Here is a 57,671-nt window from a genome sequence, read left to right on the forward strand (position 1 = left end):
GATCCGTCACCGTACTTACAAAATCTAACACTTCTTTCATAACATCCCATCCTTTTTTCTTTTAGTATACCAGAAAAAAGACGGATGTTCATAATTTGTTCATTCGTGCGTTTGTCGTGCGGGAAATCCCGATTTCTCTTGACAGGGCGTCCCGTTTCCTGTATTATAACATTGTTATATATCACTGTTATATGGAGGATGGAATGGAAGAAAAATCACCGGATACCTTAGAACGGATTTTGCAGGCCGCCCTGGAGGAGTTTTCGGAGAAAGGGTTTCTGGGGGCCTCTCTGCGGCAGATCGTGAAACACGCCGGAGTGACCACAGGGGCCTTTTACGGTTATTTTTCCAGCAAGGAGGCGCTGTTTGCCGCCATTGTGGAGCCCCATGCCGCCATGCTTATGGGCCGGTTTATGGAGGCCCAGATTTCTTTCGCGGAGCTGCCGGAGGAGGAGCAGCCGGGACATATGGGCGTGGAGTCAGATTCCTATCTTCACTGGATGGTGGACTACATCTGCCAGAACCGGGAGCCGGTAAAGCTGCTCCTGTGCGGGGCGGAAGGCACCAGCTACGAGAACTTTGTCCACAACATGGTGGAGGTGGAAACGGAGAGCACCCTGAACTATATGAAGACCCTCCGCCGCCTGGGCCGCCCTGCCCCGGAGCTGGACCACTCCCTGTGCCACATCATCGCCAGCGGGATGTTTAACGGGATTTTTGAAGTGGTGGTTCACGATATTCCCAGGGACCAGGCCATGAGGGACGTGGAGAAACTGCAGGCATTTTACACAGCCGGCTGGCTGAAACTGATGGAGCCCTGACCGGCGGGGAGAGATTGCGCCGGAAAAGGCGGTGCCCTGGCCCGGGTCAGGGCGGGGACGCCGCAAGGGAAGTTTTCTGATATTTTTTTTGCCAGATAGTTAGGTAAAACTAACTATATAATATTTATAAGGAGGTATCAAAGGATGAAACAGGAGAGAAAAAGCAGCGTAGCCGTTTTGCTGGACTACGCGGGAAACCGGAAGAACCTGACCTTTCTGGGGCTGATGCTGTCGGCGGTGTCCATGGTGTTAAGCATGGCGCCCTACATCTGTATCTGGCTGGCGGCCAGGGATTTGATCGCCGTGGCCCCGGAGTGGACGAGGGCTCAGAGGGTCACAGGATATGGCTGGATGGCCTTTGGTTTCGCGGTGGCCGGCATTGTCCTGTATTTTTTGGGCCTGATGTGCACCCATCTGGCCGCCTTCCGCACCGCCTCCAACATCCGCAAACAGGGAGTGGCCCACGTGATGAAGGCGCCTCTGGGATTTTTTGACTCCAACGCCTCCGGCCTGATCCGCGGCCGTCTGGACGCGGCGGCGGCTGATACGGAGACGCTGCTGGCTCATAACCTGGCGGACATTGTGGGAACGGCGGTGCTGTTTCTGGCCATGGTGGCGCTCATGTTTGTGTTTGACTGGAGGATGGGCGGGGCCTGCCTTTTGGCGGCGGTGATCTCCGTGATCGCCATGTTTTCCATGATGGGAGGGAAGAACGCTCAGATCATGGCGGAGTACCAGGCGGCCCAGGACCGGATGACCAAGGCGGGCACCGAGTACGTCAGGGGCATTCCCGTGGTGAAGATCTTCCAGCAGACAGTGTATTCCTTTAAGGCGTTTCAGGAGGCGATTGAGGAGTACAGCGCCAAGGCGGAGCATTACCAGGGGGACGTGTGCCGGGTGCCCCAGTCTGTCAACCTGACTTTTACCGAGGGCGCCTTTGTGTTTCTGGTGCCGGCGGCCCTGTTTCTGGCTCCGGGTGCCCTGGCTGGCGGGGATTTTGTGGGCTTTGTCACGGATTTTGCCTTTTACGCCGTGTTTTCGGCCATCATTTCCACCGCTCTCGCAAAGATCATGTTTGCCGCCTCCGGCATGATGCTGGCAAACACCGCCCTCGGCCGCATCAATCAGGTGATGGAGGCCCCTGTGCTGGAGTCTCCCAGCCATCCCCGGACCCCTCAGGGCAACCGGGTGGAATTTAAGGATGTGACCTTTACATACGACGGGGCTCAGAGCCCGGCCTTGTCCCACGTCTCCTTCACTGTGGAGCCGGGGCAGACGGTGGCCTTCGTGGGGCCGTCCGGCGGCGGAAAGACCACGGCGGCCAGCCTGATCCCCCGGTTTTGGGATGCCACCTCCGGCACGGTGGAGGTGGGAGGCGTGGATGTGCGCCAGATGGATCCCCACGCGCTCATGGATCAGGTGGCCTTCGTCTTTCAGAACAGCCGGCTGTTTCAGGCGTCCATTCTGGAAAATGTCCGGGCCGCCCGTCCGGAGGCGACGAGGGAGCAGGCGCTGCAGGCCCTTATGGCCGCCCAGTGTCAGGACATCCTGGAGAAACTGCCGGAGGGGATGGACACCCGGATCGGCACGGAGGGGACGTATCTCTCCGGCGGCGAGCAGCAGCGCATTGCCCTGGCGCGGGCGATTTTAAAGGACGCCCCCATTGTGGTGCTGGACGAGGCCACCGCCTTCGCCGACCCGGAGAACGAGGCGCTGATCCAGAAAGCCTTCGCCACCTTGACCAGGGGCCGCACGGTGATTATGATCGCCCACCGCCTTTCCACCGTGGTGGGAGCGGATCAGATCATCGTCTTGGATCAGGGACAGGTGGCGGAGCGGGGCACCCACAGGGAGCTGGCCGCCGCGGGAGGGCTGTACGCCCGGATGTGGAAGGACTACAACCAGGCGGCCCAGTGGAAAATCACCAGCGAAAAGGAGGCGGAGTAAATGTTTGGAAGGGAATTTCAGCGGAAATACGCCCTCACGGACCAGGGAGTAAAGAATGCGAAACGGGGCACAATCTGGACGGTGATCGTCAATCTGGTCACCATGGGCGGGGTCAGTATCTTATATCTGACCATGACCGGTTTTATGGAGCCCCTGACAGGGGGAAATGATCTTCCCGGCGGGGCGTTAATCATGGGAACGGTGTTCCTGTTTGTCCTCCTGTCCTTTGTGACCCATCTGCAGCAGTACCAGGCCACCTATGGGCTGGTGTACAATGAGGTTAAAACCACCCGCCTGCGTCTGGCGGAACGGCTTCGCAGGCTTCCGCTGGGGTATTTTGGAAAGCGGGATCTGGCGGATCTGACGGAGACGGTCATGGGGGATGTGAACCGCATGGAGCACGTTTGGTCCCATGTGCTGGGGTATCTGTACGGCGCCTACGTTTCCACGGCGGTGATCGCCGTTTGCCTGTTTCTCTATGACTGGCGTCTGACCATCGCCTGCCTGTGGGGCGTACCCGTCGCCTTCGCCCTGCTGTTTGGCAGCCGGAAAATGACCGGCCGCAGCGCGGAGCGGACGAAGAAAGCGGCTGTTCTGGTTTCCGACGGCATCCAGGAGGCCCTGGAGAATGTGCGGGAGATCCGGGCCACCAACCAGGAGGAACGGTATCTGGAGGCCCTGAATCAGAAAATCGACGATCACGAGCGGATTATGATCCGGGGAGAGCTGGGAACCGGCCTGTTTGTCAATGGCGCCAGCGTGATCATGCGCCTGGGGGTGGCTACCACCATCCTTACGGGCGCGGAGTTAATCCTCTCCGGGGAAATTGACTTTATGCTCCTGTTCCTGTTTTTGATGGTGATCACCCGGGTTTACGCCCCCTTTGACCAGAGCCTGGCCCTGATCGCGGAGCTGTTCGTCTCCCAGGTGTCCGCCGACCGTATGAACGAGATTTATGAGACGCCCATTGCGGAGGGGACGGAGGAGTTTCGGCCCCAGGGCCACGACATCGTGTTTGACCGGGTGTGCTTTTCCTACGATCAGAAGGAGGTGCTCCGCCAGGTGAGCTTTACGGCCAAAGAGGGGGAGGTGACCGCCCTGGTGGGGCCGTCCGGCTCCGGAAAGAGCACCTGCGCCAGGCTTTCCGCCAGGCTGTGGGACGTGACGGGAGGGACCATCCGGGTGGGCGGCGTGGACGTTTCCACCGTGGATCCGGAGGCGCTGCTCAGGGACTATTCTATGGTGTTCCAGGATGTGGTGCTGTTTGACGATACGGTGATGGAAAACATCCGCTTAGGCAAACGGGGGGCCACGGACGAGGAGGTGCTGGCGGCGGCCAGGGCGGCAAACTGCGACGAGTTCGTCCGGCGGCTGCCCCAGGGCTACGGCACGCCCATCGGGGAAAACGGCGCGAAACTGTCCGGCGGGGAGAGGCAGCGGATTTCCATCGCCCGCGCCCTCTTAAAAAACGCCCCCATTGTGCTGCTGGACGAGGCCACCGCCAGCCTGGACGTGGAAAATGAGACGAAGGTCCAGGGAGCCCTTTCCCGTCTGCTGGCGGGAAAAACGGTGCTGGTGATCGCCCACCGGATGCGCACGGTGGAGGCGGCGGATAAGGTGGTGGTTTTGGCAGAGGGCCGGGTGGCGGAGGAAGGTTCCCCGGCGGAGCTGATGGCAAAGGAAGGCGGCATATACCGCCGGATGGTGGAGCTGCAGCGGGAGAGCGCCCGGTGGCGGCTGGAGTAAACGCTATGCAAAGTACGAGGCCTGGGAGGTTACAGAAAAACGCCTGGGCCTCTGTTTCCGTGTTTGGGTACAGGAGATTCTTTTTTTATTTAACAGGAAACGGCGTTTTCTGTTAAATAAGAATGCTCCGACAGGAGGCGCATTCCACGGGAGGAATATGGCTGCTGGCGCAAGCCGCGCTCCGGCGCGAGTGTGCGCCAAGCGCAGCCTATGAAGTTTGCTAAAGAAGATGCGGAACGAAACGTATTAAATTGTGTCAAAGAGTATAGTCTTTCGCAAATCTCATAGGTCAAAAATCGGGATTAGACAATGGCCCCTATTGAGAAACAGATATATGACAGTCGTATTTTAGGGGTTTCTGAAATGCTTAGAATGGTATATAATGGAACAAAATTAAGGAATGGAAGTGTGAGCATGGAAGAAAAATTAAACGATGATCCAAAAATTTTATTGATTAACGATATGGCAGGTTACGGGAAAGTGGCTTTGCCGGCGATGATACCGGTCTTCTCTCATTTCAAACTTGAAACCTTCAATTTGCCGACCGCTCTGGTTTCGAATACTTTAGATTACGGGCTTTTTGAAATCCTGGACACTACAGAATATATGAGAAATACCCTTAAGATATGGAAAAAACTTTCGTTTGATTTTGATGCGGTCTGCACCGGGTTCATTGCGTCAGAGCAGCAGGCATCCCTGGTTTGTGAATTCTGTAAAGAGCAGCGGGAGAAGGGGAGCCGCATTTTCGTGGATCCCATTATGGGCGACGACGGAAAGCTTTATAACGGCGTTACAGAGGAATCGGTAATATCCATGAAACAGCTGTGCGCTGCCGCGGATGTGGTTGTTCCGAATATTACCGAGGCCTGTTTTTTATCCGATCACGTGGTACAGGAATTCTACACGGAGGAGGAGATAAATCAGATCGCAAATCAACTTCATGATTTGGGTGCGAAAGCGGTTGTGATTACCAGTATAAAAACAAAAGAAGGGAAGTATACCGCAGTCAAAGCCTCGCCGGAGGCTTCCATAAGGTTTCTGCCCTATGAAGAAATTCCAGTCCGTTTTCCGGGAACCGGGGACGTTTTCCTGTCCATCATGGTAGGCTGCTATCTGAGAAACGGCGCATTAGAAAAAAGTGTTGAAACGGCTATGCGCCAGTTAGAAAGCATCATCCGTGCCAATCAAGGCAATCAGGACAAATATAAGGGAATTCCTATTGAACAATTTTTGGAGGACATTGGCAATGAAGAAACCTAAAATCAAACTCACCTTGATCGAGCAAAAAGGCCATATGGGCTGTCATCATGGACACCGGATTGGAGATACCTTTGATTTTGACACTGACAGAGGTAAGCTGTGTCCAATGGCCATGCACGTGGCGTTTCCCTATATTGATATTCTCCGCTATGGAGGGACGCTTCCCAGCCGGCCTGACGGTTCCATTGTTTTCTGCTGTCCGGATGCCGATGTGATTAATGTTTTTCGGATTGAAATGGAAGAATAACGGCACTCGCAGGCAGGACATAGAGACTTATTACAGTTTTGCCGGCAGGATGGCTTTGCCGGAATAACTGCCCGACCGATCCGGCGTAATTGCGAAACGCCGGATCGGTCGGGCAAAAATTTTTACATTTCTGTTCCTTCTTTATCGCATATCAGCGAAATCCAGCGGGATATTTGAAATTTACGGACAGACCGCCGTTTCAGATCCGCCCCTGTTTCATCTTCTGTTTCTCCCGCTCAATCACCGGCAGGGAGGTCTCCAGATCCATGCCTAAAATTTCCGCCAGGGTGTCCTCCTCCAGGGTGGGAGCGTAATAAAAGCCCTGCTGGAAGGTGCAGCCGGCATCCTCTAAGACGGCGAGCTGCCCGGCAGTCTCCACGCCCTCGGCAATGATGTTTAACCCCAGCTCCTTTGCCATGTGCACTAACCCCTTGATGACCGGCGCGGCCTTGGGATTGGTCTCCAGCTGCCAGATGAACATCCGGTCCATCTTCAGGGTGTGGACTGAGAGGTTCAGGATGCCGGAGATGCTGGAGAGCCCGGAGCCAAAGTTGTTTAAAATCAGCTCAACCCCCATGTCCGCCAGGCTTTCCAGGGTGGAGTAGGCGTTTAAGTGGCCCATGGTGAACACGTCCTCCTGCACCTCCACCGCCAGCTTTCCCTCCGGAATCTGGTAGGTCTCCATCAGTTTCGCGATGTGCTCCGTGAAATCCTCCTGCAAAAAGAGCACGGAGGACACTGGCAGGGCAATGGAGTCAAACTCCTTCCCCTCGTCCAGCAGCCGGCGGATGCAGGCACCCGCCCGGTCTAAAGCGTAATACTCCACGGCCCGCACCTGTCCGGAATCCTCGGCGATGGGAAGAAACTCCGACGCCCCCACCAGGCCGAGGCCGGGAATGAAGATCCGCATATAGTACTCCGCCCGGGAAAACTTCTTTGTCTCCACATTGTAGGTGGGGCGGTAGCGCACCTCGATCTCCTGTTTCTCAATGGCCTGCTGCAAATGCTTGGCGATGGCCTGCCGGCGCAGGAAGTCGGCCTGCATCTGGCTGTCGTAGAGCTCGTACTGATTGGGGCCGGCCTCTGCCGCCGCGGATAAGGCCATATCCAGAAACTTCATCATCTCGTCGGCGGAATCGGTGTAGGTGGGATAGGGGCAGAGGCCGATCTGCACTGGGCAGAAACAGTCGGTGCCGTTCACCGTCCACACGTGGTCAAAATGGGCCAGGATGTCCTCCACCAGCTCCGTGGCCTGGGAGACAGAGGTATCGGTGAGGAAAATGAAAAATTCCACGCCGATGGAGCGGTATACAGGGCAGCCGGTCTCCTGCTCCAGATAGGAAATGATCTGGGCCAGCAGCTCCTGGCAGTAGTCGTAGCCCAGGATCTCGTTTAACCGCTTAAAGTGCTCCAGGTGCAGCTTCATGGCCACGCCCCTTGCCGTGCCGGTTTCCGGATTCAGCAGCTGATGTAAGCGGCTGCGGCAGAGGCTATTTCCATCCTCGCCCTGTATTCCGGAACCGCCCAGCGGGGAAACGGCCGCGGCCGTCCCATCTGCGCCGTTTTTCTCGTTCTTATCCTTTTGGAACCATCCCATGGTATTGCTCCTCCTTTGTTCTGTTTGGTTTGCTTTTCTGGTTCCTATTCTATTAGAAAACCGCCGGGAATGCAAACGATTCTTGCCGTTTTGGCCCATCTGGAAAAATTTCCCCGAAGACAGGCCTGGCAAGCGCCGCCGCAAAAGCGTCTGTCAAAAATTCCTGAAAAAATCTTTAAAATCCTGGAGAAAAAGGAGATTGACAAATGGGGCGAAACTGTCTATACTCTAGTTTTGTTAGGTAGTGAACAATTATGTTACGAACAATTATGTTGCGAACAATTCGCTCGCAGAAAGGTATGGAGGTGAAACTATGTGCCTGCTGACAGATACCGAGGAGAATGCCCGTGGCTGCAAGGACGTGATTGGGTTGGTGGACATGATTTCCAAGCAGTTTAAACGCCATTTTCCGCTGGTGGAGGAGGACAGCGGATTGACCAACGTCCAGAGACGGGTGCTGAACTTTATCCTGCTTGCGACCATGGACCGGGAGATTTACCAGAGGGACGTGGAGGAAAAGTTCCATATCCGCCGTTCCACGGCTACCGGGATCCTTAAGCTGATGGAAAAGAACGGTTTCATTTACAGAGAGAGCGTAGAATGGGATGCGAGACTGAAGAAAATACTGCCTACGGAAAAGTCCATTGCGCTCAGAGGGGAAATCCTGGAAACCATCCACAGGCTGGAGCTGAGGATGGCGGAAGGAATCGGAAGAGAGGAGTTCGAGACCTGCGTCCGTGTGCTGCAGAAAATGTCGGAAAACCTTTCCCGGAATGAAAAGGAGTAAGCGGATATGACCGCTAACGCGGTCATCACAAATCACGAAAGTCAGATGGCTCCACGCCTACGGCGTTCCCGCCATCTGCCGACGGTATTCGAAATCCGGGCTGCCGCCCTACTTTCTCATACCGTCTTGCCCGTCTGATGCCGATATATCTGTGCGTGCGAGCACGCCCATCTATATCGCCGCCATCCGGGGCTTTCGGAGTAAAACATATTAGGAGGAGACGATGAACAGAAAGCTATTTCAGTCAATCAGAGAGTACAAGCGCGAATCTATTTTAGCTCCCGTGTTCGTTATCCTTGAGGTATTGATGGAGGTGTTGATTCCCTTGCAGATGGCAAAGATCATCGACGAGGGCATCCAGAATCAGAACCTTCCCTATATCGTCAGGATGGGTGTGATCCTGGTGGTCATGGCCATGGTCGCCCTGTTTTTCGGAGTGAAGGCGGGAAATTACGCGGCGAGAGCGTCCGCGGGCTACGCGAAGAATCTCAGGCACGATATTTTTTACAAGATCCAGGAGTTCTCGTTTAAAAATATCGACCACTTTTCCACCCCCAGCCTGGTGACCAGGCTGACCACCGACATTACCAACGTGCAGATGGCATACATGATGAGCATCCGTATGCTGTTCCGCGCGCCGGTGATGATGGTGCTGTCCTTAATTATGATTCTTACTATCAATGTGGAGATCGCCCTGGTGATGCTGTGCCTGATTCCCATCCTGGGCGGGATCCTGATGTTTATTGCGAAGAAGGCCCATCCCCATTTCGTGCGGGTGTTTGACGAGTACGACGTGTTAAACAACAGCGTGCAGGAGAACGTCAACGCGGCCCGCGTGGTGAAGGCCTATGTGCGTGAGGATTTTGAGATCCGCAAATTCCACGGGATCTCCGGCGTGGTGTATGAGCTGTTTACCAAGGCGGAGAAAATCGTGGCCTGGAACTCCCCCACCATGCAGTTTACCCTCTACACCGTGATCATTGTCATGGTGCTGGTGGGCGGCGAGAGCATTGTAAACGGTAGCATGGCCGTGGGCGAGCTGACCAGCGTGATCGTGTACGCCATTTCCATCCTCATGTCCCTGATGATGGTGACCTTCGTATTCGTCATGGTGATGATCGCGGAAGCGTCCACGGACCGTATCGCGGAGGTGCTCAATGAAGTGCCGGAAATGCAGGATCCGGAAAATGCCATCCAGGAGGTGCCAAACGGCGACATCGACTTTGAGGATGTGGATTTCAGCTACGCCGGAGAGGGCGGCGCCCTGGCGTTAAAGAAGATCAATCTTCATATCAAGTCCGGCCAGACCGTGGGCATCATCGGCGGAACGGGAAGCGCCAAGACCTCCCTGGTAAACTTAATTCCCAGGCTTTACGACGCCACCGGCGGCTCCGTAAAGGTGGGCGGCATCGACGTGCGCCAGTACGGTCTGGAGGCCTTAAGAGACCAGGTTTCCATGGTACTGCAGAAAAACGTGCTGTTTACCGGCAGCATTTATGAAAATATCCGCTGGGGCGATGAAAACGCCACCGACGAGGAAGTGCACCACGTGTGCAAACTGGCCCAGGCGGACACCTTTATCAACGAGTTTCCCGACGGCTACAACACCATGATTGTAGAGGGAGGAAACAACGTGTCCGGCGGCCAGAAACAGAGGCTCTGTATCGCCAGAGCGCTATTAAAGAAACCGAAGGTGCTGATTTTAGACGATTCCACCAGCGCCGTGGATACCAAGACGGACGCCATGATCCGCAAGGCCTTCCGGGAGGAGATCCCCGACACCACGAAGATCATCATCGCCCAGCGCGTTTCCTCCGTGGAGGACGCGGACATGATTATCGTCATGGACGACGGAAAAATAAACGGCATCGGCACCTCCCAGGAGCTGCTTAAGACCAACGACATTTACAGAGAAGTATACGAATCCCAGGTGAAAGGAGGCGGCGAGAATGAGTGATAAGAGACCAGCGGACCGCCGTCCCGCGGTGACGAAAAATACCATCGCCACGGCAAAGCGCCTGTTGGGATATGTGACGCGGGATTACAAGATGAAGTTCATTTTCGTGTGCTGCTGCATTCTGATGAGCTCCATCGCGTCCATCTCCGTTTCCCTTTCCTTAAAGGTGCTGCTGGACGGCTATATCGTGCCCCTCATCGGCCATGAGAACCCGGATTTTTCCGAGCTTTACGCGGCCGTATCGGTGCTGGGCGTGATTTTTGCCCTGGGCGTCATCGCCAGCTTTTGCTACACCAGGCTGATGGTGAGCATTGGTCAGGGCGTGTTAAAAACCATCCGCGATGAGATGTTTGAGCATATGCAGAAACTTCCCATCCGCTATTTTGACCAGAATACCAACGGCTCCATCATGAGCCTTTACACCAACGACACGGACACCCTGCGGCAGATGATCAACCAGTCCATCCCCCAGGTGCTCATGTCTTCCTTAACCATCACGGTGACCTTTATCGCCATGATCGTGTTAAGCCCGCTGCTCACCATCCTGGCGGTGGCCATGATCATTCTCATGTTCATCGTCACCAGGAAAATCGGCGGAAACAGCGGAAAATACTTCGTGCGCCAGCAGACAAACTTAGCCAATGTGACCGGTTTCGTGGAGGAGCACATGAGCGGCCAGAGGGTCATCAAGATTTTCAACCACGAGAAGACGGCAGAGGCGGAGTTTGACGAGTTAAACGAAAAGCTCTTTGACAGCGCGGCCAACGCCCACACCTTCGCCAGCATCATGGGCCCTGTGGTGGGAAATATGGGAAATATGCTGTTCGTGCTCACCGCTGTGCTGGGAGGTTTCCTCTCCATCATCGGCGTGGGCGGCATCACCCTGGGCGTTATGGCATCCTATTTGCAGTTTACCAAGAGCTTTACCCAGCCCTTCATGCAGGTAGCTCAGCAGTTCAACTCCATGGTAATGGCCCTGGCGGGAGCGGAGCGGATCTTTAACATGATGGACGAGGCGCCGGAGGTGGACGACGGCTACGTGACCCTGGTGAATGCGGTGAAGGATGAGAACGGCAATATTTCCGAGTGCGAAAAGCGCACGGGACTCTGGGCCTGGAAACATCCCCACCAGGACGGGACCGTCACCTACACCGAGTTAAAGGGCGACGTGCGGTTCTTTGACATGACCTTCGGCTATACGCCGGAAAAGACCGTCCTTCACGATCTGACCCTCTACGCGAAACCCGGCCAGAAACTGGCCTTCGTAGGCTCCACGGGAGCGGGAAAGACCACCATTACCAACCTGATCAACCGGTTCTACGATGTGCAGGACGGAAAGATCCGCTACGACGGCATCAATATCAACAAGATCAAAAAGGCAGACCTGCGCCGTTCCTTAGGAATCGTGCTTCAGGATACCCATTTGTTTACCGGCACCATTATGGATAATATCCGCTACGGAAAGCTGGACGCTACGGACGAGGAGATCTACGCGGCCGCCAAGCTGGCCCACGCGGACCAGTTCATCCGGATGCTGCCGGACGGCTACCAGACGCTGCTCACCAGTGACGGCGAGGAGCTGTCCCAGGGACAGCGGCAGCTGTTAGCCATCGCCAGGGCGGCTGTGGCGGATCCGCCGGTGCTGATCTTAGACGAGGCCACCTCCAGCATTGATACGAGAACGGAGAGCATCGTGCAGCAGGGTATGGATAACCTGATGAAAGGGCGGACCGTATTCGTCATCGCCCACCGCCTGTCCACCATCCGCAACAGTGACGCCATCATGGTGTTGGATCACGGCCGGATCGTGGAGCGGGGCAGCCACGAGGAGCTCATCCAGGAGCACGGCATTTACTATCAGTTATATACAGGAAAACTGGAGCTGGATTAAACCGGCTGCGGGCGCGGAAACCGGAAGGGGTTCGCGCCCGTTTTTCGTGTCACAGGAAACTGCGTTCCCTATGACACAAAAGCCTCCGGCGGGAGGCGCACTCCGCGCAGAGGAATATGGCTGCTGACGCAGCCGCGCTCCGGCGCGAGTGTGCGCCAAGCGCACACTTTTTCGTTTTTTCTGTCATGGAAAACGGGGGAGGAAAGCGCACACGTTTTATTAAATCTAAAAAATTTGTTAAAATTAGAGAAGTTGCGAAAAACATTTTGCATTTACCCTTAATTTATTGTATAATATTTACAAAAGAGGCGGGCGCAGGCAAAAACAGGTACGGAACGCCGGATAAAAGGAACGCGGTATATAAGGTCTGGTTTCTGAGATTTCCAGGAGAATGACGCATTTTCCTGGAAATCTTTTCTGTCATGGGAGACGGTGTTTCTATGGCAGAGAAGTTTCCGGCGGAGGCGGGGTTAGGGCCAGGAAAGGCGGCCGCTGCCGCTGTGGTGTCCCGGCGTGAGCGCGCTGTGGCATCCATATTTTCAGAATGTCTTTGCTGTACAGCCAATGTACGTCTCTTGCGCACAAATTCCAGCGCAGTCATGAGAAAGGAGGAATTGCATGATTGAATTTCGGAATGTGACAAAATCTTACAAGAGCAACGAGGTGCTTAAAAACATCAACTTTACCATTTACGACGGAGAAATCGTGGTGCTCATCGGGCCGTCCGGCTGCGGAAAGACCACCACGCTGAAGATGATCAATCGCCTCATTGAGCCCACATCGGGGGAAATCCTCATCAACGGAGAGAACATCCTGGAGAAAGATCCCATCGCCCTGCGCCGCTCCATGGGGTATGTAATCCAGCAGACGGGACTGTTTCCCCATATGACGGTGCGTCAGAATATCGAGGTGATCCCAAAGCTGGAGAAAAAGCCGGCGTCGGAGATTTCCCAGAACACCCAGAGGCTGATGAAGATGGTGGATCTGGATCCGGAAAAGTTTTTGGACCGTTATCCCATTCAGCTCTCCGGAGGACAGCTCCAGAGGATCGGCGTGGCCAGGGCCTTCGCCACGAACCCGGATATTATCCTTATGGATGAGCCGTTTTCCGCTCTGGATCCCATCACCCGGTCGGGGCTCCAGGATGCCCTAGTGAGTTTGCAGACCAGGATGAAAAAGACCATTGTGTTTGTGACCCACGACATGGACGAGGCGGTGAAGATCGCGGACCGCATCTGCATCATGTACCAGGGGGACATTTTACAGTACGACAAGCCGGAGGAGATCTTAAAGAACCCGGCCCACGGCTTTGTGAGTGAGTTCGTAGGAAAGAACCGCATCTGGTCCAACCCGGAGTACATCCGGGCCGACGATATCATGATCACAGCCCCGGTCACCACGGAGGCGGACATCCCCATGTTTAAGTGTATGGAGAAAATGCGTCTTCAGAAGGTCAACAGCCTGATGGTGGTGGACCAGATGGGGCGCCTGGTGGGAGTGGTGAAGGCGGCTCACATCCTGCGGGCGGCGGACCGGGAAGCCCCGGTGGAGAAGGTGATGGTGCAGCCGAAACTGACGGCAAAGCCGGAGACCTCCATTGTGGAGCTTTTGCAGATGGTGCGCCGTTATGACGTGTCCAGCATTCCGGTGGTGGATCGGGAGAACATCCTGCGGGGCCTGGTGACCAACACCAGCCTGGTGACGGCCCTGTCCAACCAGTTCCTGGATGAAGAAATGATCGAACAGTTAGGGGAGGTGGAAGTATGAGCGGATTGATGAGTTATCTTTCACAGCAGTATGAGTACGTGGGAGAGCTGCTGATGAGCCACATCCGGCTCTCCATCCTGTCCGTGGCGGTAGCCATCGCCATCGGCATCCCCTTAGGCATCCTGATCGCCGACAAGGTCAAGGCCCAGAAACCGGTCCTCGGCCTGGCAAACGTGGTGCAGGCGGTGCCCAGCCTGGCCATTCTGGGCTTTCTCGTGCCCTACATGGGAATCGGGTCCAACACTGCCGTGTTTATGGTAGTGCTCTACTCCCTTCTTCCCATCCTGAAAAACACCTGCGCCGGCCTGGCAAACATCAACCCGGACGTGATTGAGGCGGCCAGGGGCATCGGAATGACCAGGCGCCAGGTGCTGTTTAAAGTAAAAATCCCCATGGCTCTGCCGGTGATTATGGCGGGCATCCGCATTTCCAGCGTGACGGCTGTGGGCCTTATGACCATCGCGGCCTACATCGGCGCCGGCGGCCTGGGCACCCTGGTGATCAGCGGCATTCAGACGGACAACTCCAGCATGATCCTGGCGGGAGCCATCCCGGCCTGTCTGCTGGCCCTGCTCATGGATTTTGTGATGGCCAGAGTGGAGCGGGCCGTGACTCCCATCGCCCTTCGCTTATCCGCGTCCCAGCTGACCCCGGAGCGGGAGCAGCACGAGCGCAGGGAGCGGAAAATCACCCTGGCGGCTGTCTCTGTCCTGCTCTGCGGCGCCGTAGTCATGATGGTGGGACAGTATTTCGCGGAAAAACCGGACATCCGCATCGGCTCCAAGGAGGGCTGTGAGAGCGTGATCATCGGAAACATGATGGCGGATTTGATTGAGGCCAAGACGGATCTGAAGGTGGAGCGGAAAATGTCCTTAGGGGGCACCATGATCGCCTTTGACGCCCTGGATCAGGGAGAGATCGACCTCTATCCGGAGTACACCGGCACGGTTTACACGGCAGTGTTAGGCCAGCCGGCCAATCCCGGCATGACGAAGGAGGAGACCTACGACGCCGTGGCCAAGGGCCTTAAGGAAGACTACGGCATCGACACTCTGCACAATTTCGGCTTTAACAACACCTACGTGCTGGCGGTATCCGCGGAGACGGCGGAAAAGTACAATTTAAAGACGGTCTCCGACCTGATCAATGTAAACGGACAGCTCCGCCTGGGCTGTTCCCCGGAGTTCGCGGTGCGGGAGGACGGACTCCCCGGCATCGAGGCCACCTACGGCGTGAAGTTTAAGTCGGTGCACAATTTCTCCGGAACCCTGATGTATACGGCCATCACCTCCGGGGAGGTGGACGTGATCACCGCCTTCTCCACCGACGGTTTATTGCAGAAGTATGATCTGGTGCTGCTGGAGGACGACAGGAACTTCTTCCCGCCCTACTTCATGCTGCCCATTGTAAATGAGAATACCCTGGCGAAATATCCGGAAATCGCCGAAGTTCTCTCCTGCCTGGACGATTTCATCAACGATGAGACCATGCAGTCCATGAACTACCGCGTGGTAGAGCTGGGCGAGGACCGCGCCGCCGTAGGCCGGCAGTTCCTGCTGGACAATGGACTGGTGACGGAGGAGGAGTTGGCGAAATAGGGATAAAATAGAGATGAGAATGTGATGGAATAGAAAAACTGTAAAACGATGGTTTTGTGGCTGCTGTGAGGAATGAGCTCACGGCAGCCTGTTTTTTTGAGGAAAATCACGGGAAGAATAAAGGAGAAAATGATCACAGTGTATTTGATTTCTGATTATTTATATTAGGCAGATCCACCCGCACCCCTCCCAACAATTTCACATTCTCCTCCTGATGGGTGGAAATGAGAAGCAGGCGGCCATGCTGTCTGCTTTTAATATACTCCACCGCCTGCCGTTTTGTAGCCTCGTCCAGGCCGGTGAAGGGCTCGTCCATGATCACGATGTCCGATTCCGCCGCCATGGCACGGCAGATGGCGGTGCGCCGTTTCATGCCGCCGCTTAGGGTAAAAACGGGGCGGGAGAGGGCCTCCTCCGGCAGCAGGAGGGCCAGCTCCCGGCGGATGTCCTCCGCGGAGAGGGTGCGCCCCGCAGCCAGTTTCACATTTTCCACGGGAGAAAAGCCCTCGCAGAGCCGGTCCTCCTGGAATACGGCGGAAAAACGGGGAGAACGGCCGGGCATTTCAAAGGAAATGGTTCCCTTATCCGGCTGTTCCAGGCCCATCAGGAGACGGAACAGGGTGGTTTTCCCCGTGCCGGACGGACTCATCAGGCAGCAGATGGAACCGGATGGGAAGGTGAGGGAGAGGTTTTCAAGAACCGGCAGGGAGCCGTAGGATTTAAACACGTTGTGCAGGGTGACGGCGTTCATGGGGTGTCCTCCTTTCTCTCAGCCCCGTGGGGGATTTTTGACAGCAGAAATAAAAAGAACCGCTCAAACACAGCGCTCACGGCGATGATGACTAATGTCCAGGAAAAGAGATTTGCCGTGTCCAGCCACGTTTTGGAGAGGTAGAGTTGCCGGCCGATGGACCACTGGGGAGTGCCGATGACCTCAGCGGCTACCCCTGATTTCCAGCTCATACCCAGGGCGATACGGCAGCCGTTTATCAGGTAGGGCAGCAGGGCGGGGAGATAGAGGAAACGGACCCGTCCGGAAAAGGGGATCCGGAATACCTCTGCCATCTCCAAAAGGTTCCGGTCCGTACTTCGCAGCCCTGCCAGGGTATTCACGTAGAGGATGGGGAAGACCACCAGGAAGGAAATAAAAATACACAGGTTTTCCGACCCCATCCAGATCAGGGCCAGGATGACGAAGGAGGCCACAGGCACGGACTTTACCAGGGTGATAACCGGGGCCAGGACTTCCTCCAGGAGAGGAAAACGGAAGGCCGCCGTCCCGGTCAGGATGCCGGAGACAAAGGCCAGGAGAAAGCCCAGGCTGATCTTTGCGAAGGAGGCGGCGATGGTTTGCCAGAAGTCCGGGGTGACGGCCTGGGAATACAGGGAAACCAGCACGTCTGCCGGTCCTACTAAGAGGATGGAATTTCCCACCGCCATGCTGGCGGCCTGCCAGAGAGCCAGCCAGAACAGCAGGATGAAAAGTTTTTTGATCCAGGGTATGAGCTGCATAAATGCCTTTCCGGGAGCGTCCTGAGAGGGGCGTCCCTGTTTTTGAATGAGGGATGGGAACGGGAAAAAGAATCAAAACTTCTCTGGAAAGAAAAACTGCCAGGGATGTTCGGCCTTCTGTCCCGGAATCTTATGAAATAAAACGGAACGGAGAGCCGGATTTTGGCGTTCCCCGTTCCGTTTCCGGTTTTCAGGCTGTGATGCAGGAGGGCGGCCTGCCCACTTTTAAGGGTTCACAGCGGTTTCCTTACGGAATGTAGTAGAAATCATCTCCCGGCAGGTTTCCGCCTACGGAGGAGGGATCCTGGTCATAGAGCACCTGCAGGTAGCCGCTTAAGGCCGCCTTCATCTCCTCGCCGGTCAGGCAGGTAATGTTGCAGTAGGGGATGGCTTTTTTAGCTACCGGCGCCTTTTCAATAATGCCAAGATCCGCCACCAGCTGGGAGGCCTCGTCCAGGTTTTCCGTCACCGCCAGGGCAGACTCCTCATGCTCATAGAGGAAGGTAGTCACCGCTTCCGGCTCTGCCTTCAGAAAATCAGTGCGGGCCACGGTGACGCCGGTCACCAGGGTGCTGCCGCCGGCCTGCTCCTGGACCTTGTTCCACTCGGCGGTGAGATCCAGCACCATGCGCAGCTGGTCGTTCTGAGCCATGGCGGCGGTCACGAAGGGCTGAGGCAGCATTCCCACGGCGTCTGGGGTCTCTTTTAGGATGGCAGCCACCTCGGCGGCTTCCGTCTTGTACTCCAGCTTGACATCGTCGGTGGTGAGGCCGTTGGCCTTTAAGAGATACTGCATCACGTAGTCCGGCGTGGTTCCCATGCCGGTCAGATAAACGGTTTTCCCTTTTAAATCCGCCATGGATTGGATGGACTCGTCGGAGGACACCACGTAGAGAACGCCCAGGGTGTTGATGTCGATGACGGTTATATTTCCCTCGGTCTTGTTGTAGAGGACACTGGCTACGTTGGCGGGGATCAGGGCGATGTCCAGCTCTCCCTTTACCAGCAGGCCGGTGATCTCGTCAGCGGCTGTGGCCATATGAAACTCGTAGTAATTTCCAGACTCCCCGTTGTCCGCCTTCTGCATGGTGTAAACCAGGCCCATGGAGGTGGGGCCGTTTAAAGAGCCTACCCGGACTGTGGGCTTTTCTCCGATGGCGTCCTCCGCCTGGGCTGCCGTTTCGCTTTCTGTTTCGGCGGCTGTGGTGGCCTCCGTTTCAGGAGCGGTTGTGGGAGCGCTCTGTCCGCCGCAGCCGGAAAGAGAGAGGGCCGTCAGGGCCGCCAAAAGTAACGCTGCTGTCTTTTTCATAGGGTTCCTCCTCGTTGTGATAGAATTTGTCATTGAATTGTCCACATTATAGCACCGCGGAGGAGGGGTTGTCAAAAATATGAATATAGCCCTGTACGACTGTCTGTCCTCTCTCTGCCGTTACCGTTCCAGACCATAAAACTGGATGTCCCAGCCATCCGGCTGTTTGAGCATTTCAAGAGTCAGGTACAGGAGCCCTTCGTCTCCTGCAGAGTCCTGAAATTCCAGGGAAACGACTGACACTGTCCCGATTTCTTCCTCCCCTATGTCCTCCAGTCCCTTGATGGCCAGTACCTTTGCCGTCCCGTCCCCTTCATAGACGTCGATCGCCCACGGATAAGGCTCTGTCAGGTAGTTCTGGAGTTCCTCTGTGCGGCCGGCGAAATATGCGGCCGCGAAATTTTCTGCCACGGCCCGCGCCGTTTCCCCGTCCGCGAATAGAGAAGGGGCCTCTGGAGCGGAGCTCTCCGCTGTCGTTTCCGAAGGTTGGCCGGTGGGAGCGGACGTAGTTTCCTTTGCCGTTTCGCTGGAGCCGGAACTGACCGCGGCCGTCTCCGTAGGCGCGGATTCCGGGGAAGAACAGCCGGTCAGAGGCCCCGCCGCCAGCGCGGCCGCCAGGGCGCAGGCCAGGAGCGGGTGTTTGCGTGAGTTCGTTGTTCCGGTAAAGAATGATTTTTTCCATTTTGTCATATGAAACACCTCCTTCAATCCCTTGAATCGTTTGGCGCGGAATGGGGACCGCTTTTTCGTGTTGTAGAATCTGCCTTTCGTTTCATTATACGTGATCCGGGGGGATAAGTAAACGAAGACCATGTGTTCCGAAAGGATCAGACGAAGTCAGCATCGAAAGAGGTCTCGGCAGAAGGATCGAAAAAAGTCTCGGCAGAAGGATCGAAAGAGGTCTCGGCAAAAAGATCAAAAGAAATCTCGACAGAAGAATCAGCAAAAACATCGAAAGAACCAGAAACTGGGAGAAACAAAAGAACCCCAAAAAACAAGCAGCAGAAAGCCCCCGTACTGGCCGGCGGCATCCGGAAATACCAGCGGCGGAAAACGAAAATGGTTCCCGTTTTCGGCCTTGCTCCCTCAAATACCGCCGCAAAACACAAAAACGCACATATTTTTCAAGACAATCCCGCCTGCCTGTAGTAAAATAACAGGTACGGGCCGGCCGGCTCCGGTCAGACCGGCCTGATTCACGAAAAGGAAGGGAAGGACAACTATGAAACAAAGCACATCAACGGGACATCTTGCGGCGCTGTTCACCATTGTGGTATGGGGGACCACCTTCATTTCCACCAAACTTTTGCTGGTGGACTTTGCGCCGGTGGAAATTTTGCTGTTCCGTTTTATTATGGGATACGGGGCGCTGTGGATCATGGCTCCCAGAAGATTAAAAACCGCCGGCATCCGCCAAGAGCTCACCTTCGCGGCGGCAGGGCTCTGCGGTATCTGCCTCTACTACCTGCTGGAAAACATCGCCCTGACTTACACCATGGCCTCCAACGTGGGCGTGATCATTTCCATCGCCCCCTTTTTCACGGCTATTCTGGCGAAGGTCTGCTTTCGCGGGAAAGAACGGCTGGGAGCCGGATTTTTCGCCGGTTTCGCGGTGGCCATGACAGGCATCATCCTCATCAGCTTTAACGGAGCTGAGCTGCAGCTGAACCCGGCGGGGGATCTTCTGGCGGCCGGGGCTGCCCTGGTATGGGCCTTTTACTCCATTCTCACCAGGATCATCAGCGGTTATGGTTATCCAGTGGTGCTGGCGACCAGGCGGACCTTCTTTTACGGGCTGGTGTTTATGATTCCCGCCGCCTGCGTTTCCGGGGTGAGAGTGGAACCGGCCCTCTTTGCCAATCCTTTGTACCTGTTAAATTTCCTCTATCTGGGGCTGGGAGCCTCCGCCCTCTGTTTTGTTACCTGGAATTTCGCGGTGAAGGTGCTGGGAGCGGTGAAAACCAGCGTTTACATCTACATGGTGCCGGTGATCACGGTAGTCACCTCCGCCATCGTCCTGGGAGAGCCAGTGACGGTGATGTCCGCCGCCGGAACGGCTCTCACCCTGGCGGGACTTCTCTTGTCAGAGAAAAAGCCCTCCGGCACGGGGAAAAAGGCCGCGATGCCGTAACTCTTTCGCCAAGCCGCTCATCGTTTGGCAGAGGCTGCCATACCGGTTTGCGTAAGGCATCCCCGCCGCCAAATGATTCCTCTCTGGCGTCTGCCCAATCAAACCATCGCGCTGTCTGCTGCCTAGTGGGAAAGCTCCCGCGCAGCAGGCGGCGCGATGGTTTTTGTGTCAGCAGGAAACCGCGTCCCCGATTGCCACAAAAGCCTCCGGCGGGAGTCACACTCCGCGCAAAGGAAACTGGCCGCTGGCGCAGCCGCGCTCCGGCGCGGGTGTGCGCTGCAACGCACACTTTTTATGGCGGAACGGCTGTTAAAGGATTGTGTAAAATCCGCCTAATTCCGCCTAATTTAGGCCCTCGATACTTGATAAAAATATCACAATATGAGATAATAAACCCAACCAGAACCGGCGGGGCAGAGGACGGCAAACCTGCCCGGGGGACCATTCCCGGCCGGGGCTCTGAGGGGAATTTTACATAATGATTCGGAGGTAAGAAGTATGAGGGTTACAATCTGTATAGGAAGCGCGTGCCATTTGAAAGGCTCCAGGGAGGTTATTTCTCAGATGCAGGATCTGGTGGCACAGAACGGACTGGTGGACAAGGTGGACTTAAACGGCGCCTTCTGCTCCGGCAACTGCGTGAAAGAGGGGGTCTGCGTCACCGTGGACGGAGAGCTGTATTCCGTAAAGCCGGAGGAGGCAAAAGGCTTTTTCGAGAAGGAAATCCTCGGGAGGATGTAGGATGGGGATTATCGACTTTAAGGCAACCAAGTGCAAGCACTGTTATAAATGTGTCCGTTACTGCGATGTGAAAGCCATTATGATCAAGGATGAGCGGGCGGAAATCATGCCGGACAAGTGCATTCTCTGCGGCCACTGCCTGCAGATCTGTCCTCAGGAGGCCAAAACCTTAAACAGCGATCTGAGCATGGTCCAGGCTATGATCCGCCGGGGGGAGCAGGTCATCGTTTCCCTGGCTCCGTCTTACATGGGCCTGCTGCCCTACAAGACCATCGGGCAGGTGAAGGCAGCCCTGAAACAGTTAGGTTTCGCGGACGTGCGGGAGACGGCGGAGGGAGCCGCTGTGGTGACGGCGGAATACGCCAGGCTGCTGGCGGAGGGAGAGATGGAAAATATCATCACCACCTGCTGTCCCGCTGCCAATTCCCTGATCGAGATCTATTACCCGGAACTGGTGCCCTATATGGCGCCGGTGGTATCGCCCATGGTGGCCCACGGTATGATGATCAAAAAAGAGCGTCCTGAGGCGAAGGTGGTATTCCTGGGCCCCTGCATCGCCAAAAAGCAGGAGGCGGAGGATCCCCGCCATGCCGGAGTCATTGACGCCGTGTTAAATTTCAACGACATCCGGCGCTGGCTCGCGGAACAGTCCATTGTCATCACGGAGTGCGAGGACGAGCCCTTTGAGCAGATCGACCCGAAGGTGAACCGCCTCTATCCCGTGACCAACGGCGTGGTCAATTCCGTGATTTCCACAGAGGGGAAGGCGGATGGCTACCGCAAATTCTACGTTCACGGCTTAAGCAACTGCATCGACCTGTGCCGCTCCATGGTGCGGGGAGAGATCAAGGGCTGCTTTATTGAGATGAACAGCTGCTCCGGCGGCTGCATCAAAGGCCCCACGGTGGGCGACGAGACCATTTCCCGGTTTAAGGTAAAGCTGGATATGGAGGAGACCATTTCCAGGGAGCCGGCGGACGAGGGGCGGGTCGCCCAGGTGATGAACGGCCTTTCCTTTGCAAAGACATTCGAGGATCACTCCCCCAAAGATCCCATGCCCACGGAGGCCCAGATCCAGGAGATCCTGCGGATGACGGGCAAGAACCGGCCGGAGGACGAGCTAAACTGCGGCGCCTGCGGCTATCCCACCTGCAGAGAAAAGGCTATCGCCGTGTTCCAGAAGAAGGCGGAGCTCAATATGTGCATCCCCTTCATGCACGAAAAGGCGGAGTCCTTTGCCAACCTGGTGATGGAGACTTCCCCCAACGTGGTGCTCATCGTGGATCCGGAGATGAAGATTCTGGAGTATTCCGCCGTGGGAGAGAAGTATTTCGGAAAAACCAGGACCGAGGCGTTGGGAATGTACCTTTACGAGTTTATCGACCCCACGGATTTCCAGTGGGTCCTGGACACCCATCAGAACATCCACGGCAAGAAGGTGACCTACACCGAGTACGGAGTCACCATGCTGCAGAACATCGTTTACATAAAGAAAGAAAACGCCGTGCTGGCCACGTTTATCGACATCACGCAGCAGGAGGAGCAGGCCAAAATGGACTATGAGACGAAACTGGAGACCATTGACCTGGCTCAGCGGGTCATCCACAAGCAGATGATGGTGGCGCAGGAGATCGCCGGTCTTCTGGGTGAGACCACGGCGGAGACAAAGACCACTTTGACAAAACTGTGCAAATCCCTGCTGGACGACGGAAACGAAAGCGAGGTTCGGTAGATGGGAATTACAGTGGACGTCGCCTACAAGAGCTTTAACAAGTTCGGCGAGGTGCTCTGCGGCGACAAGGTGGAGATCCTGCAGACAGCGGATTCCAACATCATGATCCTGGCCGACGGCATGGGCAGCGGGGTAAAGGCCAACATCCTGGCCACCCTCACCTCCAAGATCCTGGGGACTATGTTTCTAAACGGGGCCACCCTGGAGGAATGTGTGGAGACCATCGTGGACACTCTGCCCATCTGTCAGGTGAGAAAGGTGGCGTATTCCACCTTCAGCATCCTTCAGGTATTCCACAGCGGAGAGGCCTACCTGGTGGAATTTGACAATCCCGGCTGCATTTACATCCGGGACGGCAGCCTGGTCCCCATTCCGGAGAACACCCGGGTGATCAAGGACAAAAAGATCAACGAGTTTCGGTTCCACGTGAAAAAGGGGGACGCCCTGATCCTCATGAGCGACGGAACCATTCACGCCGGCGTGGGACAGCTGTTAAATTTTGGCTGGCTGTGGGAGGACATCGCCGCCTACGCCCTGCGCCAGTACGGAAAAACCATCTCCGCGGCGCGTCTGGCTACCGCCGTCTGCGAGGCCTGTGACGAGCTCTATATGTACCGCCCCGGAGACGACACCACCGTGGCCTGTATGCGTATCATTGACGCGAAACCGGTGCACCTCATGACCGGTCCCGCCCAGAACAAGGACGACGACAAAAAAATGGTTGACGAATTCATGAGCGGGGAGGATAATACGAAACGGATCGTATGCGGAGGTACCAGCGCCACCATCGTCTCCAGAGTCCTTGGAAGGCCCCTGGACGTGTCGCTGGACTACGTGGATCCGGAGATCCCGCCCATGGCCTATATGGAGGGGATCGAGCTGGTCACGGAAGGGGTTCTCACCCTGAACCGGGTCATCAAGCTGCTGCGGCGGTATGTGGACAAGGAGGTTGTCACCGAGGAGTTCTTCCTGGAGCTGGACAAGAAAAACGGTGCCTCCATGGTGGCGAAAATGATCATCGAGGACTGTACAGAGCTGCATCTGTACGTGGGCCGCGCCATCAACAGCGCATACCAGAACCCGGGACTGCCCTTTGACTTAGGCATCCGCCAGAACCTGGTGGAACAGCTGCGCCGGGCAGTGGAGGAGATGGGAAAACCGGTGACGGTGACCTACTATTAATACTTATTTGGAGAACGGAATGGCATATACGCCGGCGGGGCCTCCTGGCTCCCCGGCGCAACAGAAAATGAGGAGGAAAGAGGAATGGTAACGAACGACGCGACATTGCTTCGCATTAAACACGACGTGCTTTACGAAGTAGCAAAGGCCGCCTGGGAAGGCAAACTGGAGGAGGAGAAGGAGGAGATCCCCTACCACCTCATCCCCGGACCCCAGGCCCAGTTCCGCTGCTGTATTTATAAAGAGAGAGAGATCATCCGTCAGAGGGTGAAACTGGCTGTAGGCCAGTGCCCGTCTGGAAAGGATTCCAGAAACGTGGTGCAGGTCATCAACGCCGCCTGCGAGGAGTGTCCCATCGCCTCCTACATCGTCACGGACAACTGCCGGAAATGTATGGGCAAGGCCTGCCAGAACTCCTGTCACTTCGGCGCCATCACCATGGGCGAGACGAGAGCCCACATCGACCCCAACAAGTGTAAGGAGTGCGGAATGTGCGCCAACGCCTGCCCCTACAACGCCATCGCCCATCTGGAGCGCCCCTGCAAGAAGGTCTGCCCGGTGGACGCCATCACCTACGACGAGTACGGCATCTGCGTCATCGACGAGAATAAATGTATCCAGTGCGGAATGTGCATCCACAGCTGTCCCTTCGGCGCCATCGGCTCCAAGACCTTCATTGTGGACGTGATCAACTTAATCCGCGCCGGAAAGAAAGTGGTAGCTATGATCGCCCCCGCTGTGGAAGGCCAGTTCGGCCCGGACATCACCATGGCCAGCTGGAGAACGGCCTTAAAGAAGATCGGTTTCGCGGACATGATCGAGGTGGCCTTAGGCGGCGATATGACGGCGGCTGCCGAGGCGGAGGAGTGGGCAGAGGCCTACAAGGAGGGCAAGAAGATGACCACCTCCTGCTGTCCGGCTTTTGTGAACATGATCAAGCAGCACTTCCCCATGCTTCTTGACAATATGTCCACCACCGTATCCCCCATGTGTGGCGTATCCCGCATGATCAAGGCGGAGGATCCGGAGACCGTCACCGTGTTCATCGGCCCGTGCATCGCCAAAAAGAGCGAGACTATGGATTTAAACATCCAGGGCAACGCGGACTATGCCATGACCCTGGGAGAGATCCGGGCCATGATGCGGGCCAAAGGCGTGGAGCTGGAGCCGGAGGAGAACACCCTGCAGAACGGTTCCGTATTCGGAAAACGGTTTGGAAACGGCGGCGGCGTGACGGCGGCTGTGCTCCAGTGCTTAAAGGAGCAGGGAGAGAATGCCGACATCAACGTGATGAAGTGCAACGGCGCGGCAGAGTGTAAAAAGGCCCTGCTGCTCATGAAGGTGGGCAAGCTGCCAGCGGACTTCGTGGAAGGCATGGCCTGCGTAGGCGGCTGTGTAGGCGGCCCCAGCAAGCACAAGACGGAGCAGGAGGCCAAGAAGGCCAGAGACACCCTCATTGGCCAGGCCGACAAGAGAGAGGTGCACGAGAACCTGGGCCACTATCCCATGGACAAATTCTCCATGCACCGCCATTAATGAAATACAGGCGTTTGCCAGCTGCGGCTGCGGACGCGGGAGACAAAGGGCCCTGGAAATGTCGGGCGTTTGGAACAGGTTTGAGACAAGCGCCCCGGTTTTCCGGGGCTTTGTTTTGTTGAAGGGATAGGGATGTGTTCTGGATAATCCGTATTATAACACTCGAACATATGTTTGTAAAGAGTTTTTTTGGAAAAATTCTTATGGGCAGGAAACGGTCATCCCTGCGGCACAAAAGCCTCCCGGCAAAAGGGCTTGGCCAGCCGTCCCGTGTCAGGTAAATATATTGGAGTGCTCGATGTGTTCGAGAAAGGTTCTGGCTGCCAGAGACAGGGTTTTCCTGTCTTTCCAGCAGACAGCGACCGTGCGTTTCGGCTGTTCCTTTATGGGGCGTACTGCCAACCCGGCGTCGAACCCCCGCAGGATGCGTTCATAAAGCATGGACACCCCCAGACCCTGCCGTACCATTTCCATGACCGCGTAGTCGTCATAGACGGTCAGTTTCAGATTCTGCGGCGTTACATTTGCCGCCTGGAACGCAGCCAGGGGATAGGAATACCCCAGCTCGTCCAGAAGGATAAACGGCTCTCTGGCCAGATCTCTGACAGAAACACGTTTCTTTTTTGCCAGAGGATGGCCTGGCGGCAGAACGGCAAGCAGTTCATCCTGATATAAAATATCATATTCCAGATCTTCCGCCGTATCTGTGCTGATAAATCCCAGATCAGCTTCTCTCCTCTTAACCGATGCGGCGTTTACCTCATATCCGCCCTGTAAAAGCTTAAACTCTACGGAAGGGTACTTCTCCTGAAAGGTTTTCATCAGCACCGGCAGATACAGCCGGTTTACGCTTGCCCATGCCGCAATGCAGATGGTGCTACTCTCAAGCCCCTCGATCTCTTTTTTCTTGCCGGAAAGGTTCTGTTCTGCCGCATAAATGGCGTGGATAAAGGGATAGAGGGTTTCCCCGTCCGCTGTCAGTTCCAGATGATTTTTCTGCCGCAGGAGCAGAGTAACGCCCAGTTCCTCCTCCAGGGACTGGATTTTTTGACTGACAGAGCTTTGGGTATATCCCAGTTCCTCCGCCGCCAGGCTGAAACTCCCCAATTCCACGACGCGGCAGAATACGGTGTATTTTGATGTCTGAAGAATTGCCATATTTCCGCTCCTATGTATCGTGTTTTCTAATACATACATTATAGCTATTAATTTTACAAATAGCAATTCCCCATTTATAATGAATGAAAAACGAACAGGAGGTCTGATTATGAATAAACAAAAAGCGACATTACTGGCGTTCACCGTACCTCTTGCATGGGGGACCTCGTATATTTTTATGGCGTACCTGATGGACGGAATCCCTCCGGTCACCATTGTGGCCCTGCGCACCGGCATTGCCTTTCTGGTTATGTTTGCCCTCTTTTTTCCCAGAGTGCGCCGTCCAGGCCTTCAGACCTTAAAAGCAGGCGCCATATGTGGGGGATTGCTGGCAGCGGTGTTTCTGTGCCTGCTGCTGGGGGTGCGGTATACCTCCGCGTCAGAGACCGGGTTCCTGCAAAGCACCACAGTCATTATGGTCCCCGTCATTACGGCGGTCCTGCGGAAACGGATGCCGGAAGGGAAAATTGTGGCAGGGGTCGCGGTTGTCACGGCTGGACTGCTCCTCTTAAACGGCGGCGTCGGACAGTTTTCCGCGGGCAGCGGGATTATGCTGGTTTCCGCTTTCGTCTATGCCGTCCACATTGTGGTCAGCAAATCCTTTGTGGAACGGGTGGACAGCATTTCCCTGGGGATCTGGCAGATGTTTTTTGCCTGCGTCTATGCCTCCGCGGCCGCGTTTCTGTTTGAAACACCGGCGCTCCCCCAGACGGGAATCCAATGGGGGAGCCTCCTGGGGCTGACCCTGATCTGTTCCGCCTATGGGTTTGTCATGCAGGCCTACGTACAGAAATTTGTCAGCGCGGAGACAACGGGGTTTATGTTTTCGCTGGAGCCGGTGTTTACTGCGGCCTTTGCATTTGTGTTCCTGGGGGAACGGCTGGATTTCCTGGGATACGCAGGCGCGCTGCTGATCCTGCTTGGCGTTATGTGCGCGAACCTTTCCCCAAAGCCCTCCATCAGGGAAAAAACGACGCATGGCTCTGACCACGGCCGCTGACTTTCATTTTAGAGAAATTTACCAGTGACTTTTCCACCCCAATGTAGTATAATAGCAATAATTATAAACATTGTTCATTGCGACAGTTCGGGAGATTATATATGAAAAAGTTACGGATAGCGGTAGCGGCCCTGGTGGCGGCGGCGTGGATGACGGTTCCGGCCTTTGGGGCGGAGGAGAAGGCAGTCACGAAGGAATCGGCCAGACAGACGGCCAGCCAGTTGGTTCCAGAAGACGGAGCGTTTCAGTACACAGAGCAGTGCAACGACGCCTTTGAGGTGCTGTACTACAGCGAGGAGGAGCGGTCCTACTACGCGGTTCGGGTGTCCATCTTTACCGGAGAGGTATCGTCCATTTCCTCCACGGTGGTAGATGACAAGGGCAGCAGGGAGGCGGTGCTCACAGAGGACGAGGTGAAGGAGATCGTAGCCTCCGATGCCGGAGAGGTGAACGTGGACGACGTGATCCTGGACACGGTGGCCGGACGGAAAAAGTATGAGGTATCCTGCACCGGCGACGGATTTGAGGCCGGTTACGTGATCAATCCGGAAAGCGGCCGGATTCTGAAAAAGACGGTGGTATATCTTTAATAGTGGTATATCTTTAATATTTGTATATTTGGAGCATGGCAGGTCCCTGTTTCCTGGCGGAAACGGGGGCTTTTTGTTTGTATCACGGGAAAACGGGATTTCCCTGCTCCTATGATGCGGAAAGCTCTGGCGGAAACGCGCTCCCCGCAGGGGAAACCGGGCTGCGGAAACGGCCGCGACGGCGGGGGCAGAGGAAAAATGGAGGTACGAAGGATGAGGGACGAAATCCTGATGGAGATCCAGGAGACAGTGGAGCGGTACGCGGACATCATTTCCAAGGTGGCGTCCGTGGATGTGGAAGTGGTGGACCGGCGCCTGTTTCGGGTGGCCGGAACGGGGATGTTTAAGGAGCACGTCAACGAGGATATTTCCGCGGCGGGTTACGCCTACCGCCAGGTGCTGCAGACAGGAAAGCGGCAGATCGTCTACGAGCCGGGAAATGAGCTGGTGTGCCGCAGCTGCCCGAACCGGGACAGCTGTGAGGAGGAGATTGAGATTTCCATGCCGGTGCGGGTGGGCCCGGAAATCATCGGCGTCATCGGCCTGGTAGGCAGCTGCAAAAGCCAGAAGGAGCTGATTCTGAAAAATGAAGGCCTGTACCTGGATCTGCTGGAGCAGATCGCCGGTTTTATCGCCGTGAAGGCCTGGGAGCTGGAGGAGGCGAAACGGCGCACCGCCCTTCTTGGCACCCTGGACTGCACCATCAACCACGTGGAGCAGGGGGTCCTGGTGATGGGGGCGGACGGCACCGTGGCCATGGCAAATGACTACGCCAGGCGCTGCCTGAACGCGGAGAGGCCGGAGGGCTGGCAGGCGAAAATCTGCCCCACCGGCGACACCATGAACCACCGGAAGGAATTTAAAATCGCCGTGGGTGCCCGGGAGCTGTCGGTGCTGGGGGAGGTGTATCAGCTGCCGGATCCCACGGAGCAGTATTCCAAAGTCATGCTCTTTGAGGACACCAGGGACGTGCAGGCAAAGTATTATGAGATGACGGCCACCATCCACGCCCTGGGGGTGGACAATATCGTGGGCAGCAGCCAGGCCACAAGAGAGCTGAAAAAAGACATCGCCAAGATTGCCGGCAGCAGCTCCACCGTGCTCATCACCGGGGAGAGCGGCACGGGAAAGGAGATGGTGGCCACCGCCATCTGGGATCTGAGCAAGCGCCGGAAGGAGCGGTTTGTGGCCATCAACTGCGCCGCCATCCCGGAGGCCCTCCTGGAATCGGAGCTGTTTGGCTACGTGAAGGGCGCCTTCACCGGGGCCGACCCCAATGGCCGCATCGGGAAATTTGAGCTGGCGGACAAGGGCACCATTTTCCTGGACGAGATCGGGGATATGCCCCTTTACCTCCAGGCAAAGCTTTTGCGGGTCCTTCAGGAGCGGACCATCACCCGCATCGGCTCCAACCAGGTGATCCCCATCGACGTGCGGGTCATCGCCGCCACCAACAAGGATTTAAAGGAAATGATCCGGGAAAAGAAGTTCCGGGAAGATCTGTACTACCGCCTGAACGTGATTCCCTTAAGGCTGGCCCCTCTGCGGGAGCGGAGAAAGGACATCGAGGATCTGACGGATTTCTTCGCCGGGCGGTACGCCGGCCTCCTGGGAAAGCAGATCCGCCACATCACCGAGGGGGCCCGCCGGAAGCTGCTGGCGGGCCGCTGGGAGGGAAATGTGCGGGAGCTGGAAAACGTGATCGAATTTATGGTGAACATGATGGGAGACGACGGAATTTTAGGGGAGGACACCCTTCCGGGAGAGCTGGCGGAGCCGGAGACAGAGGAAAGGTTGTCGGCCGCCGGGAAGGGGACGCCACCTGCCCCGGAGGACAGCCATACGGAGAAAAACGGGGGAGAAGGCGGGGAGGAAACGGCGGTGATTCCCCTAAAGGAGCTGGAAAAACGGGAGATCCGCAAGGCCCTGCGCCTCTGCGGCACCACCACTGAGGGAAAAAAGGAGGCGGCGGCCCGTCTGGGGATCGGCATCGCCACCCTGTACCGAAAGATCGACGAATATTATCAAAATGATAAAAATGCCTTATCAAAATGATAAATTTATCAAAATGATAAAGCATAAGAGCGGGGAAATGCCTGCGGCCATGGTCAGTCCGGCCGCGGGCATTTCTTTTTTTAATTTTTTTGAAAAGCCGGTTTTTCCCGTAAATTCAGCATTTTTGGAGGATTTGGGAGAGGCGGGGATAAAAAAATTTCACTGCCGCCGGGGAATTGGCACGGCGATTGCTTTATATAGGGGCAAAGAGAACACACAACCGTGTTTTTGGATTTAGAAAGGAACGGAATGATATGAAGGAAGCATTTAAAATGGTCAGCCTGCAGCAGGATCGGACGAAAGCCTGCAGCTTTGACTTTCTGAACCGGGAGACGGTGGAGTCCATCCGGGATTTCCACAAGAGTTTCCCCATGTACCAGCCCACTCCCCTGGCCTGCTTAAAGGATACGGCAGCAGAGCTTGGCCTGGGAGCCATGTATGTAAAGGACGAGTCCTACCGCTTTGGATTAAACGCCTTTAAGGTGTTGGGCGGCTCCTACGCCATCGGCCACTATCTGGCGAATCGCCTGGGAAAACCCATGAAAGAGGTGGACTTCCCCACCCTGGTGTCGGACGAGACCAGAAAAGAGCTGGGAGATGTGACCTTTGTGACCGCCACCGACGGAAACCACGGGCGCGGTGTGGCGTGGACGGCCAGACAGTTTCAGCAGAAAGCGGTGGTGTATATGCCGAAGGGCAGCGCCGCGGAGCGTCTGGCAAACATCCAGGCAGAGGGGGCAGACGCCTCCATTACCGATTTAAACTATGACGACGCCGTCCGCCTGGCAAACAGCCAGGGGGAGAAATACGGCTGGGTGATGGTTCAGGATACGGCCTGGGAGGGCTACGAGGACATTCCCACCTGGATCATGCAGGGCTACGGCACCATGGGCCTGGAGGCTTATGAGCAGCTGCCGGAGAAACCCACCCACATCTTTTTGCAGGCGGGGGTAGGCTCCATGGCGGGAGCTGTGGCAGGGCTGTTTGCCACCATCTACGGCAGTGAGCGGCCGGTGATCACCATTGTGGAGCCGGACAAGGCAGACTGCTTATACCGCACGGCGGAGGCCAACGACGGCGAGCGCCATTTCGTCACCGGAGACATGAACACCATTATGGCCGGCCTGGCCTGCGGGGAGCCCTGCAGCATCGGCTGGGAGGTGTTAAAGCAGTGCGCCGACCATTTCATCTCCTGCCCGGACTACGTGGCGGCAGAGGGAATGCGGATCCTGGGAAATCCCGCCGGAACGGACGGCAAGGTCATTTCCGGAGAGAGCGGAGCGGCGGCATTTGGCTGCGTGGCAGAGATCATGACTAACCCGGAGCTTTCCGATCTGAAGGAGCGGCTGGGATTGGATGAGAACTCCAGAGTGCTGTTTTTCAGCACCGAGGGAGATACGGACAAGGAAAACTATAAAGCGATTGTGTGGGACGGAAAGTATCCCAGCGTGAAATAAGGAGGAAAACAAACAATGCTGACGAAGGAAAGAGAGAACCAGGTAGTAGAGCTTTGCAGAAAGCTGATTATGAAACAGAGCTATTCCGGACAGGAGGACGGAGTGGCAGGAGCCCTGGAGGAGGCGTTAAAGGAGCTTGGCTTTGACTCTGTGAATGTGGATAAATACGGAAATGTCATCGGCTGCATCAAGGGAAAACGCCCCGGCAAAAAGCTGCTGTTTGACGGCCACATCGACACCGTGCCGGTGACGGACGAGACGGAGTGGAAGTATCCGCCCTTCGCCGCGGAGATCCACGACGGAAAGATCTACGGCCGCGGCACCAGCGACATGAAGGGCGCCGTAGCGGCTTTCGTGAGCGCGGCAGCCAACTTTGCCCAGGATACGGACCGGGATTTTGCCGGAGAGCTCTACGTGGCCGGAGTGGTGCACGAGGAGTGCTTTGAGGGCGTGGCCGCTAGAGAGATCAGCAAGGCCGTCTGCCCGGACTACGTGGTGATCGGCGAGGCCTCCACCCTGAACCTGAAGGTGGGCCAGAGAGGCAGAGGCGAGATCGTAGTGGAGACCTTCGGAAAGCCCTGTCACTCCGCAAACCCGGAGAAGGGCATCAACGCGGTGTACAAGATGGCGAAGGTGATCGAGGCCATCCGCACCTTAGAGCCCACCAATCATCCGGTGCTTGGAGACGGCATCCTGGAGCTGACCGACATCAAATCCGCTCCCTATCCGGGCGCGTCCGTAGTTCCGGAGTACTGCCGCGCGACCTATGACAGACGGCTTTTAGTGGGCGAGACGAAGGAGAGCGTGCTGGAGCCCCTGCAGAAACTGATGGATCAGCTGATGGCGGAGGATCCTCAGTTAAAGGTGAAGGTTTCCTACGCCGTAGGCGAGGAGCAGTGCTACACCGGCAACAAGATCCAGGGAGAGCGTTTCTTCCCCGGCTGGCTCTATGACGAGAACGAGGCCTTTGTGCAGGATGTGAAGAAGGAGCTGGAGGACATGGGCTATACTCCGTCCATCACTCAGTACAATTTCTGCACCAACGGCAGCCACTACGCAGGCGAGGCCGGCATCAAGACCTTCGGCCTTGGACCGTCCCAGGAGAACCTGGCTCACACGGTGAACGAGTACATCGAGATCGACCAGCTCACCAAGGTGACGGACTGCTACTACGGCGTAATGAAGGCACTGTTAAAATAAACGGGTTTTAAGAAGGTTTTAAGAAGGGGGTTCTGATATGTCTACAAAACAGATAACGGCTCTGGGGATCATTTTCCTGTACATGATCGTGACCATTGTGCTGGGGCTGACCGTATCCAAGATGAAAGCGGCGAAAGCCGGAAAACAGAGCAATGAAGATTTCCTGATGGCGAGCAAGTCCTTAGGACCGGTAGTCCTGGCGGGCACGCTCTTTGCGGCCAACACCGGCGGCGCCAGCACCACGGGAATCGCCACCAACGTGTACACCTACGGCTTATCCGCCTGCTGGTACGTGATCGCCGCAGGAATCGGGTTCGTGCTGGTATCCTTTATCGCACCCTATTTCCGCAAGGCTCAGGCCAGCACCGTTCCCCAGATCATTGAGAAACGGTATGGAAAAGCGTCTCACATTTTTACGGCATTTACATCCATCGCAGCCCTGTTCATGGCAACAGGTGCGCAGATCATCGCCACCGCGTCCATCATCAACGTGGTGACCGGTCTGGACTTTAATATCGCGGCAGTTGTCATCACCATCGTGGTTATCATCTACACTATGGTGGGTGGATTCCAGTCCGTGGCGGCCGCCAACCTGATGCACGTATTGTTTATCACCGTGGGTATGACCATCGCCATGCTGGTTATGGTGACGGGAAACGGCGTAGGCGGCTTTGGCGCCCTGTTTGACCGGGCGGCGGCTATGACGGATGCTAACGGCGCAAGTTTAGATCTGCTGAGCATGACCAAGATCGGGGCCACCACCATCATCGGCTACATCGCCATGTACGTGATGACCTTCCCCACCGGCCAGGAGATCGTGCAGACCTACTGCTCCGCGAAAGACGGAAAATCCGCGAAACTGGGTTCCTTAATCGCCGGCATTCTTTCTGCTATATATGCCATTGTACCGGCCGTCATCGGCCTGGTAGCCTACACCTGCATCGACGGCTACGCCACCGGCGCCCAGAAGAACGCCCTGGCGGACGCTACCATGCAGTTTGCTCCGGCAGTGGTAGCCGGAATCGTGCTGGCGGCCGTAGTGGCAGCCACCATGAGCAGCGCCTCCGGAAATATGATCGGAACGGCTACCATGTTTACCAACGACGTGTTCCGCCCCTACATCAACAAGGGCCAGGCGGACGACAAGAAGGAGATCTGGATTTCCAGAGTGATCATGGTGATCGTAGGCGCCGTGGGCCTGTTCGTAGCCCTGACGGCATCGAATATCATCAGCGTAATGATGGGAGCGTTCGCGCTGAGAAGTGCAGGCCCGTTCGCGGCGTTTATCTGCGGCCTGTTCTATAAGAATGTAACCCAGAGAGCCGGATTCATTTCCATCGTAACCGGCACCATCGTGGCGGCCATCTGGATCTACGGCCTGGGAACGCCCTGGGATTTAAGCGCCATGGTGCCCGGCGGAATCGTAGCTTTCGTAGTGATCTTTGTGGGCTCTGCCCTGGACCGGAAGGCTGGCGTAGAACCGGCTCCGCCCATTGAATTTGAAGAAGACTGATCCGGTTTCAACGGATGAAGGAGGTATTTTCTTATGAAAAAATTGATTAAAAACGGCCTTGTGGTCGATGGAACGGGAAAACAGGGGTTTTTGGCTGACGTTCTGGTAGAGGGTGACCGGATCGCGAAGATCGGGAACATAGAGAGTGAAGATGGCTGCGAGGTCATCGACGCCAAGGGGCTTGTGGTGGCTCCCGGCTTTATCGACACCCACAGCCACAGTGACCTGCAGATCCTTACGGATCCGGAGGTGCGGCCGAAGGTGATGCAGGGCATCACCACGGAGGTGCTGGGTCAGGACGGCATTTCCATGGCGCCCCTGCCCAAGGAGTACATCAGCCCCTGGAGAAAGAACCTGGCCGGACTGGACGGGGACACGGACGACATCAACTGGGAGTATGAGACCACGGAGAATTATCTGAAAATGATCGAGGCCGCAAAACCTGGCTTAAACGAGTGCTATCTGGTGCCCCACGGAAACATCCGCATGGAGGCCATGGGCCTGGAAAACCGCCTTCCTAATGAGGAGGAGCTGGAGAAAATGCGCCAGATCACCAGGAGAGAGATGGAGGCGGGAGCCATCGGCCTTTCCACCGGCCTGATCTATATGCCCTGCGCTTACTCGGAGTCCAAGGAGATCATCGAGATGTGCAAGGTGGTGGCAGAGTACGACGGACGGTTTGTAATCCATCAGAGAAGTGAGGCGGACACCATCCTGGATTCCATGGAGGAGGTTATTAAGATCGGACGGGAGTCCGGCGTAAAGATCCACTACTCTCACTTTAAGGTCTGCGGCAAGAAAAACTGGGACAAGATCGACGGCGTGATCGAGCTGCTTGAAAAGGCCCAGGCGGAGGGAATCGACGTTTCCTTCGACCAGTACCCCTATGTGGCCGGCAGCACCATGCTGGGCGTGATTCTGCCTCCGTGGGTGCATGACGGCGGCACCAACAAGGTGCTGGAGCGTCTGGCGGACAAGGAGCTGCGCAAAAAGATGGTTTACGACATTGAGCACGGCATCCCCGGCTGGGACAACTTCGTGGAGTTCGCCGGTCTGGATCAGATCTTTGTCACCAGCGTAAAGACAGAGAAGAATCAGGACGCGGTGGGATTAAACCTGGTACAGTTGGGAGAGCTGCGGGGCAAGGATCCCTACGACGCCACCTTTGACCTGCTCTACGAGGAGGAGAACGCTGTGGGCATGGTGGACTTCTACGGCACGGAGGAGCACGTACAGCTGTTTATGAAACGTCCGGAGATGAACGCCTGCACCGACGGCCTGCTTGGCGGAAAGCCCCATCCCAGAGTGTACGGCGCATTCCCCAGAATCCTGGGAAAATACGTCCGTGAGGACAAGGCCCTGACCCTGGAGGAGGCTGTTTACAAGATGACGAAGAAACCGGCTACCGCCTTTAACATGACGGACAGAGGCGAGCTGCGGGAAGGCGCTTACGCCGACATCACCATCTTCAATCCGGAGACGGTTATCGACAAGGGCACCTTTACGGATCCCATTCAGTACCCGGAGGGCATTGAGTATGTGATGATCAACGGAGAGCTGGTGGTGAAGAACGGGGCCCACACCGGCGTGAGAAACGGCGTGGTGCTGCGTAAGAAGGGTAAAGAGGTTGTGAAATAAATTGAGATAGGGAGACACCCCGCGGGAGGAGGCAGAGGCCTTTTTTCGCGGGGTGTTTTTTCACTTTCAGAGGAAACGGACATGACCGCTAACGCGGTCATCACGAATCATGAAAGCCAGATGGTTCCACGCCTGCGGCGTTCCCACCATCTGCCTACGGCATTCGAAATCCGGGCTGTCGCCCTGCTTTCTCATACCGCCTTGCCCGTCTGATGCCGATATATCTGTGCGTGCGAGCACGCCCATCTATATCGTCGCCATCCGGGGCTTTCATAGTAAATGTGTTCTCTTTGAAATAAAAGAGTCCGTTTTAATCACTCCTCCCGGATCACACCATTGTCAATAGACCGGAATTCCGTGGCCTTAGAGAGGTTTATTTTGTAGGAGTAGCGGCGGTCGTAGTCGGCGGCAAAAAGGCAGCTGTAGAGGATGTCCAAAAGCAGAGACATGGATTCCAGGGAGGAAAAGGCCCCGATTTTGGAGTAGGATTTTTCGCGGGTGGCCACCTGGAGCACCGTCTGTGCCATGCGGGTCAGGCTGTTTTCTCCCACGCTGGAGAGGACTACCAGGGGGACCCGGTTTTGGCGGAGAAGGGACGCCGCCCGCAGCAGTTCCGGCGTCTCCCCGGAGTAGGAGAGACAGAGGGCGCAGTCCCGGCAGGTGGCCATTTTCGCCTCCTGGTACATGGTGTTGCTGGTGGAGTAGGTCTCTGCCCGGATGCCGGTGTGGCGCAGCTTGTGGACAAATTCCTCCGCCAGGAAGGTTAAGTTGGAAACGGCGAATACCCGGATCGTCTCCCCGTTTTCCAGGAGGCGCACTGCTTTTTGCAGCCGGTCGCGGCGCAGCAGGGATAAGGTGTCCTGAAGGCTTTCCTCCTTCAGCTTGGTGACCGCCGCCGCGATGGTCATGGGGGAATCCCCGGCCAAAAAGGGCTGGTTGGCATCCAGGCTGCCAAAATCCCGTTTCAGATACCGCACCTCCTCCAGAAAGGCTTTTTTCAGCTGGCTGTAGCCGGAAAAGCCCAGCTTTTTGGAGATCCGCACCAGGACGGAGGGGGAGGTGTAGGTTTCCCCGGCAATCCTGGTGGTGGTGTAATCCTCGATGAGCTCCTGTTTTTCCAGCAGAAAATTTACCACGGCCCGCTCGCTGGGGGAAAAGTCCCCGACCTTCATTTTTTCCTGCAGCAGCATATGACGCACCTCCCATTCTGTCCTTTATTATACAAAATGGAAAAGGCTTTTACAAAATATTTTTCCGGAAAGGGGAAATTTGTAAAAGCCTTTTTGAAATGGCTCCGGAAGGTTTTCAAAGGCGGGAGGACTGTGGTATGTTGAGGACAGAAACGGAAAATGATGATTCGCGGTTCGCGGCGGAACGGCCGCGGCTTCAGGTGAGAGGAGAACGAAATATGAAGATTGTGGTAATCGGGGCCTGCGGCCATATCGGCAGCTATCTGGTGCCCAGGTTGGTGAGAGAGGGACATGAGGTGGTGGCGGTGAGCCGGGGAAAGAGCCGGCCTTACGTGGAGGACCCGGCGTGGGAGCAGGTAGAGCCTGCTTATATGGACCGGACGAAGGATGCGGACTTTGCCGGGAACATCGCGGCCATGAAACCGGATGTGGTGGTGGATCTGATCAATTTTGACCTGGAGGACACAAAGGCCATGGTGCAGGCCCTGGGGGAGACGAATCTGTCCCAGTACCTGTTCTGTTCCTCCATCTGGGCCCACGGCCGGGCGGAATTTCTGCCGGCGGATCCAGGCGCGGCCAAGGAGCCTCTGGACGACTACGGGCTCCAGAAGTGGAAAAGCGAATGTTATTTAAAGGAGCAGTACCGGGAGCACGGGTTTCCGGCCACGGTGATCATGCCGGGGCAGATTTCCGGGCCTGGCTGGACCATTATCAATCCCATGGGAAATACGGATGTGGGAGTGTTTCAGAAAATCGCCGGCGGGGAGGAAATCTGCCTGCCTAATTTTGGCATGGAGACCCTGCACCACGTCCACGCCGATGATGTGGCCCAGTTGTTTGACCTGGCCATCCGCCATCGGGACCGGGCGTTGGGGGAGAGCTTTCACGCGGTGGCGGAGGAGGCCATGACCCTTTACGGCTACGCCCTGGGGATGTACCGGTATTTTGGCCGGGAGCCGAAGATCCGGTTTCTGTCCTGGGAGAAGTGGTGCCAGTACGTGGGGGATGAGGCCCTCACGGAGCACACCTACTACCACATCGCCAGAAGCGGCCAGTACAGCATTGAGAACGGAAAACGGCTGCTAGGCTACCAGCCGGGATTTACCACCCTGGAGACAGTGATTGCGGCGGTGGAGAGCTATCTGGAGCGGGGGCTGATCCGGATTCAGGGGGAATAGGAAACTGCTGTCAGGCGTCCCCCTGTTTCCGCCTGCGGTACTCCGAGGGCGAGCAGAGTTTCTTTTCCCGGAACAGCCTGGAAAAATAGAGGGAGTCCTCATATCCCACAGAGCGTGCGATGGCGGACACCGGATAATCGGTGTTGGCCAACAGGTCGCACGCTCTTTTTATGCGGTAATTGAGCAGATAGTGTTTCACGGAAAGGCCGGTGGCCTCCTTAAACAGGCGGTGGAGGTAGGAGCGGTCGATGTTTAAAAAGGCGGCGATGTCCTGGACGGAGACGGCCCTGGCGTAGTCGGATTCAATGTATTTTAAGGCCTCCTCCACGTAGGCGTTCTGACGCTCCTGGGCGGAGACGTTCTGTTTCGGGAATTTCATGGCCAGCATGAACAGGTATTCGTAGAGGATGCTGTTCATGATCAGGTCCTTGTTTTCCGTAAACTGGTTGGCCTCGTACATCTTTTCGTGGCAAAGGCGGATCCGGTCGTCCCGGCCGTAGTGGAATACGGGGCACTCCAGCAGGGAGGTGCGGTTTAGGTACTGGCGGATCTTGATGCCCTGAAACCCGATCCAGGTGTAGGTCCAGGGCTGCCGCTTGTCCGCCTCGTAGTAAATCAGGGTGCCCGGCGTGATGAGAAAGGCGTCCCCGGCGCCAAGGCGGTAGAGCTTGCCGTCGGTCTTGAACACCCCCTTTCCCTCGATGACGTAGTGGATCAGGTAGCCGCTTCGCACCGCCGGCCCGTAGCTGTGGGACGGGGCGCAGGCCTCGTAGCCGCAGGTGTACACCATGGCGTCGATGTTCTGAAAATAGTCGTTGGAAAAAATATAGTCTTTCATCTCATTTCCCTCCCGTCACATTGGTCACAAAAGGATATAGTCAGTCATCATTTCTCCATATATTTAAAATTATACAATGGTATAATCATAATTACAAGAGACAGAGATAAGAGGTGAAAAAACAATGGCAGTAAGTTATGACAAGGAACGGAAAATCTTTCATCTGCGGGGAAAAGACACGAGCTACGCCATGAAACTGGTGAAGGACGGATACCTGGCCCACCTGTACTGGGGCCGGGGGCTGCGCCAGGTTTCCCAGGGGAGGGACCTTGTGTGGAAGGACCGGGGATTTGCACCAAATCCCTATATCGAGGACCGGACGTTCTCCCTGGACACCCTGCCGCAGGAGTATCCCCAGACGGGAAACGGGGATTTTCGGGCCTGCGCCTACGGGATCCGGGAGGAAAACGGCAGCCGCATCAGCAATCTGCTCTATGAGGACCATGAGATTCTGGAGGGAAAGCCGGAGCTGCCGGGACTTCCCGCCTCCTTCGGTTCCCCGGAGCAGGTGACCACCTTAAAGATCCACATGGCGGATTCGATTCTGGGGCTGCACGTGTTTCTGCTTTACAGCGTGTTTGAGGAGGAGAACGTGATCACCCGCAGCGTCCGGTTTGAGAACCGGTCGGGCCGTCCCCTGACCCTGACCAAGATGCTCAGTATGTCCTTAGACCTGCGGGAGGACGAATTTGACGTGCTCACCCTCTACGGCGCCCACAACAACGAGAGGAACATGGACCGCCGTCCCCTGACCAGCGGCTCCGTGCGGGTGGAGAGCATCCGGGGAACCAGCTCGCCCCAGCAGGCCCCCTTTATGGCCCTTCTGCGGAAAGGGGCCACGGAGGACACCGGGGAGGTGTTCGCGGCTAATTTCGTGTACAGCGGCAATTTCCTGGCGGAGGCCCAGGTGGATCCCTTCCGGAACGTGCGGTTCCAGATGGGGATGAACCCCTGGAACGGGGAGTGGCTGCTGGAGCCGGGGGAGAGCTTTCAGACCCCGGAGGTGGTGATGGTTTACTCTGCGGATGGGTTAAACGGGATGTCCCAGACCTTCCACCGGTTTTATCAGAACCATCTGGTGCCCCAGGCCTTTGCCGGAAAGCGGCGGCCCATCCTCATCAACAGCTGGGAGGGCTCCTTCTTTGACCTAAAGGAGGAAAAGCTCCTGGAGCTGGCGGACCGGGCCGCGGAGGCGGGGATCGAGCTCTTTGTGCTGGACGACGGGTGGTTTGGCCACCGAGACGGGGACGATTCCTCCCTGGGGGACTGGGTGGAGGACAGGAGAAAGCTCCCCGGCGGCCTGGAGCGGCTTTCCCAGGAAATCCACAAAAGAGGCCTGGAGTTTGGGCTTTGGGTGGAGCCGGAGATGATCTCTGAGGACAGTGAGCTGTACCGGGCCCATCCGGACTACGCCCTTCACGTGGAGGGACGGCCCTACACCTACGGCAGGGGACAGCTGGTGCTGGATTTGACGAGAAAGGAAGTCCGGGACTACGTGGTGGAGAGCATTTCCCAGGTGCTTAGCCGGATCCAGGTGGAGTATGTGAAATGGGATATGAACCGCCATCTGACGGAAGCGGGGAGCGGGTCTCTGCCGTGGAACCGCCAGGGAGAGGTGTTCCACCGGTACGTGCTGGGGCTTTACGACATCGCCGCCCGGCTCACCGGGAGGTTTCCGGATATTTTATTTGAGAGCTGTTCCAGCGGAGGCGGCCGGTTTGATCCGGGAATGCTCTACTATATGCCCCAGACCTGGTGCAGTGACAACACGGACGCGGTGTGCCGCATGAGGATTCAGTACGCCACCTCCCTGACCTATCCGCCGGTGACCATGGGCGCCCACGTCAGCGGCATTCCCAACCAGCAGACGGGACGGGTGACGCCTCTTGCAACCAGGGGCTATGTGGCCATGAGCGCGGATTTCGGCTATGAGCTGGATCTGTGCAAATGCGGGGCGGAGGAGCTTTCACAGATCCGGGAGCAGGTGGCATTTTACAAAGAAATTCGGGATACGGTGCAGTTCGGCCGTTTCTACCGTGTAAACAGTCCTTTTGAGGGGAACGTATGTCAGTGGAACTTCGTTTCCCAGGACGGGAGGGAGGCGGTGGCCTTCCACTTTGAGATTTTGAGCCAGCCGGCGGCGCCTGTCCGCCTGCTGAAACTAAAGGGCCTGGATCCGGACGGGGTGTACCGGGATCAGGAGAGCGGGATCCTGTACGGAGGGGATGAGCTCATGTACTGCGGCATCAGCGTACCGCTGAAAAAGCAGGACTTCCGGGGCGAGTGTTTCCGTTTTATGAGGATAAAATAAGGAGGAGGAAATCAAATGGATGCGAAAAAGAGAGAACGGTATGAGCGGATTGCCGAGAATCTGACCCGGCTGGTGGGCGGAAGGGGCAATATCCAGGGTGTGGCCCACTGCGCCACCCGCTTGAGGATCGTGCTGAAAAACAACGATCTGGCGGACATGAAGGCCATCGAGGAGGTGGACCTGGCAAAGGGCGTGTTTGTGGCGGGAGACCAGCTCCAGATCATTTTCGGAGCGGGCCTGGTAAACGACGTGTACGAGGTATTCGCCGACTACAACAACATGAAAAACATGAGCTTAAGCGACTTGAAAACGGAGGCAAACCAGAAGATGAACCCCTTACAGCGGGCCATCAAGGCGCTGTCAGACGTGTTTATTGACATTATGCCGGGCATCCTGGCGGCGGCCCTGCTGACGGGACTTTCCGGGGTGCTGGGAAACCTGGATTTCGTCCAGGGAAATGAGACCCTGTACGGCATCAACACCTTAATCAACATCGCCTCCGGGGCCATCTTCGGATTCCTGCCCCTGGCAGTGGCCTACAGCGCCTGCAAGCGGTTCGGCGGCCGTCCCATCCTGGGCATCGTCATGGGCTGTATCATGCTGTCCTCCAGCCTGGCGGACGCTTACGCCGCGGCCCAGGGAACGGTGGAGGTGACCACCCTGCACATTCTGGGGCTGCCGGTGGAGCTGGTGGGATTCCAGGGCGGCATCATCGTGGCCCTTTTGATGGGTATGATCACCGCGAAGCTGGACATTTTCTTTGAGAAGAAGGTGCCGGAGGTGATCCGCCTGCTGGTATCTCCCCTGCTCACCACCCTGGTGGGAGCGGTGCTGCTGTTTGTGGTAGTGGGCCCGGTGGGACGCGGCCTGGCCTCCGGCATCACAAGCGGCCTGGTTTGGATGACGCAGAATTTCGGCGCTTTGGGCTACGCCCTGTTCTCCGGCGTACAGCAGCTCATCGTTATCACCGGACTGCATCACATTTTCGGAGCCATTGAGGCTCAGCTTTTGGTGGATACGGGACGGAACTTTTTAAATCCCCTGATGTCTGTGGCCATGACGGCCCAGGGCGGCGCGGTGTTGGGCTATCTGGCCCTGAACCGGAAGGATGCCAAGACCAGGGAGCTCTGCATCCCCAGCTTTATCTCCGTGCTGTTTGGGATTACGGAGCCGGCTCTGTTCGGCGTGAACGTGCGGTTTAAATTCCCGTTGATCGGCGGCTGCATCGGCGGCGCCGTGGGCGGCCTGATCGTGTATTTGACCAATCTGGCGGCTCTGGGCTTTGGCACCACAGTGGTGCCCGGCATCGCCCTGGCGGACCCGGCAAACAACGGGTATCTCTGGTACATCGTTGCCCATCTGGCGGCTCTGGCCTGCGGATTTCTGCTGACGGTGGTGATCGGCAGCGCCTGGAAGGGAAACGGAGCGCCGGCGGCCCAGACGGGAAAGGAAAAGGGCGCAGAGCCGAAGGCTGCGGAAGTGGAATCTGAAAAGGCAGAGGAAACCCGTTCCGAAACGGGAGCGGCTGAGACCTTCGGCGCTTATGCCGACGGTTCTCTCATTCCCCTAGAGGAGGTGAACGATCCCACCTTCGCCCAGAAAATTTTGGGGGACGGCGTGGCCATTCTTCCCTCCGGCGGAACGGTGTACGCTCCCGCGGACGGGACGGTGCAGTCCATTTTTGACACGAAACACGCCGTATGCCTGGAGACGGATCTGGGAAACAGCATTCTCATCCACATCGGCATCGACACGGTAAAACTAGGAGGAAAGCATTTTACCGCCCATGTAAAAGACGGAGACCGGGTGAAACAGGGAGATATTCTGGTGGAGTTTGATCTGGACGCGGTGAAGGCGGAAGGGTATGACACGGTCATTCCCATGATTTTCCCGGAGCTGGGAGAGACGGCCGTCCTGGAAAAACAGGGACGGAAAACGGTGAGGGCGGGAGAGCCGGTGGCGGCCCTTGCGTCAAAGTAGGAAGGCCTTCGGGGCAGAGAGGAGACGGGCGATGAAAACACGAGAGGAATGGGAGCGGGAGGTAAAGGCGGCAGAGCAGGCGCGGGGCTGGCAGGGCCGGTACCGGATGAAATATCATCTCATGCCGCCGGTGGGCTGGCTCAACGACCCCAACGGCCTGTGCCAGTTCCAGGGCGTCTACCACGTATTTTTCCAGTACGATCCCCTTTACGGGACGGACAGCGGGAAATTCTGGGGCCACTACACCAGTAAGGACCTGGTGAGCTGGAATTATGAGGGCCTGGCCCTGTTTCCCGACCGGCAGGAGGACCGAAACGGCGTTTACTCCGGTTCCGCCTGGATTAGGGATGGGGAAATGCACCTGTTTTACACGGGAAACGTGAAACGGAAAGGGGACTATGACTACATCGACCGGGGACGGGAGTCCTGCCAGCTGGGTGTGACCAGCCGGAACGGGCTGCGGATGTCGGAAAAGCAGAAATTCCTGGGGATGGAGGACTATCCGCCGGAGTATACGGCCCACATCCGGGATCCGAAGATCTATGAGAAGGACGGCCGTTTCTACATGGCTCTGGGCGGAAGGAAACGGTGGGAGCAGGAGGGGACGCGGCTGGACCGGGGCGCCATCCTGGTCTACGAGTCCGCCGATCTGGAAACCTGGAAACTGGCGGGAGAGATCGAGAGCCGGGAGCGGTTCGGCTATATGTGGGAATGCCCCGATCTCTTTGACCTGGGAGGAAGGACGGTGGTGTCCTTCTCTCCCCAGGGAGTGCCGGGGGAGGCGCGCCGGTTCCAGAACGTATACCAGTCGGGATACGGATTCCTCTCCGCCCCCTTTGAAGGGCGGGGCTGGGGAACCAGGACGGTGGACGGGTTCCGGGAGTGGGATATGGGGTTTGACTTTTACGCGCCCCAGAGCTTTCAGGGGGAGGACGGCAGACGCCTCCTTCTGGCCTGGGCCAGCGTCCCCGACAGCGAGAAGGAATACGGAAATCCCACCGTGGAGGAAGGCTGGATTCACTGCCTGACGGTTCTCAGGGAGATCCGGGAGAGAAATGGCATCCTCTGCCAGGAGCCGGCGGGGGAGCTGAAGACCCTGCGGAAGGGGGAATTTTCCCTGCCGGAGAAAGAGGCGGTGAAACTGCCCTCAGACGCGGTGGATATAGAGCTTTCCGCCGCCGGGAACGGCCCGTTTCGTGTGATGCTGGAGGACGGCGTGTCCGGCTCCGCCATGGTGCTGGAGGCGGAGGGAACACAGGCAAGACTGGCCTTTTCCGGAAGTCTGGGAGCGGGCCGGAAGGAGCGCTTGGCGGTTCTGGATCGGGAAATCGAGGATGTGAGAATCCTTCTTGACGTGTCCATCGCGGAAATCTATATCAACGGCGGTGAAACCGTATTTACCACCAGGCTTTATCCCCAGGGAGAAGGGATGACCCTGCGGACAGAAGGGGGAGAGGGCCGCGGCTGGGAGATGGGCGGTTTTCAAATGAGAAAAGGCTGAAATATATAAAAACGCTGGAGAGATCCTGTTTCGGAAGGATTTCCCCGGCGTTTTTGCATTTGAGAAAATGGCCGCGAAGGCCTGTCCGCGGGAAACAGATCCCTGTCCCTCCAGCGGATTGTTTTCTTCCCCATTCCCTGGTATAATGAAACAATCATTTACGAACAGAGGGGAGTATCTGCCATGCGTCCGTTACAACTACTGATCAAACCGTCCTCCGCCAACTGCAACTTAAACTGCAAGTACTGCTTTTACTGCGACGAGGGGAACAAGCGGGAGACCTTCAGCTACGGGTTTATGAACGAGGAGACCCTGGAAGTCCTGGTGAAAAAGGCTTTCGACTACGCCGACGGCTACTGCGGGTTCGCCTTTCAGGGCGGGGAGCCGACCCTGGTGGGGCTACCGTTTTTTGAGCGTCTCATGGAGCTGGAGCGGCGGTACAACACAAAAAACATCCCTGTGGACAACAGCATCCAGACCAACGGCTACCGCCTGTCAGAGGAGTGGGGGGAATTCTTTCGTCGGGAAAACTTTCTGGTGGGTCTGTCTTTAGACGGGATCAAATCCACCCACGACGCCTACCGGGTGAACAAAAAGGGAGAAGGCAGCTTTGGGGAGATTATGAAAACGGCGGAGATGTTTAACCGCCTGGGAGTGGAGTACAACATTCTCACCGTGGTCAACGGAAAGACGGGGCTGCGGGCAGCGAAGATATACGATTTTTATAAGAAGAACGGGTTTGGCTACCTCCAGTTTATCGCCTGTCTTGATCCGGTGGGGGAGGAGCCGGGAAAACGGGACTACTCTCTGACGCCGGAGATCTACGGCCGTTTCCTCATCGACCTGTTTGACCGCTGGTATGAGGACGTGAAAACGGGCACCCAGCCGTACATCCGTCAGTTTGAGAACGTGGTGGGCATGGTGGCCGGCTGCGAGCCGGAGTCCTGCGAGCAGCGGGGCATCTGTTCCGTCCAGAACGTCATAGAGGCAGACGGATCCGTCTACCCCTGTGATTTCTATGCTCTGGACGAGTACCGTCTGGGAAACGTCCACACCCACGATTTTTATGAGCTCCGCTCCAATCCGGTGACGGAGCGGTTCGTCCGGGATTCGGCGGAATCCCTGGAGGACTGCCGGAACTGCCGGTTTTTTGCCATCTGCCGCGGCGGCTGCCGCAGAAACCGGGTGACCCTGGCAGGTGGGGAGCGGAAAAACTACTTCTGTCCCGCCTACCGGATGTTTTATGAGGCGACCATTGAGCGGTTTCGGGAGTTGGCGGGGAGGTATTTCACCCGCTAGCTATCAGCCCTTCCCGTTCCAGCAATACGTGCAAAGCTTGCAGGGCTCAATCCCAATGGACTCCATCAGATCGTCCAGCCGGTGGAACCGGAGGGTGGTAAAGCCCATTTTCCGGCGGATTTCCTCCACCATTTCCTTGTAGTTCTGGCTGTCCGGGTTGGCGTAGTCGGCTAAGACCTCGTCGGAGACGTTATCGCCCTCCCGCTCCCGGATGACCCGCCTGGTGATCAGGTCCAGATCCGACGTGGACCGTGAGAAGTTTAAATAGGGGCAGGCGAAGGTGATGGGCGGGCAGGCCGGCCGCACGTGCACTTCCTTGGCGCCGCTACGGTACAGGAAATCGGTGGTCTCGCCCAGCTGGGTGCCGCGGACGATGGAGTCGTCGATGAGCAGCAGCCGCTTGTCCCGGATCAGGGAGTCCACGGGGATCAGTTTCATCTTGGCGATGCGGTTGCGCTGATCCTGGTGCTGGGGCATAAAGGAACGGGGCCAGGTGGGAGTGTACTTGATAAACGGGCGGGAGAAGGGAATCCCCGACTCGTTGGCATAACCCACGGCATGGGCCGTTCCGGAATCCGGCACGCCGGCCACGCTGTCGGCGGTGACGCCGTCGTCCCGCTTGGCTAACAGCCGTCCGCAGTTGTAGCGCATCTGTTCCACGTTTACCCCCTCATAGCTGGAGGTGGGGTAGCCGTAGTAGGTCCACAGGAAGGAACAGATCTTCATCTCTTTTCTGGGGGCGCTCACCACCTCCACGCTCTCCGGCGTCACGAAGTCGATCTCGCCGGGGCCCAGCTCAGAGTAGTGGGTAAAGCCCAGGTTCAAATACGCAAAGTTTTCAAAGGAGACACAGAACGCGTCCTCCTTCTGACCAATGGTGATGGGAGTGCGTCCCATACGGTCCCTGGAGGCGTAGATGCCATCGGGGGTGAGAAGAAGGATGGACATGGAGCCGTGGATCTTCTCCTGGGCGTAGAGCAGGCCGTCCTTCAGCGTGGATTTCTGGTTGATGAGGGCCGCCACCAGCTCAGTGGAATTGATCCGGCCGCCGCTCATTTCCATAAAGTGGATGTGCCCGGAATGGAAGGCCTCGTCGATCAGTTCCTTCGCGTTGTTGATGCGTCCCACGGTGGTGATGGCATAGCTGCCTAAGTGGGAGTGGATTAACAGCGGCTGGGGGTCTGAATCGGAAATGCAGCCGATGCCCAGATGGCCGTCCAGCTCGTCCAAATCGTTCTCAAATTTCGTCCGAAAGGGAGAATTTTCGATATTGTGGATGGCCCGGTGGAACCCGTCCTTTCCGTAAACGGCCATGCCGCCCCGCTTGGTTCCCAGATGGGAGTGGTAGTCAATACCGAAAAATAAATCTAATGTACAGTTCGTTTTCGATGCAACGCCAAAAATTCCGCCCATGAATTCATGCTCCTTTTTCTACTGTTTTTACAAAACAACAAAGGGGGCTGCTGCCAGTCCCCTGGATTCATTATCATAGTACCACATATTAGTATTATATCACAATAGAAAAAATATATAAAAAATACTAATAAATGGGCGGGAAATTTAGTTTTAAATCAAAGGAGCCGCCTGACAGCTGCCAGACGGTCCCGATTTGTATTAAGAAGAAAATGAGGAAACCGTTGATTTTAATTCCGGGAGCAGAGTACCAGAAGGTCTCCCTCCAAAAGCACCGTGTCCCCGTCGGGGATCACGTCCGCCCCGTTTCTGCGGATCAGCACCACCAGGGCGTCCTTTCGCAGCTCCGTTTCCCGCAGGGGCTTTCCCACCATGCGGTTTTCCGGGCTGATGGAGAGCTCTGTCAGGTGGATGCCGTCCTGGTCTTGGTATTCCTCCGCTCCGATGATGACGGAGTCCCCTTCCAGGATCACCGTGTCCCCTTTGGGGATGACGGCGGTGCCGTTTCGCAGCACGGCGGCGATCAGGGTGCCGGGGATGGAGGAGATGGTGCGGATCTGCCGTCCGATCCACGGGTGGCCGGAATGGATCTCCAGGCGGATGAACCGGATGTCGCTCTCCTCGGAGTAGTCGTTGAAGGTTTTTAACACGTTTTCCTTATCGTCGATCATGGACAGCTTTTCCGCCGCCATGGGAAGCAGGGCCCCCTGGAACAGCAGAGAGAGGAGCACCACACAGAATACGAAGTGGAAGATGGATTCCTTTCCGTAGCCTGGCGCCACCGCCGCCGTGATGGAGAACACGATGGAAGCCGCTCCCCTCAATCCGGCGAAGGAGACTAAAAGCTGCTGGTTGACCGGCGCGCGGAAAGGGGTGAGCAGAAGGGCCACCGCCACCGGCCTGGCAATTAAGGTCAGGAACAGGAAAATGAGCAGGGCCGGCACAAGCACCTGGGGCAGTCTGGAGGGAAAGACCAGAAGGCCCAGAAGGAAGAAGATGAGCATCTGCATCATCCCGTTGAAGGCGTCAAAGAAATTCACCAGGCTTTTCTTGTTGGGGATTTCCTGGTTTCCTAAGAGGATGCCGGCGATGTAGGCGCTCAAGTACCCATTTCCCCCTAAGAGAGAAGGAAGGGAGTAGGCCGCCAGGGCCACCGCCACCAGGAAAATGGACTCAAAGCCGTCGGAGCCAAACTGCACCCGCTGCAGCACCCGGCTCCCTATGTAGGCCGCCGCTACGCCCGCCGCGATGCCGTAGGCCAGCTGGGCAAACACGGAGTAGAGGATGCCTCCGGCGGATAAATTCCCTTCCATGGCGGAGAGGAGGATGACGGTGAGCATATAGGCGCAGGGGTCGTTGCTGCCGCTCTCGATTTCCAGCATGGACGCCGTGCCGTATTTTAAATTCAGGCGGCGGGAACGGAGAATGGAGAACACGGAGGCCGCGTCCGTGGAACCCAGGACGGCGCCGATGAGCATCCCCTCCGTCAGTCCCATACCCAGAACCAGATGACAGAACAGGCCGGTGATCCCGGCGGTGATGAGAACCCCCAGGGTGCTCAGCAGGGTGGCCCGCACCGCCACCGGTTTCGCGGCGCTCCACTTGGTGCCGAAACCGCCGTAGAACATGATGAAGATCAGGGCGGCGGAGCACACCTGCTCCGAAAGTCTGTAGTCTTCAAATTCGATTTTTAAAAGGCCGTCGGAGCCAAAGAGCATTCCCAGGCCGATGAAAAAAAGCAGGGTGGGGATGCCCAGGCGGCCGGACAGCCGGCTCCCGGCGATGCAGGCGATCAGCACGATGGCGCTGAGGAGTAGAAGCAGATTCATGAGGGTCCTCCTTATTTGTTATTTATTTATCAGAAAAGACAGAAAAAATCCTGATTCTGTATGACAATTATACCTTGTGGAAGGGCGGCAGGTCAATAATCAGATTCAGGATTGCAAATTCTCCTCCGTACCTCTATAATAGGGCTATACAGATCATATGCGCGCCAGGGGCAAAAAAGAAACCATGGCGCGCCAGAGAGGAGAAACAGCCATGCAGACCACAAGAGAGCTGCCGGCCTGTCCGGTGGAAACGACCCTGATGCTGATCGGTGACAAGTGGAAGGTATTGATTTTGCGGGATCTCATGCCCGGTACAAAGCGGTTCGGAGAGTTAAAGAAATCCATCGGCAGCGTTTCCCAGAAGGTGCTCACCGCCCAGCTGCGGGACATGGAGGCCAATGGGCTGGTGGACCGGAAGGTGTATGCCGAGGTGCCGCCCCGGGTGGAGTACAGCCTGACGGAGGTGGGCCGCAGCCTAAAGCCGATCCTGGACGCCATGGGGTGCTGGGGAGAGGAATACAAGGCGAAAAACAGCTGAAAAAATGAAAACAATGCAAATATGCACTGCCGGCCATGGTAAGATAAGGCCAGTCAGGGAGATGAGAAGAAACATCCTCTCCCCGTCATGGGCAGGTAGCATAGCGGCGAATGCGGCGGACTGTAAATCCGTTACACAGGAAACACCGAAGGTTCGAGTCCTTCTCTGCCCACGATATGCGGACATGGCAGAGAGGAAATGCAGCGCACCGCTAATGCGCAGGCCGGAAACGGTCCGGAGGTTCGAATCCTTCTGTCCGCGCTCTGCGTAAAAGTCAGATGAGAAAAATCCGACAAAATTAAGAAAGGGAGAGAAAAACGATGTTGGCAGCAGCCAGAACAGCCAGGTTTTACAGTAGTTATCCAAGGTCCGGTGACGTTTGCGGGAGTTCATCCTATGACGGCAGCGGACGATTTGGCGTAACTGAAAATCGGGTTTGCTGCCGGGTATAAATTTCAGATACCTCCCACAGGGGGGAACATGGATGGCCGGCAACGGCTTTTTTTGTTTGTATCAAGGAGAAAACAACATGAATCAGACCATGTTCCCTTTAATTATTATGAATATTCTGGAAAATCACGCCACAAAGGCGAACCCCCTCACCATCACAGAGATCACCAACCTGGTAAACCGGGAGTTTGAGCCCTTCGCCTTTGAGAAAAAGCAGCTGATGAACCGCACCACCGTCATGCGGATTTTAGACGCCATGGAGCTGTGGACGGAGGGAAACCTGTTCAACTTCCACCTGGTGCAGTGCGGCGGGGAGGGGAAAAAGAGGTTTTTTCTGGAGAGAAGGGGCTGACGGAAGGATCGGGCGGAAGAAAGGAAAAGAAAGGGAAACTCCCCGCAGAGTGATAGGGTCTGCGGGGAGTTTCCCTTTTATTGTAATTTTACAGAAAAACCGTTTTTATCAAAACGCAACTGCCTTACAGGCTGTTCACCTTCCTCTTAACATAAGAGGTATGCAGCAGGTGATGCGCCTTCTCGCTGCCAGGCTCGCCCAGGTAGGTCTCGTAGAGCTCCTTGACAGCGGGGTTCTCGTGGGATTTGCGGATGGCGTCCGCCTTGTCGTCGTCGTAGAGGACCTGCGCCCGCAGGGCACGGATGTCCACGCTGTTGCGCACCCAACCGGGCTGCTGGGGCTGTCCGCCGCCGTTGACACAGCCGCCGGGGCATCCCATGATCTCGATGAAGTGGTAGGTGGCTTCGCCGTTTTTCACCTTAGTGAGCAGCTCTCTGGCGTTGCCCAGGCCGGAGGCTACCGCTACCTTCACATCCATACCGGCCACGTGGTAGGTGGCCTCCTTGATGCCCTTGGTGCCGCGGACCTCGGTGAAGTCCACATTCTCCAGTTCCTCGCCTGTGAGGGTCTCCACAGCCGTTCTGAGGGCTGCCTCCATCACGCCGCCGGTGGCTCCGAAGATGGTGCCGGCGCCGGTGCTGAGGCCCAGAGGCGTGTCGAAATCCTCATCCGGCAGGGTGTTGAACTTGATGCCGCACTTGCGGATCAGACGGGCCAGCTCTCTGGTGGTCATGGAGTAGTCCACGTCCGGCATACCGTTGGCCGCCTGGTCGTCCCTTCCGATCTCAAACTTCTTGGCGGTACAGGGCATGACGGAAACGGAAACGATGTCCTTCGGGTCGATGCCTGCCTTCTCCGCGTAGTAGGATTTGGCGATGGCGCCAAACATCTGCTGCGGGGATTTGCAGGAGGATAAGTTCTCCGTCATATCCGGGAAGTAGTGCTCGCAGTATTTTACCCAGCCGGGAGAACAGGAGGTGATGAGCGGGAGCACACCGCCGTTTTTCACTCTCTCTAAGAACTCGTGGGCTTCCTCCATGATGGTTAAGTCCGCCGCAAAGTCGGTGTCAAATACTTTGTCGAATCCGATCCGTCTCAACGCGGCTGCCATCTTGCCCTCTACGTTGGTGCCGATGGGATAGCCGAATTCCTCGCCCAGGCCGGCTCTCACGGAAGGCGCGGTCTGAACGATCACGTGCTTGGACGGATCGGCGATGGCTGCCAGCACATCGTCGGTGCAGTCCTTCTCCTGAAGGGCGCCGGTGGGGCAGACGGCGATACACTGGCCGCAGGATACGCAGCTGGTCTCGCCAAGGCCCATGTCAAAGGCAGAGCCGATAAAGGTGGCAAAGCCTCTCATATTCGCTCCGATGACGCCGATGCCCTGGGTCTTCTCGCAGACGGCCACGCAGCGGCGGCAGAGGATACATTTGCTGTTGTCCCGGATCATGTGGGCGGCGCTGCTGTCGATGGCCGACGGGGTCTTTTCTCCGTCGTAGTAGCCGTCGTCCTCCACGCCCAGCTCCTTACAAAGCTGCTGCAGTTCGCAGTTTCCGCTTCTGACACAGGAGAGGCAGCTGCGGTTGTGGTTGGAAAGCAGGAGCTGTAAGGTCTTTCTTCTGGATGCCAGCACCTTGGGGGTGTTGGTCCACACCTCCATGCCCTCGTTGATGGGATATACGCAGGAGACCACCAGGCTTTTCGCCCCCTTGACCTCCACCACGCACATCCGGCAGGCGCCGATTTCGTTGATTTCTTTTAAATAGCACAGGGTCGGAATCTCAATGTGGGCCAGCCTGGCTGCCTCCAGGATGGTAGAACCCTTGGGAGCGCTGACCTCCATGCCGTTGATTTTGATTGTGATATTCTCCATAGTGATCCCCCTCCATTACTGTTTGTAGATAGCGCCGAACTTACATTTCTCGATGCAGGCGCCGCACTTGATACATTTGTCCTGATCAATGACGTGCGGGTTTCTGACGGTGCCGGAAATGGCGTTGTTCGGACAGTTGCGGGCGCACAGGGTACAGCCCTTACATTTGTCAGGATCAATATGGTAGGAGAGCAGTGCCTTGCAGACGCCTGCCGGGCAGCGTTTCTCCTTAATGTGGGCCTCGTACTCGTCCCGGAAATAGCGCAGGGTGGAAAGCACCGGGTTGGGCGCTGTCTGTCCCAGTCCGCAGGCGGAGTTCTCCTTGATGTAGTAGCACAGCTCCTCCAGCTTGTCTAAATCCTCCATGGTGGCCTGGCCCTTTGTGATCTTCGTGAGGATCTCCAGCATACGCTTGGTTCCCACACGGCAGGGCGTACATTTTCCGCAGGACTCCTCCACGGTGAACTCCAGGAAGAATTTGGCGATGTCCACCATACAGTCGGTCTCGTCCATGACGATCAGTCCGCCGGAGCCCATCATGGATCCAATGGAGATCAGGTTGTCATAGTCGATGGGGATGTCAAAGTGCTCCGCGGGGATACAGCCGCCGGACGGGCCGCCGGTCTGAGCCGCTTTGAATTTCTTTCCATTGGGGATGCCGCCGCCGATCTCCTCGATGACCTCCCGCAGGGTGGTTCCCATGGGGATCTCCACCAGTCCCGTGTTGTGGATCTTTCCGCCCAGGGCGAACACCTTGGTGCCCTTGGATTTCTCCGTGCCCATGGAGGCGAACCACTCCGGTCCGTTTAAGATGATCTGGGGGATGTTGGCGTAGGTCTCCACGTTGTTTAAAATGGTGGGCTTGCCGAACAGTCCTTTCTGTGCCGGGAACGGCGGTCTCGGTCTGGGCTCGCCGCGGTTGCCCTCGATGGAGGTCATAAGAGCCGTCTCCTCGCCGCAGACGAAAGCTCCGGCGCCCAGGCGCAGGTCGATGTCAAAGTCAAAGCCGGTGCCGAAAATATTCTTGCCTAAGAGCTCCATTTCCCTGGCCTGGTCGATGGCGATCTTTAAGCGTTGCACGGCGATGGGGTACTCGGCGCGGACGTATATGTAGCCCTGGCTGGCCCCGATGGCGTAGCCGGCGATGGCCATGGCCTCCAGCACGGCGTGGGGATCACCTTCCAGGATGGAACGGTCCATGAACGCGCCGGGGTCGCCCTCGTCGGCGTTACAGCAGACGTATTTCTGGTCGGCGTCATTCTGCTTGGCCAGTTTCCATTTGAGGCCGGTGGGGAATCCGCCGCCTCCTCTGCCCCGAAGGCCGCTGTCCAAGAGCACCTGGATGACGTCGTCGGGAGTCATCTCCGTGAGTACCTTGCCCAGGGCCTCGTAGCCGCCGGTTCCGATGTACTCCTCGATGACCTCGGGATTGATGATACCGCAGTTGCGCAGGGCGATGCGGTGCTGTTTCTTATAGAAATCGGTGTCGATGAGGGCCTTCACGCCTGCGGGAGTGACGGTCTCTTGATACAGGAGACGTTTCACCACGCGGCCCTTTAACAGGTGTTCCGACACGATCTCCGGGATGTCCTCCTCCTTCACCATGGAGTAGAAGGACGCGTCCGGGTAGACGATCATAATGGGGCCCAGGGCACAGAGGCCGTGGCAACCAGTCTGAATCACGGCCACCTCGTCGGTCAGTCCCTGCTTTTCCAGTTCTTCTTTCAGTCTTTCCATAATTTTCTGGCTTCCGGAGGAGGTACAGCCCGTTCCTCCGCAAACCAATACGTGCGAACGATACATATTGCCTTTCCTCCTTATTTAATATCCGCGGATGCCAGGGTGTATTTTTCCACCACGTGGCCGCCGATCAGATGGCGCTCCACCACCTCGGCTGCCTTATCCGGGTTCATTTTGATGTAAGTGATCTTGGGCTGGCCCGGCTCCATCACCTCGACGATGGGCTCATACTGGCACAGTCCGATGCAGCCGGTCTGAGTCACGGCTACCTTTCCCGTCAGTCCCTTTTCCTGCACCAGAGAAGAAAGGGTATTGAGCACGGGACGGGCTCCGCTGGCGATTCCGCAGGTGGCCATGCCGACCACCACACGGGTCTGTGTATGATCTTCCGCTCTCATGCTCACCTGATTCTGCATTTTGTTGCGGATTGCTCTCAGCTCCTCAAGAGATTTCATATTCGTTCCTCCTATCTGGCAAGCCTAGAGGCTTGCCCCGCCGTCAGTTTCAAGTTTGTTTTCTGTCAGATATTCCATGATATAGGACGAGATTTCCGGGGTGTCAAAGGGAACGTCCCCCAGGATCTCCCGGAATTCCCTGGTGTCCAGGGTGAAGGATTTTCCGTCGTATTCGTAAATGTAGCGAAAATCGGTGTCCGGGTGGTAGACCACCAGGGTATGGATCGTGCTGGAAATGTCCCCCAAAGGCATCCGGTCAATATGGGACAGCACAAACACCGCCGTCACCGTGGTTCCCACGCCTGGCTGAGACTGGATGGTAAAGCTCCCTCCCGTGCTCTCGGCGGCGTATTTGAAAAACGGAACCCCAAGCCCCACCTTTCTGGTGGTCCTGGTGGTGAAAAACGGATCGGTCACGTGGGCCACCTGTTCCTCCGTCATGCCGCAGCCGTCGTCGTCAATGATCACGGTGAGCCGGTCTGCCGCCGTATCCGCGGAAACGGTGATGGTGACGAGGGATGCCCCCGCCCGCGTGGAATTTTCCGCCACATCTAAAATATTTAAAGAAATTTCCGTCATCATGGCCTACTGATATTTTGCCAGAATGGCTGGAATCTGGTCGGGAGTCAGCCGTCCGTACACCTCGTCATTGATCATCATGACGGGAGCCAGGCCGCAGGCGCCGACGCAGCGGCAGGAATCCAGGGAAAATTTCCCGTCGGGGGTACATTCTCCGTTGGTGATTCCCAAAAGCTCCTCCAGTTTCTTGAAGATGTCACCGGAACCTTTTACGTAGCAGGCTGTGCCGAGGCAGACGGAAATCTGGTATTTTCCTTTTGGCTGGAGTGCGAACTGAGCGTAGAATGTGGACACGCCGTAGATCTTTTCCAGGGGGATGCCGGTCTCATCGGAGATCATGGTCTGGACCTCAATGGGCAGATAGCCGTAGATTTCCTGGGCTTTCTGCATGATCGGCATCAGACACCCTTTGGTGTCCTTGAGCTGGGCGATGGTCTCTTTTAATTCCATCTCCTGCTCTTTTGTCCCGGAGAAGGGGACAGACTGTTTTTTGCAAGCCATTTTTAAACCTCCTCATTCTGTATTGAACATTATGCAATATATACTAGTATATTATCACAAGTGAATGTAAAAATCCACTAAAAAATTTTGAGTTGTTAGAAAATTAACGAGCCAATTCTGTTGATAATTGACAAAACGGATGGTATCCTAGATGTATAATGTAACAAAAACGGCAGGCGAAGGGAAATCTTCGCCCTATGCGGGAAAGGATGGATTGGCAAATGACGGTAGAAGATGTTCGTGCGACGCTGGGGGCCAGAGTGCTGGTAGGAGAGGAACACCTGGACCGGGAGGTGAGATCGGCCTGCGGTTCCGATATGATGAGTGATGTGCTGGCGTTTTCCAAGGATCACAGTGTGCTGCTGACGGGCCTGGTAAATCCTCAGGTGGTGAGGACGGCCGAGATGCTGGACATCGTCTGCATCATCTTTATCAGAGGAAAGAAGGCAGACGAAAAGCTTCTGGAAATGGCGAGGGAGCGGGGACTGGTGGTGCTGGAGACGGGGCACCGGATGTTTACGGCCTGCGGGATGCTCTATGCGGCCGGTTTGCGGGGAGGTGCGGTCTGATGGAGGATGCGATTGTTTTGACCTATGAGGTTTCCCCCGACGATTTTACCAGGGCGGGAGAGGCCAGCAGCGACGTAAAGAGCAAGTTAAAGCAGATGGGCGTTTCTCCGGAGGCGGTGCGCAAGGTGGCCATCGCCATGTACGAGGGGGAGATCAATATGGTGATTCACGCCAAGGGCGGGGAGATCACCGTGTCCATCACCCCGGAACAGATCACCATGGTGCTGGCGGACGTGGGGCCTGGCATCCCGGATGTGGAGCTGGCCATGAAGGCCGGGTATTCCACAGCTCCCGACGAGATCCGCTCCCTGGGATTCGGGGCCGGCATGGGACTTCCCAATATGAAAAAGTACACGGACGAGATGAACATTGACACCACGGTGGGCGTGGGGACGACAATAACGATGGTGGTGAAACTGTAATGGATAAATTTTATCATTCTGTGCATCTGGACGAGGATCTGTGCCGCGGCTGCATCAACTGCATCAAGCGCTGCCCGACCCAGGCCATCCGGGTGAGAAACGGCAAGGCGCGGATCAACAGCAAATTCTGCATCGACTGCGGAGAGTGCATCCGGGTCTGCCCCCATCACGCCAAGCAGGCCTCCTATGACGGCCTGGACGTGATCAAGGAGTACAAGTACACGGTGGCTCTCCCGGCCCCGTCCCTCTACAGCCAGTTCAACAATCTGGACGATGTGAAC

The 57,671-nt window shown here is 56.6% G+C and carries 48 protein-coding genes and 2 tRNA genes (1 of these 50 running past the window's edge); 35 read left to right on the top strand and 15 right to left on the bottom strand.

The window, feature by feature from the left end; genetic code table 11:
• The first annotated feature begins 203 nt into the window (after positions 1-203).
• From B5E84_RS02480 to B5E84_RS02500, 5 genes are all read left to right on the top strand, one after another.
• On the top strand, positions 204-821 hold the full coding sequence (locus B5E84_RS02480; RefSeq protein WP_087218764.1) for a TetR/AcrR family transcriptional regulator: 618 nt from the start codon (positions 204-206) through the stop codon (positions 819-821).
• A 144-nt stretch (positions 822-965) separates the two neighbouring features.
• Positions 966-2,768 (top strand): ABC transporter ATP-binding protein, encoded by a 1,803-nt coding sequence (locus B5E84_RS02485; RefSeq protein WP_087218767.1) that lies wholly within the window; start codon positions 966-968, stop codon positions 2,766-2,768.
• On the top strand, positions 2,769-4,514 hold the full coding sequence (locus B5E84_RS02490) for an ABC transporter ATP-binding protein (protein WP_087218770.1): 1,746 nt from the start codon (positions 2,769-2,771) through the stop codon (positions 4,512-4,514).
• A 414-nt stretch (positions 4,515-4,928) separates the two neighbouring features.
• Entirely contained in the window at positions 4,929-5,774 is an 846-nt protein-coding gene (locus B5E84_RS02495; RefSeq protein WP_087218773.1) for a pyridoxamine kinase, read from the top strand.
• Positions 5,761-6,021 carry a TIGR04076 family protein gene (locus B5E84_RS02500; RefSeq protein WP_087218775.1) on the top strand — a complete coding sequence of 87 codons (261 nt, stop codon included), beginning with the start codon at positions 5,761-5,763 and terminating at the stop codon, positions 6,019-6,021. The genes B5E84_RS02495 and B5E84_RS02500 overlap by 14 nt, the downstream gene beginning before the upstream one ends.
• 199 nt (positions 6,022-6,220) lie before the next feature.
• Here B5E84_RS02500 and B5E84_RS02505 read toward each other — a convergent pair whose 3' ends face one another.
• Positions 6,221-7,618 carry a bifunctional diguanylate cyclase/phosphodiesterase gene (locus tag B5E84_RS02505; RefSeq protein ID WP_087218777.1) on the bottom strand — a complete coding sequence of 466 codons (1,398 nt, stop codon included), beginning with the start codon at positions 7,616-7,618 and terminating at the stop codon, positions 6,221-6,223.
• Positions 7,619-7,931: 313 nt separating this feature from the next.
• Here B5E84_RS02505 and B5E84_RS02515 point away from each other — a divergent pair, with 313 nt between their 5' ends.
• From B5E84_RS02515 to B5E84_RS02545, 5 genes are all read left to right on the top strand, one after another.
• Positions 7,932-8,405 carry a MarR family winged helix-turn-helix transcriptional regulator gene (locus tag B5E84_RS02515; RefSeq protein ID WP_087218782.1) on the top strand — a complete coding sequence of 158 codons (474 nt, stop codon included), beginning with the start codon at positions 7,932-7,934 and terminating at the stop codon, positions 8,403-8,405.
• Positions 8,406-8,628: 223 nt separating this feature from the next.
• Positions 8,629-10,362 (top strand): ABC transporter ATP-binding protein, encoded by a 1,734-nt coding sequence (locus tag B5E84_RS02520; protein WP_087218785.1) that lies wholly within the window; start codon positions 8,629-8,631, stop codon positions 10,360-10,362.
• The gene (locus tag B5E84_RS02525; protein ID WP_087218788.1) at positions 10,355-12,253 is read left to right on the top strand and encodes an ABC transporter ATP-binding protein; all 1,899 of its coding nucleotides are present in this window, start codon (positions 10,355-10,357) and stop codon (positions 12,251-12,253) included. Before B5E84_RS02520 ends, B5E84_RS02525 begins: the two co-directional genes overlap by 8 nt.
• Before the next feature lie 618 nt (positions 12,254-12,871).
• Positions 12,872-14,020: a betaine/proline/choline family ABC transporter ATP-binding protein gene (locus B5E84_RS02540; RefSeq protein WP_087218798.1), complete on the top strand. Its 1,149-nt coding sequence runs from the start codon at positions 12,872-12,874 to the stop codon at positions 14,018-14,020.
• Positions 14,017-15,618, top strand: a complete 1,602-nt coding sequence (locus tag B5E84_RS02545; RefSeq protein WP_087218801.1) for an ABC transporter permease/substrate-binding protein — start codon at positions 14,017-14,019, stop codon at positions 15,616-15,618. Before B5E84_RS02540 ends, B5E84_RS02545 begins: the two co-directional genes overlap by 4 nt.
• Before the next feature lie 133 nt (positions 15,619-15,751).
• Here the strand turns inward: B5E84_RS02545 and B5E84_RS02550 are convergent, their stop codons facing one another.
• The 4 genes from B5E84_RS02550 to B5E84_RS02570 all read right to left on the bottom strand — a co-directional run bounded on the left by B5E84_RS02550 (position 15,752) and on the right by B5E84_RS02570 (position 19,129).
• Positions 15,752-16,369: an ABC transporter ATP-binding protein gene (locus B5E84_RS02550; RefSeq protein WP_087218804.1), complete on the bottom strand. Its 618-nt coding sequence runs from the start codon at positions 16,367-16,369 to the stop codon at positions 15,752-15,754.
• Positions 16,366-17,130 (bottom strand): ABC transporter permease, encoded by a 765-nt coding sequence (locus B5E84_RS02555; RefSeq protein ID WP_087218807.1) that lies wholly within the window; start codon positions 17,128-17,130, stop codon positions 16,366-16,368. The genes B5E84_RS02550 and B5E84_RS02555 overlap by 4 nt, the downstream gene beginning before the upstream one ends.
• A 247-nt stretch (positions 17,131-17,377) precedes the next feature.
• Positions 17,378-18,439 (bottom strand): ABC transporter substrate-binding protein, encoded by a 1,062-nt coding sequence (locus tag B5E84_RS02565; protein ID WP_087218813.1) that lies wholly within the window; start codon positions 18,437-18,439, stop codon positions 17,378-17,380.
• Positions 18,440-18,559: 120 nt separating this feature from the next.
• Positions 18,560-19,129: a hypothetical protein gene (locus B5E84_RS02570; RefSeq protein ID WP_087218816.1), complete on the bottom strand. Its 570-nt coding sequence runs from the start codon at positions 19,127-19,129 to the stop codon at positions 18,560-18,562.
• Positions 19,130-19,252: 123 nt separating this feature from the next.
• Between B5E84_RS02570 and B5E84_RS20285 the strand changes: the two genes are divergently transcribed.
• The 6 genes from B5E84_RS20285 to B5E84_RS02595 all read left to right on the top strand — a co-directional run bounded on the left by B5E84_RS20285 (position 19,253) and on the right by B5E84_RS02595 (position 25,761).
• Positions 19,253-19,588: a hypothetical protein gene (locus B5E84_RS20285; RefSeq protein WP_143469159.1), complete on the top strand. Its 336-nt coding sequence runs from the start codon at positions 19,253-19,255 to the stop codon at positions 19,586-19,588.
• Positions 19,589-19,661: 73 nt separating this feature from the next.
• A complete protein-coding gene (locus tag B5E84_RS02575) occupies positions 19,662-20,570 on the top strand; it encodes a DMT family transporter (RefSeq protein WP_087218819.1) in 909 nt (302 codons plus the stop codon).
• Positions 20,571-21,068: 498 nt separating this feature from the next.
• On the top strand, positions 21,069-21,311 hold the full coding sequence (locus B5E84_RS02580) for a (2Fe-2S) ferredoxin domain-containing protein (RefSeq protein ID WP_087218822.1): 243 nt from the start codon (positions 21,069-21,071) through the stop codon (positions 21,309-21,311).
• A gap of 1 nt (position 21,312) precedes the next feature.
• Positions 21,313-23,043, top strand: coding sequence for a [Fe-Fe] hydrogenase large subunit C-terminal domain-containing protein (locus B5E84_RS02585; RefSeq protein WP_087218825.1), 1,731 nt, complete (start codon positions 21,313-21,315; stop codon positions 23,041-23,043).
• Positions 23,044-24,225 (top strand): SpoIIE family protein phosphatase, encoded by a 1,182-nt coding sequence (locus B5E84_RS02590; RefSeq protein ID WP_087218827.1) that lies wholly within the window; start codon positions 23,044-23,046, stop codon positions 24,223-24,225. It abuts the gene before it with no gap.
• Between the two features lie 84 nt (positions 24,226-24,309).
• Positions 24,310-25,761, top strand: coding sequence for a 4Fe-4S dicluster domain-containing protein (locus tag B5E84_RS02595; protein ID WP_087218830.1), 1,452 nt, complete (start codon positions 24,310-24,312; stop codon positions 25,759-25,761).
• A 273-nt stretch (positions 25,762-26,034) separates the two neighbouring features.
• Here the strand turns inward: B5E84_RS02595 and B5E84_RS02600 are convergent, their stop codons facing one another.
• Positions 26,035-26,919, bottom strand: coding sequence for a LysR family transcriptional regulator (locus B5E84_RS02600; RefSeq protein ID WP_087218833.1), 885 nt, complete (start codon positions 26,917-26,919; stop codon positions 26,035-26,037).
• A gap of 109 nt (positions 26,920-27,028) precedes the next feature.
• Between B5E84_RS02600 and B5E84_RS02605 the strand changes: the two genes are divergently transcribed.
• The 7 genes from B5E84_RS02605 (at position 27,029) to B5E84_RS02640 (ending at position 36,372) form a co-directional block, all read left to right on the top strand.
• A complete protein-coding gene (locus B5E84_RS02605) occupies positions 27,029-27,919 on the top strand; it encodes a DMT family transporter (RefSeq protein ID WP_162612793.1) in 891 nt (296 codons plus the stop codon).
• Between the two features lie 101 nt (positions 27,920-28,020).
• Positions 28,021-28,509: a hypothetical protein gene (locus B5E84_RS02610; protein WP_087218838.1), complete on the top strand. Its 489-nt coding sequence runs from the start codon at positions 28,021-28,023 to the stop codon at positions 28,507-28,509.
• 213 nt (positions 28,510-28,722) lie between these two features.
• Positions 28,723-30,564, top strand: coding sequence for a sigma-54 interaction domain-containing protein (locus B5E84_RS02615; RefSeq protein ID WP_087219186.1), 1,842 nt, complete (start codon positions 28,723-28,725; stop codon positions 30,562-30,564).
• Between the two features lie 254 nt (positions 30,565-30,818).
• Positions 30,819-32,021 (top strand): diaminopropionate ammonia-lyase, encoded by a 1,203-nt coding sequence (dpaL, locus tag B5E84_RS02625; protein WP_087218844.1) that lies wholly within the window; start codon positions 30,819-30,821, stop codon positions 32,019-32,021.
• Between the two features lie 15 nt (positions 32,022-32,036).
• Entirely contained in the window at positions 32,037-33,221 is a 1,185-nt protein-coding gene (locus B5E84_RS02630) for a YgeY family selenium metabolism-linked hydrolase (protein ID WP_087218847.1), read from the top strand.
• Between the two features lie 37 nt (positions 33,222-33,258).
• Positions 33,259-34,734 carry a sodium:solute symporter family protein gene (locus B5E84_RS02635; protein WP_087218850.1) on the top strand — a complete coding sequence of 492 codons (1,476 nt, stop codon included), beginning with the start codon at positions 33,259-33,261 and terminating at the stop codon, positions 34,732-34,734.
• 33 nt (positions 34,735-34,767) lie between these two features.
• On the top strand, positions 34,768-36,372 hold the full coding sequence (locus B5E84_RS02640; protein WP_087218853.1) for an N-acyl-D-amino-acid deacylase family protein: 1,605 nt from the start codon (positions 34,768-34,770) through the stop codon (positions 36,370-36,372).
• Between the two features lie 314 nt (positions 36,373-36,686).
• Here the strand turns inward: B5E84_RS02640 and B5E84_RS02650 are convergent, their stop codons facing one another.
• The gene (locus B5E84_RS02650) at positions 36,687-37,562 is read right to left on the bottom strand and encodes a MurR/RpiR family transcriptional regulator (protein WP_087218858.1); all 876 of its coding nucleotides are present in this window, start codon (positions 37,560-37,562) and stop codon (positions 36,687-36,689) included.
• Positions 37,563-37,780: 218 nt separating this feature from the next.
• On the opposite strand from B5E84_RS02650, the gene B5E84_RS02655 reads away from it, so the two are divergent.
• The gene (locus B5E84_RS02655) at positions 37,781-38,740 is read left to right on the top strand and encodes an NAD-dependent epimerase/dehydratase family protein (RefSeq protein ID WP_087219189.1); all 960 of its coding nucleotides are present in this window, start codon (positions 37,781-37,783) and stop codon (positions 38,738-38,740) included.
• A gap of 10 nt (positions 38,741-38,750) precedes the next feature.
• On the opposite strand, the gene B5E84_RS02660 is transcribed toward B5E84_RS02655, so the two are convergent.
• Positions 38,751-39,578 carry an AraC family transcriptional regulator gene (locus B5E84_RS02660; protein ID WP_087218861.1) on the bottom strand — a complete coding sequence of 276 codons (828 nt, stop codon included), beginning with the start codon at positions 39,576-39,578 and terminating at the stop codon, positions 38,751-38,753.
• A 124-nt stretch (positions 39,579-39,702) separates the two neighbouring features.
• Here B5E84_RS02660 and B5E84_RS02665 point away from each other — a divergent pair, with 124 nt between their 5' ends.
• The 4 genes from B5E84_RS02665 to B5E84_RS02680 all read left to right on the top strand — a co-directional run bounded on the left by B5E84_RS02665 (position 39,703) and on the right by B5E84_RS02680 (position 46,669).
• Positions 39,703-41,889 carry an alpha-galactosidase gene (locus B5E84_RS02665; protein WP_087218864.1) on the top strand — a complete coding sequence of 729 codons (2,187 nt, stop codon included), beginning with the start codon at positions 39,703-39,705 and terminating at the stop codon, positions 41,887-41,889.
• Between the two features lie 15 nt (positions 41,890-41,904).
• Positions 41,905-43,869, top strand: coding sequence for a PTS sucrose transporter subunit IIABC (locus B5E84_RS02670; RefSeq protein ID WP_087218867.1), 1,965 nt, complete (start codon positions 41,905-41,907; stop codon positions 43,867-43,869).
• A 31-nt stretch (positions 43,870-43,900) separates the two neighbouring features.
• Complete coding sequence (locus B5E84_RS02675) at positions 43,901-45,370, top strand: glycoside hydrolase family 32 protein (RefSeq protein WP_087218870.1); 1,470 nt, start codon at positions 43,901-43,903, stop codon at positions 45,368-45,370.
• A 183-nt stretch (positions 45,371-45,553) separates the two neighbouring features.
• Positions 45,554-46,669, top strand: a complete 1,116-nt coding sequence (locus B5E84_RS02680) for an anaerobic sulfatase maturase (protein ID WP_087218873.1) — start codon at positions 45,554-45,556, stop codon at positions 46,667-46,669.
• 3 nt (positions 46,670-46,672) lie between these two features.
• Here B5E84_RS02680 and B5E84_RS02685 read toward each other — a convergent pair whose 3' ends face one another.
• Both B5E84_RS02685 and B5E84_RS02690 read right to left on the bottom strand, forming a co-directional pair.
• Positions 46,673-48,082 carry an amidophosphoribosyltransferase gene (locus B5E84_RS02685; RefSeq protein WP_087218875.1) on the bottom strand — a complete coding sequence of 470 codons (1,410 nt, stop codon included), beginning with the start codon at positions 48,080-48,082 and terminating at the stop codon, positions 46,673-46,675.
• Positions 48,083-48,312: 230 nt separating this feature from the next.
• Complete coding sequence (locus B5E84_RS02690; RefSeq protein WP_087218878.1) at positions 48,313-49,911, bottom strand: potassium/proton antiporter; 1,599 nt, start codon at positions 49,909-49,911, stop codon at positions 48,313-48,315.
• Positions 49,912-50,122: 211 nt separating this feature from the next.
• Here B5E84_RS02690 and B5E84_RS02695 point away from each other — a divergent pair, with 211 nt between their 5' ends.
• The 4 genes from B5E84_RS02695 to B5E84_RS02710 all read left to right on the top strand — a co-directional run bounded on the left by B5E84_RS02695 (position 50,123) and on the right by B5E84_RS02710 (position 51,251).
• Positions 50,123-50,449 (top strand): winged helix-turn-helix transcriptional regulator, encoded by a 327-nt coding sequence (locus B5E84_RS02695; protein ID WP_087218881.1) that lies wholly within the window; start codon positions 50,123-50,125, stop codon positions 50,447-50,449.
• 89 nt (positions 50,450-50,538) lie between these two features.
• Positions 50,539-50,621, top strand: a tRNA-Tyr gene (locus B5E84_RS02700).
• Positions 50,622-50,627: 6 nt separating this feature from the next.
• A tRNA-Ser gene (locus B5E84_RS02705) sits at positions 50,628-50,710 on the top strand.
• A gap of 268 nt (positions 50,711-50,978) precedes the next feature.
• On the top strand, positions 50,979-51,251 hold the full coding sequence (locus B5E84_RS02710; RefSeq protein ID WP_087219192.1) for a hypothetical protein: 273 nt from the start codon (positions 50,979-50,981) through the stop codon (positions 51,249-51,251).
• Positions 51,252-51,375: 124 nt separating this feature from the next.
• On the opposite strand, the gene B5E84_RS02715 is transcribed toward B5E84_RS02710, so the two are convergent.
• From B5E84_RS02715 to B5E84_RS02735, 5 genes are read right to left on the bottom strand one after another with little or no spacing between them, the layout of a single operon-like run.
• Positions 51,376-53,124, bottom strand: a complete 1,749-nt coding sequence (locus tag B5E84_RS02715; protein WP_087218884.1) for an NADH-dependent [FeFe] hydrogenase, group A6 — start codon at positions 53,122-53,124, stop codon at positions 51,376-51,378.
• 15 nt (positions 53,125-53,139) lie between these two features.
• Complete coding sequence (gene nuoF, locus B5E84_RS02720) at positions 53,140-54,927, bottom strand: NADH-quinone oxidoreductase subunit NuoF (protein WP_087218887.1); 1,788 nt, start codon at positions 54,925-54,927, stop codon at positions 53,140-53,142.
• 14 nt (positions 54,928-54,941) lie between these two features.
• Entirely contained in the window at positions 54,942-55,319 is a 378-nt protein-coding gene (locus B5E84_RS02725) for a (2Fe-2S) ferredoxin domain-containing protein (RefSeq protein ID WP_087218890.1), read from the bottom strand.
• Positions 55,320-55,343: 24 nt separating this feature from the next.
• Positions 55,344-55,901 carry a sensor histidine kinase gene (locus B5E84_RS02730; protein ID WP_087218893.1) on the bottom strand — a complete coding sequence of 186 codons (558 nt, stop codon included), beginning with the start codon at positions 55,899-55,901 and terminating at the stop codon, positions 55,344-55,346.
• Positions 55,902-55,904: 3 nt separating this feature from the next.
• On the bottom strand, positions 55,905-56,399 hold the full coding sequence (locus tag B5E84_RS02735; RefSeq protein WP_087218896.1) for an NADH-quinone oxidoreductase subunit NuoE family protein: 495 nt from the start codon (positions 56,397-56,399) through the stop codon (positions 55,905-55,907).
• A 221-nt stretch (positions 56,400-56,620) separates the two neighbouring features.
• Here B5E84_RS02735 and B5E84_RS02740 point away from each other — a divergent pair, with 221 nt between their 5' ends.
• The 3 genes in view from B5E84_RS02740 to B5E84_RS02750 are tightly spaced (each overlapping or abutting the next) and all read left to right on the top strand, a layout consistent with a single transcriptional unit that may run on beyond the window.
• Positions 56,621-56,968, top strand: coding sequence for a DRTGG domain-containing protein (locus tag B5E84_RS02740; protein WP_087218899.1), 348 nt, complete (start codon positions 56,621-56,623; stop codon positions 56,966-56,968).
• Positions 56,968-57,390, top strand: a complete 423-nt coding sequence (locus tag B5E84_RS02745; protein WP_087218901.1) for an ATP-binding protein — start codon at positions 56,968-56,970, stop codon at positions 57,388-57,390. Before B5E84_RS02740 ends, B5E84_RS02745 begins: the two co-directional genes overlap by 1 nt.
• Positions 57,390-57,671, top strand: the 5' end (the start) of a protein-coding gene (locus B5E84_RS02750) for a [Fe-Fe] hydrogenase large subunit C-terminal domain-containing protein (protein WP_087218904.1). It continues 1,107 nt past the right edge of the window; only the first 282 of its 1,389 coding nucleotides appear in the window; it begins with the start codon at positions 57,390-57,392; the stop codon falls past the right edge of the window. Before B5E84_RS02745 ends, B5E84_RS02750 begins: the two co-directional genes overlap by 1 nt.

Origin of the sequence: Lachnoclostridium sp. An14, assembly GCF_002160755.1 — a bacterium.
In the GTDB taxonomy this organism is placed as follows: domain Bacteria; phylum Bacillota; class Clostridia; order Lachnospirales; family Lachnospiraceae; genus Lachnoclostridium_A.

Bases quoted from the DNA above. Each gene is read 5' to 3' on its own strand.
- B5E84_RS02550 (WP_087218804.1), bottom strand. From the start codon at position 16,369: ATGAACGCCGTCACCCTGCACAACGTGTTTAAATCCTACGGCTCCCTG.
- B5E84_RS02685 (WP_087218875.1), bottom strand. From the start codon at position 48,082: ATGGGCGGAATTTTTGGCGTTGCATCGAAAACGAACTGTACATTAGAT.
- B5E84_RS02670 (WP_087218867.1), top strand. From the start codon at position 41,905: ATGGATGCGAAAAAGAGAGAACGGTATGAGCGGATTGCCGAGAATCTG.
- B5E84_RS02575 (WP_087218819.1), top strand. From the start codon at position 19,662: ATGAAACAAAGCACATCAACGGGACATCTTGCGGCGCTGTTCACCATT.
- B5E84_RS02615 (WP_087219186.1), top strand. From the start codon at position 28,723: ATGAGGGACGAAATCCTGATGGAGATCCAGGAGACAGTGGAGCGGTAC.
- B5E84_RS02605 (WP_162612793.1), top strand. From the start codon at position 27,029: ATGAATAAACAAAAAGCGACATTACTGGCGTTCACCGTACCTCTTGCA.
- B5E84_RS02690 (WP_087218878.1), bottom strand. From the start codon at position 49,911: ATGAATCTGCTTCTACTCCTCAGCGCCATCGTGCTGATCGCCTGCATC.
- B5E84_RS02565 (WP_087218813.1), bottom strand. From the start codon at position 18,439: ATGAAAAAGACAGCAGCGTTACTTTTGGCGGCCCTGACGGCCCTCTCT.
- B5E84_RS02740 (WP_087218899.1), top strand. From the start codon at position 56,621: ATGACGGTAGAAGATGTTCGTGCGACGCTGGGGGCCAGAGTGCTGGTA.
- B5E84_RS02660 (WP_087218861.1), bottom strand. From the start codon at position 39,578: ATGAAAGACTATATTTTTTCCAACGACTATTTTCAGAACATCGACGCC.
- B5E84_RS02540 (WP_087218798.1), top strand. From the start codon at position 12,872: ATGATTGAATTTCGGAATGTGACAAAATCTTACAAGAGCAACGAGGTG.
- B5E84_RS02525 (WP_087218788.1), top strand. From the start codon at position 10,355: ATGAGTGATAAGAGACCAGCGGACCGCCGTCCCGCGGTGACGAAAAAT.
- B5E84_RS02480 (WP_087218764.1), top strand. From the start codon at position 204: ATGGAAGAAAAATCACCGGATACCTTAGAACGGATTTTGCAGGCCGCC.
- B5E84_RS02730 (WP_087218893.1), bottom strand. From the start codon at position 55,901: ATGATGACGGAAATTTCTTTAAATATTTTAGATGTGGCGGAAAATTCC.
- B5E84_RS02725 (WP_087218890.1), bottom strand. From the start codon at position 55,319: ATGAAATCTCTTGAGGAGCTGAGAGCAATCCGCAACAAAATGCAGAAT.
- B5E84_RS02580 (WP_087218822.1), top strand. From the start codon at position 21,069: ATGAGGGTTACAATCTGTATAGGAAGCGCGTGCCATTTGAAAGGCTCC.
- B5E84_RS02635 (WP_087218850.1), top strand. From the start codon at position 33,259: ATGTCTACAAAACAGATAACGGCTCTGGGGATCATTTTCCTGTACATG.
- B5E84_RS02665 (WP_087218864.1), top strand. From the start codon at position 39,703: ATGGCAGTAAGTTATGACAAGGAACGGAAAATCTTTCATCTGCGGGGA.
- B5E84_RS02650 (WP_087218858.1), bottom strand. From the start codon at position 37,562: ATGCTGCTGCAGGAAAAAATGAAGGTCGGGGACTTTTCCCCCAGCGAG.
- B5E84_RS02630 (WP_087218847.1), top strand. From the start codon at position 32,037: ATGCTGACGAAGGAAAGAGAGAACCAGGTAGTAGAGCTTTGCAGAAAG.
- B5E84_RS02585 (WP_087218825.1), top strand. From the start codon at position 21,313: ATGGGGATTATCGACTTTAAGGCAACCAAGTGCAAGCACTGTTATAAA.
- B5E84_RS02515 (WP_087218782.1), top strand. From the start codon at position 7,932: ATGTGCCTGCTGACAGATACCGAGGAGAATGCCCGTGGCTGCAAGGAC.
- B5E84_RS02505 (WP_087218777.1), bottom strand. From the start codon at position 7,618: ATGGGATGGTTCCAAAAGGATAAGAACGAGAAAAACGGCGCAGATGGG.
- B5E84_RS02485 (WP_087218767.1), top strand. From the start codon at position 966: ATGAAACAGGAGAGAAAAAGCAGCGTAGCCGTTTTGCTGGACTACGCG.
- B5E84_RS02710 (WP_087219192.1), top strand. From the start codon at position 50,979: ATGAATCAGACCATGTTCCCTTTAATTATTATGAATATTCTGGAAAAT.
- B5E84_RS02610 (WP_087218838.1), top strand. From the start codon at position 28,021: ATGAAAAAGTTACGGATAGCGGTAGCGGCCCTGGTGGCGGCGGCGTGG.
- nuoF (WP_087218887.1), bottom strand. From the start codon at position 54,927: ATGTATCGTTCGCACGTATTGGTTTGCGGAGGAACGGGCTGTACCTCC.
- B5E84_RS02735 (WP_087218896.1), bottom strand. From the start codon at position 56,399: ATGGCTTGCAAAAAACAGTCTGTCCCCTTCTCCGGGACAAAAGAGCAG.
- B5E84_RS02680 (WP_087218873.1), top strand. From the start codon at position 45,554: ATGCGTCCGTTACAACTACTGATCAAACCGTCCTCCGCCAACTGCAAC.
- B5E84_RS02600 (WP_087218833.1), bottom strand. From the start codon at position 26,919: ATGGCAATTCTTCAGACATCAAAATACACCGTATTCTGCCGCGTCGTG.
- B5E84_RS02495 (WP_087218773.1), top strand. From the start codon at position 4,929: ATGGAAGAAAAATTAAACGATGATCCAAAAATTTTATTGATTAACGAT.
- B5E84_RS02745 (WP_087218901.1), top strand. From the start codon at position 56,968: ATGGAGGATGCGATTGTTTTGACCTATGAGGTTTCCCCCGACGATTTT.
- B5E84_RS02545 (WP_087218801.1), top strand. From the start codon at position 14,017: ATGAGCGGATTGATGAGTTATCTTTCACAGCAGTATGAGTACGTGGGA.
- B5E84_RS02520 (WP_087218785.1), top strand. From the start codon at position 8,629: ATGAACAGAAAGCTATTTCAGTCAATCAGAGAGTACAAGCGCGAATCT.
- B5E84_RS02490 (WP_087218770.1), top strand. From the start codon at position 2,769: ATGTTTGGAAGGGAATTTCAGCGGAAATACGCCCTCACGGACCAGGGA.
- dpaL (WP_087218844.1), top strand. From the start codon at position 30,819: ATGAAGGAAGCATTTAAAATGGTCAGCCTGCAGCAGGATCGGACGAAA.
- B5E84_RS02595 (WP_087218830.1), top strand. From the start codon at position 24,310: ATGGTAACGAACGACGCGACATTGCTTCGCATTAAACACGACGTGCTT.
- B5E84_RS02655 (WP_087219189.1), top strand. From the start codon at position 37,781: ATGAAGATTGTGGTAATCGGGGCCTGCGGCCATATCGGCAGCTATCTG.
- B5E84_RS02640 (WP_087218853.1), top strand. From the start codon at position 34,768: ATGAAAAAATTGATTAAAAACGGCCTTGTGGTCGATGGAACGGGAAAA.
- B5E84_RS02715 (WP_087218884.1), bottom strand. From the start codon at position 53,124: ATGGAGAATATCACAATCAAAATCAACGGCATGGAGGTCAGCGCTCCC.
- B5E84_RS02570 (WP_087218816.1), bottom strand. From the start codon at position 19,129: ATGACAAAATGGAAAAAATCATTCTTTACCGGAACAACGAACTCACGC.
- B5E84_RS02500 (WP_087218775.1), top strand. From the start codon at position 5,761: ATGAAGAAACCTAAAATCAAACTCACCTTGATCGAGCAAAAAGGCCAT.
- B5E84_RS02675 (WP_087218870.1), top strand. From the start codon at position 43,901: ATGAAAACACGAGAGGAATGGGAGCGGGAGGTAAAGGCGGCAGAGCAG.
- B5E84_RS02695 (WP_087218881.1), top strand. From the start codon at position 50,123: ATGCAGACCACAAGAGAGCTGCCGGCCTGTCCGGTGGAAACGACCCTG.
- B5E84_RS02555 (WP_087218807.1), bottom strand. From the start codon at position 17,130: ATGCAGCTCATACCCTGGATCAAAAAACTTTTCATCCTGCTGTTCTGG.
- B5E84_RS02590 (WP_087218827.1), top strand. From the start codon at position 23,044: ATGGGAATTACAGTGGACGTCGCCTACAAGAGCTTTAACAAGTTCGGC.